Source organism: Lysobacter sp. TAB13, from assembly GCF_052113885.1.
GTDB lineage: Bacteria > Pseudomonadota > Gammaproteobacteria > Xanthomonadales > Xanthomonadaceae > Lysobacter > Lysobacter gummosus.
In genome coordinates, this window is the sequence record NZ_JBFRDR010000005.1 from 55,955 (window position 1) to 113,625 (window position 57,671).

Genomic DNA, 57,671 nt, shown 5'->3' on the forward strand with positions numbered 1-57,671 from the left:
CGACTACGAAGCCATCGCCAAGGCGATGCGTTCGATCGCGCGGGAATTCCACGGCCGCCGCATCGGCTATCCGCTGATCGGCGCTGGGTTGGCGCGCGGCGATTGGAACACGATCGCGGCGATCATCGACGAAGCGCTGGCCGGCGAAGACCACACTCTGGTCGAATTCGACGGCTGATCGCATCGCTTCCAGACGAACGCACTCCCGCCGTTGTCCGGCGGGAGTGTGGAGTAACGGTTTTTCACCTTACTGGCGACGCGCTGGCCGCGATCTCAAGCCCTGGCGACCAGCTCAGCCACGCGCCGCTGAAAATACTGACGCGCCGCCTGCGCATTGCTGCGCGCGCGTTCCCAGGCCGAACGCGCCGCGTCCTGGGCATGTTCCCAGTCCAGCGCCGAACCCAGGCGGATGCGCTGGTAGCGTTCGCTCAGATCCAGCAGCGGATCGTCGAAGTCGCGATCGGGATGTTCCAGGTGCGCGGAAATACCGACGTAGAACGCCGGCGCATAGTCGCTGAAGTGCAGTCCGTCGCGGTAGAACTCGGCATCGCGGTAGTGAATGGCCCAGTAACTCAGCCCAGGTGTGGTCGGAGTGGGGCGGCCTTGCAAGGTGGTCGTCATCGCTCTGGCTCCGCATGGGAACCCCTGTGCCTGAATGGTGCCGGAGGCAGACGTTAGCTGTACGTAAACGCGATATCGGGTTTTCGGCAGTGCAAACTGCGTCGCATCTTGCTTGCGAAATCGCTCCGTCTCGCTTGACCGCTGCGCTTGCATTCGCCGAATTCGGCAAAAAAAGCCCCGGCATCGCGCCGGGGCCATGAGCGTGCGCAGCTTCGTTCAGGGAACTTGCGCCGCGGCCACCGCCGCGTTGGCGTCGATCAATCCCGGGCCGCAACCGCCGGGGCATTTGGCGGCGATGATCGGCCGCGCGGTGCTGGTCAGGATGGTCTGCACCTGCGCGGTGGTCAGCGCCGGCTTCACCGATTTCATCAAGGCGACCACGCCGGCCACGTGCGGCGCGGCCATCGAAGTGCCCTGATAGAAGTCGTAGCCGTTGCCGTCGATGGTGGACAGCACACCGTTCTGCAGATGGTTCTGCGTGCACTTGCCGCTGGTCGATTCGCCCAGCGCCAGGAACTCGGTGGCCGGCGAACAGGTTTCGCCGCCGGGCGCGGTGATGTCGATGCCGGTGCCGTAGTTCGAGTACCACGCGCGGTTGCCGTTGATGTCGCTGGCGGCCACGGTGATGGTGTTGGGACAACTGGCCGGAGTGAAGCCGGCGACGTCGGTGTTGCTGTTGCCGGCGGCGACCACCACCACCGCGCCGTTGTTGGTCGCGGCGTTGATCGCGTCGCGATAGGTCAGCGTCTGGCTGCAGGCCTGCGCGCCGCCGAGCGAGAGATTGATCACGTCGGCCGGATTGGCGTTGGCCGGAATGCCGCTGATGCTGCCGCCCGATGCCCAGACGATGCCGTCGGCGATGTCCGAGGTCTGGCCCACGCCGCCGTTGCCGAGCACGCGCACCGGCAGGATCTTGGCCTCGCGCGCCACGCCGGCCACGCCGAGGTTGTTGTTGGTGACCGCGGCGATGGTGCCCGACACATGCGTGCCGTGTTTGATGTTGGACGAATCGGTGGCGTTGTTGTCGCGGCCGTTGCCGTCGTTGCCGCCGCCGCAGTTGTAGGGCAGGCCGGCGAACAGGCACGCCAGCCCCAGGCCGTTCACCGAGGCCACGAAGTCGTAGCCGGCCAGGAGGTTGGCGTTGAGATCGGTATGGCTCAGATAGCCGCTGTCGACCACCGCCACCACCACGCCGGCGCCGCTGGAGCGGTCCCAGGCGCCGGGGCCGTTGATGCCGACCGCGCTGGTGGCGTAATGCCATTGCTCGTTGTAGCGCGTGTCGTTGGGGATCAACTGCGTGCGCATCATCAGATCGGGTTCGACGTATTCCACCGCCGGATCGGCGGCGATGCGCTTCATCAGCGCCAAGGCATCGACGCGATCGAGGCGGCGATCGGCGCGGATCACGTCGGCGCCCAGCGACATGCGGCGCACATGCGCCAGACCCAGCCGCGGTTGGCCGGCGGCGGCCGAGGCAGCGGCGGCGCGGGAGAGCGCTGCGTTCAGACTCGCGGCCTCGACGCGCGCACGGCTGCCGCTGCGGTATTTGACGATGAATTGATCGTACTGGCCGGCCGGTTCCAGGCCGTTGGCGTTGACCACGCCGGCGCCGGCGGGCGCGGCGCATAAGGCGGCGAGCGCGGCGGCGGTGGCGATGGCGAGCGGGCGACAGGCCCGGGCGGCGCGGCCGCTGACGAGCGGCCGGGAAGCGGAGCGCATGGATGAGTGCGACATCGGCGAAGCCCTCACGTTGATAGGCCGCTGGCAGCGGCGGAAGGGGCGGGCCCTCGCGGTGCGGCGCGATCGTGTCGCCGGGTGGAGCGCCCGGGTCCAATGTAGGCGTCGCCCGTGCCCGGATGCAGGCAGTGGCCGCTACAAAAAGCATGTGAATTGGTGATGCCCCGCACCGTTCCGGCGCGCAGGCACATTGCGCTTGCGCTGTGCTTTTCGGCGCGAGAAAGACCGGGTCGATGCGGTCCGGTGCAGTGCGCGTGCCCTTACGATTCCATCGCCGCCGGCCTTGCCCGGGCCGCCGCCAAGCGCGGCGCTTGCGCATCGGCCTGGGCTCGCGCAGGGTATGCACGACCCGCCGCAGATCCTTGCGGCGCCTGCCTCGACAGTCCGCGGGGAGTGTGCGTGACGGCAACCACCGACCGCCCGTTGGACCCGGCCAGCGCCAGCGAACACCTGCGCTTCGTGCGCCGTATCTATCGGATGCGGACCCTGGGCCTGGGGGTCGGATTCTTCGCCGTCGCCGGTGTGCTGTACGAAGACGGCGCGCCGTGGTGGCTGTGGGCGGTCCTGTTCGCCAACGGTTATCTGTGGCCGCCTCTCGCCTATCTGCTGGCCTCGCGCAGCGGCGATCCGGAATACGCCGAGTACCGCAACCTGGTCATCGATTCGGCGATGGGCGGCGTGTGGATCGCGGTCATGCAGTTCGACGTGGTGCCCAGCGCCTTGCTCGCGGTGATGCTGTCGGCGGACAAGATCGGCGTCGGCGGCTGGCGCTTCTTCGCCCGCACCGGGCTGACCCTGGTCGCGACCTGCCTGAGCACGTGGGCGATCCTGGGCTTTCCGTTCTCGCCCGACAGTTCGATGCCGGTGATCCTGTCCAGCCTGCCTTTCATGCTGGTCTATCCGCTGGCGATCAGCAGCGCGGCCTACGGGCTGGCGCGCAAGGTGGTGCGGCAGAACAAGCAACTGGCCCACATCAGCCGCACCGATCCGCTGACCGGCCTGCAGAACCGGCTGCACTGGGACGATTCGGCGACCGCGACCATGACCCACTGCGCGCGCGCCGGCAAGGACGCGGCGCTGGTCCTGATCGACGTGGACCGGTTCAAGGAAATCAACGATTACCACGGCCATCTGATCGGCGACGCGGTGCTGCGCCGGGTCGCCGACAGCCTGCACGCCATCACCCGCCTGACCGACACCGCCAGCCGCATCGGCGGCGACGAGTTCGCGCTGATCCTCATGGACACTGGACGCGACGATGCGGCGGCGATCGCCGAGCGCGTGCGCAAGAGCATCGAGGACGCGCGCTTCGATGAGGCGCCGGCGCTGCGTTGCACGGTCAGCATCGGCGTGGCGTCGACCGGGCCGAAAACCATCAGCGCGGCGATGTGGATGCGCCATGCCGACGCCGCCTTGTACCGGGCCAAGCAGTTGGGCCGCAACGCGGTCGCGGTGGCGGCCGAATGAGCGGGCGCGCGCCCGATGCCGGCGGCGAGGCCGCGCCGCCGTGGACCTCGTGGGCACCCGAGGGCGGCTGGGAGCGCTTCGCCGCGCGGCAGGCGGTGTCGGACGCGATCTGGGACAGCGTGTCGGAAGAGGGCGGCCAGTGGCATTACCTCAATCCGGCCGGCGGCCTGTCGATCTGGGAATGCAGCGCCGACGGCAGCGCGATCCTGATCGACTACCGCGACGATCGCATCGTCGCCCTGCAGACCAACGGCGGCGCGGCGCAGCGGCATTTCCTCGCGGTCGCCGCGCCGTTCGGCCTGTTGGAGCAAGCGCCGGCCGATGCCATGCCCGGGCCCGGCTTGAAATAGCGTCCGCCGGGCTCGCGCCCGGGGTGCCGATACGCGAACTGCGCCGCCGGTATTTGCCAGCGCGCGACGCCGCTCTCTAGAATCCCCGCACCGGTGGTCCGGGCCGCCCCGGCGCCCGCTCCCGACATCAGGGCAGGGCATGGCGCAGTACGAAAGCAGTTTCGCGCAAGCGCGCATCGGCGTGATCGGGCTGGGCTATGTCGGCCTGCCGCTGGCGCTGGAGTTCGGCAAGCGCTACGACACCGTCGGTTACGACATCAATGCCGTGCGCGTGGCGCAGCTCAGCGTCGGCGAGGATCATCATCGCGAGAACAGCGCCGAGGAGATCGCCGCCGCGGTCCGGCTGCGTTTCAGCGCAAGCCTGGAAGATCTGGCCGATCGCGAGGTGTACGTGATCACCGTGCCCACGCCGATCGACGAACACAAGCGCCCGGACTTCAATCCGCTGATCCAGGCCAGCCGGGCCCTGGCCGGATTGCTGAAGCGCGGCGACACGGTGATTTACGAATCCACCGTCTACCCCGGCGCGACCGAGGAAATCTGCATTCCCGAACTCGAGCGCAGCTCGGGTTTGCGCTGCAACGAGGATTTCTTCGTCGGCTACAGCCCGGAGCGGATCAACCCGGGCGATCGCCAGCGCCGCCTGGTGGACATTCCCAAGGTCACCTCCGGCTCGACCCCGGAAACCGCCGACCGGGTCGATGCCTTGTACCGCAGCATCATTCCGGCCGGCACCCACAAGGCCTCCAGCCTGCGCGTGGCCGAGGCGGCCAAGGTCATCGAGAACACGCAGCGCGACGCCAACATCGCCTTGATCAACGAATTCGCGCTGATCTTCCAGAAGCTCGGCATCGACACCACCGAGGTGTTGGAAGCGGCCGGCAGCAAGTGGAATTTCCTGCCGTTCCGGCCTGGGCTGGTCGGCGGCCACTGCATCGGCGTGGACCCGTACTACCTGATCCAGAAAGCGCAGAGCGCCGGTTACTACCCGGACATCCTGCTGGCGTGCCGGCGCATCAACGACTCGATGGGCAGCCATGTCGCCGCCGAAGTGGTCAAGCGCATGATCCAGCGCGGCATCGCCCTGGCCGGTTCGCGGATTCTGATCCTGGGCATCACCTTCAAGGAAAATTGCGCTGACCTGCGCAATACCCGAGTGATCGATCTGGCGCGCGAGTTCGGCGAATACCGCGCCCAGGTCGAGATCCACGACCCCTGGGCGCACGCCGAGGAAGCGCGGCGCGAGTACGGGGTGGACATGGTCGAGCGGCCCGAAGCCGGCGTCTACGACGCGATCGTGCTGGCGGTGGCGCACGAAGAATTCCGCGCCCTCGGCGCCGCCGGCGCGCGCGCCTACGGTAAGCCCGGTGCCTTGCTGTACGACATCAAGAGCCTGTATCCGCGAGATGAGGTGGATGCGCGGTTGTAGGGATGGGGCTGAGGACGGTCCTTCGGGCCGTCATTGCCGAGGATGCAGGCTGGGTTTGCCGTAGAAGCCGTGGGCTGCGAGCCTTCAGCGCGCACCTCCAAGACCGTCATTCCCGCGAAGGCGGGAATCCAGAGCCTTCAGCACAATTCTTCCAGGCCGTCATTCCCGTGAACGCGGGCTCCGCTTTACTTCGGCGGAGCCGAACATCCAGGGCCTTTAGCGCCATCCTTCCAGGCCGTCGTTGCGCGAAGGCGGGAATCCACTGCCTTTAGCGCCATCTCCCCAGAACGTCATTCCCGCGAACGCGGGAATCCAAAGACTTCAGCGCCATCCTCCCAGAACGTCATTCCCGCGAACGCGGGAATCCAGTGACTTCAAACGTTCTCGCACGAAAGGCCCTGGATGTTCGGCTCCGCCGGAGTAAAGCGGAGCCCGCGTTCGCGGGAATGACGGTAGGTGGTGCCGGCATGGTCGTGCACCTGCGTAGCAGGTCCCCGCAGCCCGCCACCCCCGCCACACCCACCTCCCGCCCGCCGCCGTACAGCCAATCCACGCGCCCGAGGGTATGCTCGGCCTCAGCTCGTGAACCCATCCGATCGCCATGCGCTATGCCGCTTACGTTGCAAGTCTGATCCTGACCCTGATTTCGGCGGTGCTGGTGTTCGCGCATCACAGCGACTGGCTATGGGGCGTGGCCGGTTTCGGCGCAGTGGCGATCCTGGGCACGCTGGACTTGCTGCAGACCCGCAGCACGTTGCGGCGCAACTACCCGGTGCTCGCGCATTTCCGCTACGGGCTGGAGTCGATCGGCCCGGAGATGCGCCAGTACTTCATCGAGGCCGATACCGCCGAGGTGCCGTTCTCGCGCCAGCAGCGCGCGCTGGTCTATCAACGCTCCAAGTCGGTCAACGACGTGCGCCCGTTCGGCAGCCAACAGGACGTTTACAGCCTGGACTACGAATGGATCAACCATTCGCTGGCGCCGACCTCGCACGTCGCGCACGATTTCCGCATCACCATCGGCGAGAACACCGCGCACCCGTATTCGGCCAGCGTGTTCAATATTTCCGCGATGAGTTTCGGCTCGCTGTCGGCCAATGCGATCCGCGCGCTCAACAAGGGCGCCAAGCTCGGCAACTTCTATCACGACACCGGCGAGGGCTCGATTTCGCCGTATCACCGCGAGAACGGCGGCGATCTGGTCTGGGAAATCGGCTCGGGTTACTTCGGTTGCCGCGATGAGCGCGGCATGTTCAGCGAGGAGCGCTTCGTCGCCAACGCGCGCGACGAGCAAGTCAAGATGATCGAGATCAAGCTCTCGCAAGGCGCCAAGCCCGGCCACGGCGGCGTGCTGCCGGCGGCCAAGGTCAGCGCGGAAATCTCCGCCACGCGCGGCGTGCCGATGGGCCAGGACTGCGTGTCGCCGGCCGCGCACACCGCCTTCGATTCGCCGCAGGGGCTGCTGCATTTCGTCGCCAGATTGCGCGAACTGTCGGGCGGCAAGCCGACCGGATTCAAGCTGGCCATCGGCCATCCCTGGGAATGGTTCGGCATCGCCAAGGCGATGCAGGAAACCGGGGTGTTGCCGGATTTCATCGTCGTCGATGGCGCCGAGGGCGGCACCGGCGCGGCGCCGGCGGAATTCATCGACCACGTCGGCGTGCCGATGCACGAGGCGCTGATGCTGGTGCACAACACCCTGGTCGGTCTGGATCTGCGCGACAAGATCCGCATCGGCGCGGCCGGGCGCATCACCAGCGCCTTCGACATCTGCCGCACGCTGGCGATGGGCGCGGACTGGTGCAACGCCGCGCGCGGCTACATGTTCGCGCTGGGCTGCATCCAGGCGCAGAGCTGCCATACGGACCGCTGCCCGACCGGCGTGGCGACGCAGGACCCGAGCCGCTGGGGCAAGCTCGACGTGCCGGACAAGTCCACGCGCGTGTTCCACTTCCACGACAACACGCTCAAGGCGCTGCGCGATCTGTTGTGCGCGGCCGGGCTGACCCATCCGAGCGAGATCGGCCCCGAGCACATCCTGCGCCGGGTCTCGCCGACCGAGGTGCGTTCGCTCGGCGCGCTGTACAACTTCCTCACGCCCGGCGAACTGGTCGGCAAGATTCCGGCGCACGCGGTGTTCCAGTCGTTCTGGGCCGGCGCGCGCAGCGATTCGTTCCGGGCGCCGGAGCGGGTGCTGGCGATGCGCAGCAGCAAGTCGTTCTGATCGCGCGCCGATGGCGAAGTCTTTTGTGGGAGGGGCTTCAGCCCCGATGCTTTTCGATCAGCCCGCCCGGATTCGTGGTGATCGGATCGAAAAGCATCGGGGCTGAAGCCCCTCCCACAAAAGCAGCCACAAAAGCACCCGCAAAAGTTCAGCGATGCTTGATGGCACGCCGGCTAGAGCAGTTCGAGCACCCGCTCCGGCGGCCGCCCGATCACCGCGCGTCCGCCATGCACGAAGATCGGCCGCTCGATCAGGCGCGGATGCGCGACCATCGCCGCGATCAAGGCCGCTTCGCCGAGCGAAGCCTCATCCAGCCCCAGGGCGGCGTATTCGTCCTCGCCGCTGCGCAGCAGCGCGCGCGCCTGAACGCCCAGCAGCTTGAGCAAGGCGCGCAGTTCGGCCGCGTCCGGCGGCGATTCGAGATAGGCGACGATGGCCGGCTCCAGGCCGCGCTCGCGCAACAGCTCCAGGGCGCCGCGCGACTTGGAGCAGCGCGGGTTGTGATACAGCCGGGTCGGGGCGGTGTGGGCGTCGTTCATCACTGGACTCCGGCGCGCGGCAGGCCGCGGGCGCTTGCCGCGGAAACGAAAAAAGCCGGCTTTCGCCGGCCTTTTCGTGTAACTGGTGGGCGGTGCAGGGTTCGAACCTGCGACCCTCGCCGTGTGAAGGCGATGCTCTACCGCTGAGCTAACCGCCCGATGTTGAATCGGGCCGCAGATTCTAATGGGCCCAAACGCAACAGGCAAGCCTTGTCTGCGGCGGCCTCGAATCGGCCATCAAAACAGGGCCCGGCCCGGCGCTGAAGCCGCGGCCTGCCTGCGTTTGCAGGCTTTTTGCGCGGCCAAACGCGGCTGCGGCGGCGGCCGAGTCTCCCGTGCTTGTCCAGCCAGCGAACCGCCGGGATGCGCGGTTCGCCGGATAGGCGCGCAAACCTGCGGTTACTCTAACTGTTCCTTCGCATAGGCCGCATCCAACGCTTCCATCGCATCGAGCGGCTTGAGCTTGGCGGCCTTTTCGTACGCCGCCGCGGCCGCGTCTTCCTGCTTGTCGCCGTGCAGCAGGATCAGCACGTTGCCGTGTTCGATATGAGCGATCGGCGAGTCGGGCGTGAGCTTGAGCGCGGCCTTGATGTGCTTGTCGGCATCGGCGGCTTTCGCGCCGTAGGTCAGGCCGCCGATCATGCCGCCTATCTTGTTGATGATCTCGGCGTGATACAGCGCCATCGCCGTGTGCGCTTCGGCGTGCTTGGGTTCGAGCTGCAGCGTGGTGTCGAGCGCGGCGCGCACCTTGCTGGCGATGCCGGCCTTGAGCGCCTTGGCGATGCTCAGGCCCTGGCTGTAGCGGCCCAGTGCGAAGGCGTGGCGATAGTGGCTGTTGACCTCGTCGGGCAGCGCCGCGACCGCGGTCTCGGCGATCTTGGCCGCCTGCTCGTAGCGCTTGAGCTGCTCGGCTTCGTCATCGACCAGATAAGTCGCGTGAATCCCTAAGGCTTTTACCGCGACGCTGGCGCCGACCGGGCCGAGCGCCTGGCCGGCATCGAAGGCGGCCTTGAAATCGCCGCGATGGAACGCGCGCCACGCGTCCTGCAGCGCCGCGGCGAGCGCGTCGGCGTCCAGGCCCTTGGGCGCGGCCTTGCCGGCGGCCTTGATCAGCGCGGTGGCGCGCTTGGCGTCGGGAAACGGCTCGGCATCGCCGGCGTGCAGCTTGGGCCAGGCTTTCTTGAGAGCGTCGCCGGCGTAGGCGTAGCCCTTGGCATCGTGAGGAAAAGCGGCCCAGGCGGATTTGGCGGCCATCTGCAGTCCTTGTCGAACGGATCGGATCGGATCGGGAGGGCAGCATCCCGCCGCGGCGGGGGCGCTGGCAAGAGGCAGCGCGCAAGCTGTGCGCAAACTGAAGCGGCTAGTGTGATTGCTCGATGGGGCGCGGCCACAGTGCGCTGGTGGAACCGCCCATTCCGGGCGGTCGGCGGAGCAAACGATGGCAGCTGTGAAACGCAAGAAGCCGGTGGCGGCGAACGAAACCACGCTGCGTCACCTGTGGCTGGCCGGCCTGGGCCTGGCCGTGATCGCGCGCCGCGAAGCGCTCGCCGGCGCCGGCCGCGCGGCCGGTCGGGTCGAGGCGCTGCAGCAGCGCGTGCGCGATCTGGCGTCGGACGCGCGCAGCAACGTGCGCGGCGGGATCGAGAACGTGCGCGATCAGGTCGAACCCAAGGTCATCAAGTTCAGCGCCGATGTCGAGGCGCGTCTGGCTCCGGTGCTGGACAAGCTGGGCCTGAAGAGCGGCAAGCCCCGCAGCCAGCGCAAGTCGCGCAAGCCGGCGGCGAAGAAGCCGGTGTCGCGCCGTACCGCGCGCAAGCCGGCCGCGCGCCGTAGCCGCAAGGCCTGATCGCGGCGCGTTCGCGAAGCGGCGTTTGCGGCGTGAAGCCGTGACGCAGCGGTTCGGGCCGCGAAGAAACAACGAAGGGCGCCGCAACGGCGCCCTTCGTTTTTCGGTTCGATGAATGCGCTGGCCGAGGTTCAGCGGCGTTGCCGCGGCCGATAGCGGTTGACCAGCATTCCGCATGCATAGGCCTGCGAATCCAGCAGTTCCAGCGCCAGTCCGTCTTTGGGAAACACCGATTCCCCCGCGCCGGCCGCGGCGGGATTCACGTAGAACTCGAACTCGTCGATCAGCCCGGCCGCGGTCAGCGCCTGGGCGAAACCCACGCCGCCGTAGCAGATCAGCCCCTTGCCGGGCTGCGCCTTGAGCGCGTTCACTTCCCGCGCCAGGCCGCCGCCGGCGACGCGCGTGCGCGGCCAGCGCGGCTGTTCGATCTTGTCGCTGATCACGGTCTTGTCCAGGGCGACGATCTTGCGCGTGAAGTCGAAATCGCGGTCGTCCGGATGATGCTCGGCGGCGGCCGTCCAATGGTCGATGAAGCCTTCCTCGGCCATCGGCCGGCTCAGCACCAGGCCATCGATGTGATCCAAGGTGGCGTTGAAGCGCTGCTTCAAGGCCGCGTCCCAGGCCCAGGGGCCGTGCCAGTCGAAGCCCCACAGTTGCCAGCCGTCGCGCTCGGCGGCGACGCGGCCATCGACGGACATCTGCATCTGCAAGGTCAGTTTGCGCATGGGCGGCTCCGCGGCAATGGAGCGACGGCGGCGCGCCGTCGCGGCCACGGCAGTCTGCGCCCGGATGCGGGCGCGGGTCAGTGACAACTGTACTGGCCGAAGCGGTCGGGCCGATCAGTCCAGATAAGCCCGGATCAGCGTATTCAGATGCAGCCGTTCGGCATCGCGCAGGAACGGCGAGAGCAGCATCATCACCTGGACGATGCCGTCGCGGATCGCGGCGTGTTCGTCCTTGTCGCCGCGCGCGGCGGCGTAGTTGAGCCAGAAAGTCGCGATGACCAGCACATTGGTCGCGGTCGCGGCCAATTCATCCCCGGAAGCCCGCATGACCCCGGCCTGCGACAAGCCGCGCATGACCAGATGCGCCTGTTCATCGGCGCGCTTGAGGATGCGCGCGAAGCGCAGGCGCAGGCGGCGGTTGCGGCTGAGGATCTCGACCAGATCGCGGTACAGGAAGCGGTAGTCCCAGATGCACTCGAACACCAGATGCAATTGCAGCCAGATGTCCTCGAGCCCGGGCAGGCGCCCCTGGGGCGCGGCGAGCGCGGCGTCCATGCGCTCCTCGAAGCGCGCGAACAACTGCTCGATGATGTCGTCCTTGTTGCGGAAGTGGTAGTACAGATTGCCCGGGCTGATTTCCAGCTCGTCGGCGATATGGTTGGTGGTGACGTTGGGCTCGCCCTGCGCGTTGAACATGGTCAACGCAGCATCGAGGATGCGCTGGCGGGTCTGTTTCGCCATCGGGCTGCCTAGGTGAGAGGACGGGGCGGGCGCGGCGTCAGCCGCGCAGTTTCTTGACCAGATCGACGTATTTCTTCTTCGCCTCGTCCTGCGCGGTGCCCTTGAGCTTTTCCCAGGCCTCGTACTTTGCGGTGCCGACGAAATCGAAGAACCCCGGCTTGGGGCCGTTGACGTCGCCTTCGGCGCCTTGCTTGTACAGCGCGTACAGGCGCAGCAGGGTGTCGTTATCCGGACGGTCGGGCAGGGCTTGGACGTCTTTTGCGGCTTGTTCGAACGCAGACTGGATGTCGGACACGGGCGGCCTCTCCTGGGCACCAGGGTGAAGCGGCATAACAGCACGCGCTCCCCAGGCGGTCAATACGGAGCGGCGCGGTCAATACGGAAAAGAATTGTTACTGCGCTCAGGCTCTGGCACCGTAGCGTCATGCCGCCGCAACGGCGGCCGATCGGGGCCATCCAGGAGAGGGGTATGAGCTATTTCGTCACCGGCGCGACGGGTTTCATCGGTCGCTTTCTCGTCAGCAACTTGCTCAAACGCAAGGGCACGATCCACGTGCTGGTGCGCAAGGATTCGCAAAAGAAATTCGACGCCACCGCCAAGAAGATGGGTTGGGATCTCAAGCGTGTGATCCCGGTCGCGGGCGATATGACCCAGCCCAAGTGCGGTCTCACCGCCGCGCAACTGCGCGCGTTGAACGGCAAGATCAAGCATTTCTTCCATCTGGCCGCGATCTACGACCTCACCGCCAGCGCGCAGGCCCAGCGCGCGGCCAATATCGACGGCACCCAGCACGCGCTGGACTTGGCCGCGGCCATCGCCGCCGGCTGCTTCCACCACACCAGTTCGATCGCCGCCGCCGGCCTGTATTCGGGCGTGTTCCGCGAGGACATGTTCGACGAGGCCGAAGGCCTGGACGATCCGTACCTGCGCACCAAACACGATTCCGAAGGCCTGGTCCGCAACGAAAAGCGGGTCAAGTGGCGCATCTATCGCCCGGGCATGGTGGTCGGCCATTCGCAGACCGGCGAGATGGACAAGATCGACGGCCCGTACTACTTCTTCACCTTCCTCAAGAAGCTGCGCGAAATGCTGCCGCCGTGGATGCCGATGCTGGGCCTGGAAGGCGGCCGCATCAACATCATCCCGGTGGACTACGTGGTCGATGCGATGGACCACATCGCGCACAAGCCCAAGCTCGACGGCCACTGCTTCCATTTGACCGATCCGGAGCCGCAGCGCGTGGGCGAGGTGCTCAATACCTTCGCCCGCGCCGGCCACACGCCGGAGATGACCATGCGCATTGACGCGCGCATGTTCGCCTTCGTGCCCGCCGGCATCCGCGGCGCGGTGACCAATCTGCCGCCGGTCAAGCGCTTCATCGGCATGCTGTTGCGCGACTTTAAGATCCCGAAGGAAGTGATGAAGTTCATCACCTATCCGACCCGGTTCGACAACCGCGAGACCGAGCGCGCGCTGCGCGGCAGCGGGATCAAGGTTCCGAACCTGGACACCTACGCCTGGCGGCTGTGGGACTACTGGGAACGGCATCTTGACCCGGACCTGTTCGTCGATCGCACCCTCAAGGGCAAGGTCCGCAACAAGGTCGTGGTGATCACCGGTGGTTCCTCGGGCATCGGCCTTGCAACCGCGGAGAAAGTCGCCGCGGCCGGCGCGGTGACGGTGATCGTCGCGCGCGGCGAAGCCGAATTGTTCAAGGCGCGCGACGAGATGAAGGCGCTGGGCGGCAAGGTATTCGCCTACACCGCGGACCTGGCCGACATGGCCGACTGCGACCGCCTGGTCAAGCAGGTGCTGGCCGATCACGGCCACGTCGATATCCTGGTCAACAACGCCGGCCGTTCGATCCGGCGTTCGATCGAGCTCAGCTACGATCGCTTCCACGATTTCGAGCGCACCATGCAGCTCAACTACTTCGGCAGTCTGCGCCTGATCATGGGCTTCATGCCGAAGATGACCGAGCGCCGCAAGGGCCACATCATCAACATCTCCTCGATCGGTGTGTTGGCCAATTCGCCGCGGTTCTCGGCCTACGTCGCTTCGAAGGCGGCGCTGGACGCCTGGAGCCGCTGCGCCCAGGGCGAGTTGTCGGGCAAGGGCATCAGCTTCACCACCATCAACATGCCGTTGGTGAAGACCCCGATGATCGCGCCGACCAAGATGTACGACAGCGTGCCGACCCTGACCCCCGACGAAGCCGCCGACCTGGTGGTCAAGGGCATCATCGAACGCCCGAGCCGCATCGCCACCCGTCTGGGCATCTTCGCCTCGGTGGTCAACGCGTTGGCGCCGAAGGCCTACGAAGTGGTCATGAGCACCGCCTTCGAACTGTTCCCCGATTCGGCCGCCGCCAAGGGCGACAGAAAGGGCCTGAAGGACGAACACGCCAGCAACGAACAAATCGCCTTCGCCTCCTTGATGCGCGGCGTGCACTGGTAAACCGCAATCGGCGAACAAACAAAAAGAGCCGGTAACCCCGGCTCTTTTTTTAGCTGTAGCAAAGCTTTGGCCCGGCGCAGCTACTAACTCGCGAGACCGAAGGACACCCGGAGGGCGGCGCACAGGACGTGCGCCGGGTGCCACCTTGGGCAGGATGCCCAATGTGGCACCTGCCTGCGCAAGCTGCGCACTCGTGGCTTTTGACTCGAAACAGTCAATGCGTTTTCTTTGGTTACTTTCTTTGTCGCTTTGGACAAAGAAAGTGACCCGCCGCTTCATGGCGGAAGCGTTTAGCGTTTGATCTGCTTATAGCGTTAGATCTTGCGTGAAGCGCCTAGCGCGTCCCCGAGATCAATAAGCGCGACACTGAAAGAACCGCACCCGAGTAGTACTACCAGGCGGCGGCTGCAACTGCACCCGAGAAGACCGCAACTCCGGATACCGATCCAACACCTCGCAGATGCTGTCGATATCCTGCTTGCCCGCTTCGGTAAGACGATAGATCAGCAAATTGGAAGGCGTAGACCACAACGCCCGCTCGACCCCGCTCAACCCCGCGATAGCGCGAATCACATGAGCGCGATCGGCCGCAGGATTAGCCGAAGCACCCGAAGCCGCCGGCGCGGCCGCCGCAGGGCGAGCCGGCACCGCCGGTTGAACATCGGCCGCCTGATCGTCGGCGGGAGCGGCGACATCATCCGCAGGCGCAGGCGTCGCAGCCGGAGGCGGCGTCGCAGCCGCGGGCGCAGCATCCGCCGGCACCGGCGCGACATCCCCGCCATCGCGCACCGCAGGCGCCGCGGCAGCGGCCGTCTCAGTCGCCGGCGCAGCCACAGGCGGAGCGCTGGGAAGCAAATGCGGCACCACGAAGCCCACGATCAGCCCCAGCACGATCGCCCCCGCCCAGGCCGCGACGATCGTCTGGATACTGCGCTTCTGCGCCGCAGCGATGACCTCATGGCGAGTAGAGGCCGGCAGCAACGGCTCGACCAGTTCCCACAGCGTCTCGCCGCTGTACAGATCCAGCCCGTCGGCGACGCGCTCGGAATGACCGTCGAAGCGCCCCGTGGTGACCAGCAGACCGCCGGAGGCACCGTTGAAGCGCACCGCATCCGCCAACTCGGCCACGGTCGCGGCCGAGACCTTGTAATCGGCATCGCCGAGCTTGCACGACAGCAGCCACGGCTTGCCGGCGCGCAGCAGGCGCAGCTCGGCCTGAGTGCCGCGGGCGAGGGATTCCTCCACCGACTCGGCCTCGAACCCGCGCTCGCGCAGGGCCTCTACGATCAGGCGCGCGAATTCGCGCCAGCGCATCTTGGCCAGACCGGCGATACCGGTGGAGACCTCAGTGCGATGGCGGCGGTAGGACCACAGGTAGGCGGTGGACGCCAGACCGATCGTCAGGGTGACGGCGGCGGCAGCCCACAGGGAGAAACTCGACATGCAGCGCTAGGCCCATAAAAGACGCTGAGGATATACGGCTTCAGACATATGAAATTCACGAAAAATGAGACCAATTTCTCGGAATCGTTGTGTCTTTCATCAGCCGTTGCTCTTTGAACGTCCCATTGGCGGGGCTGTGAACGGCAACTGCATGCTGGCACGAACAGTGCCGGAGTCACGTAATCGGAGTGCCTGGAAGCCACAAAACGCGCGAGATGCGCGGTGGTCTACGCGTGCGCGAATGGCGCAAGAACCGTGAGGCAGCCTGGTGCCTGGGCAATAAGAAAGCCCGCCAGTCCGAAACCGTAAGGGGAGGGGAGCATACGGAAGCGCGGACTGGCGGGCTTAAACAGTGCGCGGCGGATGGATGGCCGCGCGATCGAACCGAGTGTGTACGACAGGTACTACGAATCTTGTATCGGCGAGCGGCCGCTTACGGTGCGACCGGCGGCTTGGGACGGGCGATCGACTTGCGCGGCGCCTTGGCGGCCTTGGCCGGCTTCTTCGCCGCGGCCTTGGCGGCCTTCGGCTTGCGCGCCGCGGCGGCGGGCTTGGCGGCCTTGGCGGGAGCCTTGCGCGCGGCCGGCGCGCCACCTTGGCGGCGCAGCTCGGCGGTCAGGGCATCGACGCGCTCGCTCAGGCCGGCCAGATCGTCGCGGCCCGGCACGCCGAGCTTGACCAGGGCGCGCTGCACGCGTTCTTCGAACACCTTCTCGAGGCGATCCCAGGTATCGGTCGCGCGCTCGCGCGCCTGGCCGACCTTGGACTCGACCGCATCGCGCAACACGCTGGCCTGACCGCCGGTGAACTTGCGCGCGGTCTGCTCCAGGTTCAGACCTTCCTTGACCAGACCTTCGAACAACTTGGTGCCCTCGGCCTGAGCGCGACCGAACGCGCCGACGCCGGCCAGCCAGATCTGCTGCGCGGATTCGCTCAACGTCTTGGACAGGCGCTCGGCCTGCTCCTGCGCGCTGCCCTTGCCGGCGTTTTGGGTTTTGCCGGCGGACTTCTTCGCGGTCTTCTTGAACTTGGCGGCCATGGACATCCTGTGATTGGGGTTAGTGCTGTGCCCCCAAGATGGGCTTGCTGTCTAGAGTATTCACACCAACACTTGGAGTACGCCCAGACATCCAAGCGAGCAAACCGTTTGTCCGGCGTTGAATCGGCAGATCGCGGCGCAAGGGTCCCAATCCAGCCGCGACGAAGGTCACTAGAAGCGACGCCGGCGTATCCGCAGATCGCGTCGTCACCACTCAAGCCAGAAGCGACGAAAGTCACCCTTGCCCGTCATTCCCGCGAACGCGGGAATCCAGTGACTTCAAACGTTCTCGCACGAAAGGCCCTGGATTCCCGCGTTCGCGGGAATGACGGCCTGGGGAGATGGCGCTGAAGCCTCTGGGCGTTCGGCTTCGCCGAAGTAGAGCCGCGCCCGTGAAATCGGGAGTCGGGCGACTTCAGGAGTTCTCGCACGAAAGGCCCTGGATTCCCGCGTTCGCGGGAATAACGGCCTGGGGAGATGGCGCTGAAGCCTCTGGGCGTTCGGCTTCGCCGAAGTAGAGCCGCGTCTGTGAAAGCGGGAGCCAGGCGACTTCAGGCGTTTTCGCACGAAAGGCCCTGGATTCCCGCGTACGCGGGAATGACGGGCTGGGGGAGGGCGCCGAAGTCTTCTGATGTTCGGCTTCGCTGAAATAAAGCGAAGCCCAGGTTCGAGGTATGACGATCTGGAGAAAAGACGCCGAAACCTCCGGACGTCGGCTCAGCCAACGCCAACCACCCTCACCCCACCTGCTGTCGCTTGCGAACCGCCCGCTTCCCGGCCCGCGACGGCGACGCCTTCGGCGCCTTGGCCACCAGATGATCCACATCGTCCAGCGCACGCCGCAGCCGCGCCGTGGTTTCGGTGTCGCGCTGCGGCTTGCCGATGCCGTCGAGGATCGAGCGCTCGGTGTCGGCCAGCACGTCCTCGCGCAGGCGCAGGCCGTGCGCGGCCAGCATCGGCGCCAGCGTGTCGCGGCGCAGGCGCAGGTCGGCCAGGGTGTTGCGGTAGGCGATCTCGCAGATGCGCTTGCGCGCCGAGAAACTGAAGGCGTTGGTGAAGAACAGCTCGCGGTCTTCGGCGTTGGGCTCGAACACCAGTTGGTCGATATCGGGGTATTGCTGGGCGTAGCGCGCCAGCCCGACCTGCATGCGCGATTGCAGCAAGGTGCGGAAGGTCTGCGACAGCACCGCCGGCAGGCCGCCGGCGGCCAGGCTGTTGTCTTCGGCCACCGGCACGCCGTGGTTGTGGTTGAACGGCACCAGCGGATTGATCCCGATCAGCAGGTCCACGCCGCGTTCGAGCACGACCGAGGCGTGCATGGTCCGGCGCAGCGCGCCATCGACGAAATGGCGGCCGTGGATCTGCACCGGTGGGTACAGGCCCGGCAGCGCGGCGCTGGCCTGGACCGCCTGCGAGATCGGCACGTCCTTCCAGTTATCGCCGCCGAAGCGCACCGCGTCGCCGCTGTCGATATCCACCGCGACCACGTACAGCTCGGCGTCGAGTTCGCGGAAATCGTTGCTGCGGCCGCGCCGGGTGAACACTTCGCGCAGGAACAGCTCGACCTGGGCGTTGTCGAACAGGCCGTTGGGAATCAGGCCGCCGAAACGCGTGATCAGGTCCGACCAGCGCGCTTCCAGCGGCGAGAACAGCAACTCGCGCCACCATTCGGCGGCCAGGCGCGGAAAGCTCGCCGCGCGCTTGACGTATTCCAGGAACGCCGGGCGCATGAAGGTCTCGGGGCGGAACTCGACGTCGGCGCTGTCGCCGGTGACGAAGATCCGGCACATCTCGGCGGTGTCCATGCGATTGGCCAGGCCGGCGGCGAGGAAGGCGCCGCTGCTGACGCCGACATAGCAGTCCAGCCGGGTCAAATCGAGGCCTTCGATCGCCTCGTCGAGCGCGCGCAGGGCGCCCAGCTCGTACATGCCGCCGATCGGGCCGCCGCCGGCGATGGCCAGGCCGATCTTCGGCTTGGCGCCGTCGGACGCGGATTTCGTCGCAGGCTTGGATGCGGAGGGGCGGGTGCCGTTGGCCGACTGTTTGCGGCTCGCCCGATTCTGGGCGGAGTGAAGTGACAGCATGTGATCGGCGGCACGGCCTTGGCGGAATTCGGTCGAGTGTAGCCCAGCCGGGCGGGCCGTCCAGCAGACCTGTACCAAGGTCGCAGGCGGCAGCGACAGGTAAGCGAAAGCCAGCGGGCTCAAGGCCCTCGCGCTCGACACGGCGCCCGGCTTTCGTGGGAGGGCCTTCAGGCCCGACGCTCTCCGCCCCGAGACGACGATGCCCGCAGACCCGAACGCCTTGCAGCCGGCCGCCGCCACCGCGATCATCCCTTCCGATGTCCAGGACGACCGACCTCAGCCGACGACTGGGCTGCCTGCTGGCCCGCCACCAGGCCCTGCACGATCCGCGGCGCGATCCGCGCAATCAGTTGCGCTGGCTGCCCGAGCTGCGCCAATGGCAGGCGCGGCGGCTGGAGGCCAGCTTCGACCGCTTCCTGCGCGATCCGCGCCGGCGTCCGGCGGCGCAGTTCTTTCTCAGCGACGTCTACAACGACCGCGACTTCAGCCGCCGCGACGCCGACATCGCCAAGGTCTTGCCGATGATGCAGAAGCTGCTGCCGGGCGCCTTGCTGTCCACGGTCGCCGACGCGATCGAGCTGGGCGTGCTGACCCAGGCCTTCGATCTGCGCATGAGCCAATGGCTGCACGAGATCGCCCCGCGCCGGCGCAAGCTCGACGGAGCGCTGTACGCCCAGGCCTACCGCGCCTGCGGGCTGCCGCGCCTGCGCGAGCACCAGATCCAGCTGATCTCGCGGGTCGGCCTGGGCCTGGGCAAGGCGTTGCGGATGCCGGGGGTGATGACCCTGCTCAAACTCTCGCGCGGCCCGGCCAAGGCGGCGGGGCTGTCGGAGCTGCAGGGATTTTTGGAACGCGGTTTCGCCGCGTTCGCGCAACTGGGCGATGTGCGCGAGTTCATCGCCGAGATCGAGCAGGACGAGCGCGAGATCGCGCAGCGCTTGTTCGACGAGGACGGCGACCCGTTTCCGGGACTGGCCTGAGCGCGGCGCTTACTTGAAGCGTTCTTCCAGGACCCGGCGGATTTCCGACTCGATCGGCCCCTTCAGCGCGCCCAGCAGGAACCCGAGCTGCGCGGTCACGTGCAGCTGATTGGGCTTGAGCGCGATCTTGCCGTCCACGCCGCTGCGGGAGAAATTCAGGATGTCGTCTTCCCAGCCGTACTCGACGTCGAAACGCTCGGCGAGCTTCTGCGCGACTTCCTCGACGGCCTTGCGGGCCTTGGCCGGAGCCAGCGTGTGCGGGTGGCGGATATCGATACTGGACATGGTCTGGGTTCTCCCTGGAGCCGGCTATTGTGCCAAGGCCTGCGGCCGGGAGCGAGGAGCGGGGAGTGGGGAGCGGGGAGCCAGGAGCGAGTTCACAGGAGTGAGGAGTGAGTCAAAGCACTGCGCCTTACTCACTCCTCACTCCTGCGAACTCATTCCTCTCGCCCCCCCGTTCGCCGTGTGCCGTTGCGCTTATTCATCTGACGCCGCCAGCATCCTGGGTGTGCCCGTTTACACAACCTGCTAGATTCCTGCCGAGTGAGCGCCCTCAAACTTCGATACCCCAACCGCGAACATGGCGACCTGGCACTGAAGCCGGGCGTGCATGCCATCGGCCGCGACGCGGCCGGCCGCACCGTCCTGGTCGAGGACGCGGGCGCGGCGATCGCGCAACTCACCGTGGACCGCCGCGGCGTCTGGCTGCAGGTGCGCGAAGGCCTGCGCGGTCTGCACGTCAACGGCCGGCCGGTCAAACGCATGGCGATGCTGCGCGCGGGCGACGCGATTTTCCTCGACGGCGTGGAATTGCTGCTGGTAGCCGACAAGCCCGAAGCCGCGCCTCCGTTCGGCGTGGAGATTCCGGCCGATTCGCGCATGGTCGTGCGCGGCGTCGGCGGCATCCACCACGGCCGCTGTTACACCCTGGAGCAACCCAAGGTGATCGGCCGCGCCGGCGATTGCGACATCCGCATCAACGAGCCGGCTTTCGCCGACCGTCACGCACGCCTGGAGGCGCACGCCGACGGCGTGGTCCTGCGCGACGTGGGATCGGTGGACGGCAGCGTGGTCAACGGCCAGCCGGTGCGGCATGCCTTGCTCAAGCCCGGCGATCAGCTATTGCTCGACGGCCAGCACCGTTTCGTGATCGAAGCGCCGAGCCGCCAGTTCAGCGCGGCCGAGGCCTTGCAGGCGCAACTGGCGCAGGAAGCGGCCGCGAACGAAACCCGGCCGACGCCGCCTTCGGCCTTGCCGTCGTCGGTGCGGCGCATGCCGTGGCTGTTGCTGGCGGCTGTGGTGATGGCCGGCTTGCTGGGGCTGTTGCTGCTGTACGGCGTGCGCTGAGCGGCTTAGTCGCGTCGCGGCGGGTTGTCGGGGCTGAAGCCCCTCCCACAAAAAACTTCGGAACTGCGCGGCGCGGCTTGAAACACCGCGAAGCCGCGAGGTCTGTGTGGGAGGGGCTTCAGCCCCGACACTATCCGGAGCTGGCGACCCGACGTGGTCGGGCACGATTCAAGGCGCCAACGGCGCTCAGCGCGCCGCCGCCAGCCTGGCCCGCGTCCTGGCCTCGGCGAACCTGCGCCACGCCCGCCAGCCCAGCAGCACCGCCAGGATCGCCGCGTACAACGCCGGTTCGCGGATATCGGACTTCACCAGCCACCAGAAATGCAGCACCGCCAGCACGGCGATGACATAGACCAACTGGTGCAGCCGGCCCCACAAACGCCCCAGCCTGCGCATCATCCCCTGGGTCGAAGTCGCCGCCAGCGGAATCAGCAGCAGCCAGGCCAGGAAACCCACGGTGATGTACGGCCGCTTGGCGATTTCCTCGAAAATCTGCGTCCAGTACCCCTTCAGATCCAGGATCAGATACGCCGCCAGATGCAGGCTGGCGTAGAAGAACGCGTACAGCCCCAGCAGGCGCCGGAAACGCAGCAGCACCGCTTGCCCGGTCAGCTGGCGCAGCGGCGTCACCGCCAGCGCGATCAGCAGCAAGCGCAGCGCCCACAGGCCCAGCCGGTGCTCGATCGCGGCGATCGGGTCGGCGCCCAGGCCGCCGCTGCCGGTCAGGAATTCCTCGCGGATCTGCCAGGCCAGGATCGCCGCCGGGGTCAGCGCGAGCGCATGCACGACGACCTTGGCCGCGATCACGCCCCGGGGCGTCCTGCGTTTGTGCGCCGGCCGCGGCGTGGACGCGGCGGCCGGCGGATGAGCCGCGGAATCGGCCGTCATCTCAGAACCAGGTCCGCAGGTTCATGCCGGCGTACAGGCTGGACACCTGTTCGCCATAGCCGTTGAACAACCGGGTCGGGATGCGGTCGGCGAACAGCTTGCTGCCGGTGCCGGCGATGCGGCGTTCGGTCTTCTGGCTCCAGCGCGGGTGATCGACCGCCGGATTGACGTTGGAGAAGAACCCGTACTCGTTGGATTGCAAGTCGTTCCAGCTGGTCAGCGGCCGGTGTTCGACGAAGCTGATGGCGATGATCGACTTGATGCTTTTAAAGCCGTACTTCCACGGCACCACCAGCCGCAGCGGCGCGCCGTTCTGCTGCGGCAGCGGCTTGCCGTACAAGCCGGTCGCCAGCAGGGTCAGCGGATGCATGGCCTCGTCGATGCGCAGACCTTCGCGGTAAGGCCAGTTGATCGAGGGGTAGGCGATCCCCGGCATCTGCTTGCGATCGGCCAGGGTGGTGAAGGCGACGTATTTGGCCTTGGCGGTCGGCTCGAAGCGCTTGAGCACATCGGCCAGCGGCACCCCCAGCCACGGGATCACCATCGACCAGCCTTCCACGCAGCGCAGCCGGTACACGCGTTCCTGCGGGGTCAGGCCCTTGATCAGGTCTTCCAGCGAAAGCTTGCCGGGTTTGGCGCAAGCGCCGCCCACCGCCACCGTCCACGGACTGGTGCGCAGGGTCTTGTCGGCCGCCGACGGGTCGCCCTTGTTGGTGCCGAATTCGTAGAAGTTGTTGTACGAGGTGACGTCGGCGTAGCTGGTCTGGACTTCCTCGGTGCGAAAGCCGGCCTTGATCTGTTCCGGACTGGGCGGCGCGGCCTTGGGCGGCGGCGGGGCTTCGGCCTCGGCGCAGCCCGACAGGCCCAGCGCCGGGCTCAGGGCGAAGGCGGCCAGCAGGCGCCGCCGGTCGCGGTAGACCGCCTCGTCGGTGATCTGCGAGGAGGGGATATTCAGTGCTTCGCGCAACGACATGGGGACGGCTCCGGAACGGACGGGCGATGGCTTCGCGGCGGGTGGGGCGGCTCATCATCCATACGAGACCGGGTACCCCTATAGAGGCGGCTTGCGGGGTAAAAGTTGCGCGAGTAACGACAAGTACACACGGTGCTGCACTGCGGCATACTGCGGGGCCCACCCCAACCACGGAGCCACCGATGTCCCGCGCTTTCAACTTTAGTGCCGGTCCCGCGACCCTGCCCGAATCGGTCTTGCTGCAGGCGCAGTCGGAACTGCTGGAGTGGAACAACGCCGGGGCCTCGATCGTGGAACTCAGCCATCGCGGACCGGAGTTCATCCAGGTCGCCGCCGAGGCCGAGCGCGACCTGCGCACGCTGATGTCGATCCCGGACGATTACGCGGTGATGTTCCTGCAGGGCGGCGCGACCGCGCAGCAGGCGTTGATCGCGCTGAACTTCGCTAACCCCGGCCAGACCGTGGACTACGTGGTCACCGGCCACTGGGGCAAGACCGCATTGAAGCAGGTCAAGCCTTACGTCAACGCGAATGTCGCCGCCAACGGCGAGGCCAGCGGCTTCCGCGAAATTCCGGCGCGCGACACCTGGACGCTGTCCAAGGACGCGGCCTATGTTCACTACACTGCGAACGAAACCATCCATGGCGTGGAGTTTCGCGATATTCCCGAGGTCGGCGAGGTTCCTTTGGTCGCCGATTTCAGCTCCTCGATCGTGTCCGAGCCGCTGGACGTGTCCAAGTTCGGCGTGATCTACGCTGGCGCGCAGAAGAACCTCGGCCCGGTCGGCGTCAGCGTGGTCATCGTCAAGCGCGAACTGCTCGAACGCGCCGGCCAGCCGCGCGCGGAAATCTTCGACTACCGCGCTCACGTCAAGGGCGAGTCGATGCTCAACACCCCGCCGACCTATAACTGGTATCTGGCCGGACTGGTGTTCAAGTGGATGCTGGCCGAAGGCGGCGTGACCGAGTTCGCCCAGCGCAACGCGCGCAAGTCGGCGCTGCTGTACGGCGTGATCGACAACTCCGGCGGCTTCTATCGCAACGAAGTGCTGCCGGCGGTGCGCTCGCGCATGAACGTGCCGTTCTTCCTCAAGGACGAAGCGCTGGACAAGCCCTTCCTCAAGGAAGCCGAAGCGGCCGGGCTGATCTCGCTCAAGGGCCATCGCGCCCTCGGCGGCATGCGCGCTTCTATCTACAACGCGATGCCCGAGAAGGGCGTGCAGGCGTTGGCTTCCTTCATGCAAGACTTCCAGCAACGGCACGGTTGAGATGGCCAGCAAAGACAGCAAGAAGCCGGCCAAGCCCGGCAAGCCGAAATCCGCCGCCGCCAAGGGCGTCGCGGAAAAGAAACCCGCGGGCAAAGCCAAGCCGGCTGCGGTCGAAGAGGCCGCGCCCGCCGCGGCCATTCCCGATCTGGCCACGCTACGCGAGCGCATCGACGGCATCGACCTGCACATCCAGCAATTGATCGGCGAGCGCGCGCAGTTCGCCAATCAAGTCGGCAAGGCCAAGGGCAAGCTCGCCGCGGCGGTGGATTACTACCGCCCCGAACGCGAAGCCCAGGTGCTGCGCCGGGTGGTCGACCGCAACGACGGCCCGCTCAACGACGAAGTGCTGGTGCGGCTGTTTCGCGAAATCATGTCGGCCTGCCTGGCCCAGCAGGAGCCGCTGAAGATCGGCTTCCTCGGCCCGGAAGGCACGCATTCGCAGCAGGCGGTGTACAAGCACTTCGGCCATTCGATCCACGGACTGCCGCTGGCTAGCATCGAGGAAGTGTTCCAGGAAGTCGAAGCCGGCAGCGCCGATTTCGGCGTGGTGCCGGTGGAGAACTCCACCCAGGGCACCATCCAGTCCACGCTCGACATGTTCCTGACGTCCAAGCTCAAGATCAGCGGCGAAGTCGAATTGCGCGTGCACCAGCATCTGCTTTCGCGCAGCGGCCGCATCGAGGATATCGAGCGCGTCTACTCGCATCCGCAGTCCTTCGCCCAGTGCAAGGCCTGGCTGCGTCAGTACCTGCCCAAGGCGGAGAAGATCGCGGTGTCGAGCAACGCCGAGGCCGCGCGCCGCGCGCGCAACGCCGACGACGCGGCGGCGATCGCCGGCGCCAGCGCCGGCAACGTCTACGGCTTGCGCAACGTCGCCGGTCCCATCGAAGACCGCCCCGACAACACCACGCGCTTCCTCGTCATCGGCCGCGAGCTGTTCACGCCGTCCGGCAACGACCGCACCTCGCTGTTGATCTTCATCAAGGACGAGCCGGGCGCGCTGTACAACGTGCTCTCGCCGTTCGCCAAGCGCGGGCTGAGCATGAACCGCATCGAGTCGCGTCCGGGCCATACCGGTCGCTGGCAGTACGCGTTCTTCGTCGATATCGGCGGCCATGTGCAGGAGCCGGCGATGCGCGAAGCGCTGGAGGAACTGGACGAACTCGCGCACGAAGTGAAGGTGCTCGGTTCCTACCCGGTGGCGATCGCATGAGTCAGGCGGCATCGCAATCCGCGCAGGCGCCGGCCTTCGACGAGGCCTGGTTCGCCGCGCACGCGCAGCCGGGCGTGCAACGCCTGAAGGCCTACGACCCGGGCCACGACCTGGTCGCGCTGCGGCGCAAGTTCGGCGAAGCCAACCTCGCCGAACTGGGCTCCAACGAAAATCCGTACGGCCCGTCGCCGGCCGCGCGCCAGGCGATTCTGGACAGCCTGCACGCGCTGCATCGCTATCCCGATCCTCTCGGCGCCGATCTCAAGCGCGCACTCGCCGCCCGGCACGGCGTGGACGTCAAGCAGATCCAGCTCGGCAACGGTTCGCACGAATTGCTGATGCAACTCGGGCAAGTGTTCGCAGGTCCGGGCGATGAGGTCGTGTTCTCGCGTTACGGCTTCGCCGTGTTCGCGCTGTCGACTCAAGCCGCCGGCGCGCAGATGCGCATCGTCGAGGCTTTGCCGCGCGATGCGGCGATGCCCAACGGCCACGATCTGGACGCGATCGCCGCGGCGGTCGGTCCGGCCACGCGTCTGGTCTACATCGCCAATCCGAACAACCCGACCGGCACCTGGTTCGGCCGCGACGCGCTGATCGCCTTCCTCGACCGCGTGCCGAGCGAGGTCATCGTGGTGATGGACGAGGCTTACGCCGAAATGGCCGACGCGCCCGATTACGCCAGCGCTTTGTCCTTGCTCGATCGTTATCCCAACCTCGCCATCACCCGCACCTTCAGCAAGGCCTACGGTCTGGCCGGCCTGCGCGTGGGCTATCTGCTGGCGCAGCCGGGGCTGATCGCGGTGATGGACCGCCTGCGCGAAAGCTTCAACGTCAACGGCCCGGCGCTGGCCGCGTGCGAAGCGGCGCTGGGCGATGTCGATCATCTGCAGTGGGCCTGCGCGCGCAACGCCGAGCAGCGTTCGGCCCTGAGTGAGGCGCTGGGCAAGCGCGGCCTGCGCGTGTTTCCGTCGCAAACCAATTTCGTGCTGGTCGAATTCGGCGCGCGCACGCCGCAGATCGAAGCGGCCCTGGTCGAACGCGGGGTGATCCTGCGGCCGATGGGCGGCTACGGCCTGGCCGATTGCATCCGCATCAGCGTCGGCTCGCCCGACGAAAATCGTCGCCTGCTCGCCGCGCTCGACGAGGTGCTGGCATGAGCGCGGCCAGCGCCGATCACGGCGCCGCGCAGGCCTGGATCGCCAGCGCGGGCATGCCGTTGCGCGGCTCTCTGCGCGTGCCCGGCGACAAGTCGGTGTCGCATCGCGCGGTCATGCTCGGCGCATTGGCGCAAGGCGTCACCCGCGTCACCGGATTTCTGGAAGGCGAGGACACCCGCGCCACCGCGCGCGTGTTCGAGCGCCTGGGCGTGCGCATCGAAACGCCGAGCGCGAGCGAACGCATCGTCCACGGCGTGGGCCTGCACGGCCTGCGCGGCATCGACGCGCCGCTGGACTGCGGCAACGCCGGCACCGGCATGCGCCTGCTCGCCGGCGCGCTGGCCGGACAAGCCTTCGACAGCGTGCTGATCGGCGATGCCTCGTTGTCGAAGCGGCCGATGCGCCGCGTGACCGAGCCGCTGGCGGCGATGGGCGCGCGCATCGACACCGACGAAGGCGGCCTGCCGCCGCTGCGCATCCACGGCGGCCGCGCGCTGACCGGGATCGAATACACCTTGCCGGTCGCCAGCGCGCAGGTGAAGTCGGCGCTGCTGCTGGCCGGCCTGTACGCGCGCGGCGAGACCGTCGTGCACGAACCGCATCCGACCCGCGACTACACCGAGCGCATGCTGGCCGCGTTCGGCTGGCCGATCGACTTCTCGCCCGGCTACGCCAGACTGAGCGGCGGCCACACGCTGCGCGCGACCGATGTCGCGGTGCCGGCGGATTTCTCCTCGGCGGCGTTCTTCCTGGTCGCGGCGAGCGTGGTGCCCGGCTCGGAACTGCTGCTCGAAGCGGTCGGCATGAACCCGCGCCGCACCGGCCTGCTGGCGGCGCTACGGCTGATGGGCGCGAACATCGTCGAAGAAAACCCGCGCGCAGAGGGCGGCGAACCGGTCGCGGACCTGCGCGTGCGCCATGCGCCGCTGCACGGCATCGAAGTGCCCGAAGCGCTGGTGCCGGACATGATCGACGAATTCCCGGCCTTGTTCGTCGCCGCCTCGCTCGCGCAAGGCCGCAGCGTGATCCGCGGCGCGGCCGAGTTGCGGGTGAAGGAATCCGACCGCATCGCGACCATGGCCACCGGCCTGCGCGCGCTGGGCGCGCGCATCGAAGAAACGCCCGACGGCGCGATCATCGACGGCGGCGCGTTGCACGGCGGCGAAGTGGACAGCCATGGCGACCATCGCATCGCCATGAGTTTCTCCATCGCCGCGCAACGGGCGTCGGGCGAGGTGCGGATCGGCGATGTGGCCAATGTGGCGACTTCGTTTCCGGGGTTCGAGGCGTTGGCGGCGCAGGCGGGGATGCGGGTCAGGGCGGCTGAGTAAGGCGGCTGCTAGGGAGGCCAGCGGGTCTCCCCCCCACCGTCATTCCCGCGAACGCGGGAATCCAGCGACTTCAAGCGCTCTCGCACGAAAGGCCCTGGATTCCCGCGTTCGCGGGAATGACGGCCTCGTAGAGACGCAGGTAAAACACCACGAAAAAATACGGCAGCCCGAAGGCTGCCGTTTTTTTGTGGGAGGGGCTTCAGCCCCGACGCTCTTCTCTCAGATCGCAATGCCGCATATCCCGGCCCACTGCTCGACCCTTCACTGCGCCGGACGAAACTCCACCGGCTGCTCCACCACCGAAGCAACCTCGCGCCCATTGCGAGTCGCCGGCTTGAAGCGCCAATCGCGCATGGCCAGCATCGCCGCGCGATCGAGATCGCGCGAACCGCTGCGGCGGGCGACCGCGATGTCGTCCGGAACGCCGTCGGCGCCGACATTGACCCGCAGCACCACGGTGCCGCCTTCGCCGCGACGCAGCGCGGTCACCGGGTAACGCGGTTCCGGGCTGCGGCTGGCGATCGGTCGCGCATCGGTGGCGCGCGGTTTCGCCGCGAGCGCCTTGCGCTGCGCGGCCGCCTTGGCCTTGGCCACGGCGGCCTGCTTGGATGCGGTAGCGGTGGCGGCGTCGACGGCGCCATCGGCCGGAGTGCGTTCCACCGGCGGCAGAGTCACCACCGGATGGATCGGCGCCGGCGGCGCGACGGCCGGGCGCTTGCCGTAGAAATACCAGCCCATGAAGGTGGCCGCGAGCAGCAACATCAGCAGCCACAGGCCGTTGCGGCTGGGCGCGGCTTCGACCGCGACGGCTTCCGGAGCCGGCACTTCGTGCTCAGGCCGGTTGGGATCGATGGTTTGTGACGGGGTGCTCATGCCGACCTCCTTGCGAACGATCCCCGGGGGATGGGATCGCGGAGGCCGAGCTTCTAAGCGGCGGCGTTACTCGCGGGTGAACGAGGTGTGGATTTGGTTCAGGGGCGATTCAAGCGCGGATTGGGGCGTGAGCGGCATTTAGAAGCTGGAAGTCGGGGGTTCTCGGCTTCGGTAATAGCGCGTTGAACGCTTACTGGGTTGGATTAAACGTAATCGGCACCATCACCACATCGGCCGCCGGCCGCCCCCCGCGCATGGCAGGACGGAAACGCCAGCTGCGCACCGCATTGACCGCGGCGCGGTCGAGCATCCGCGAGCCGCTGGTTTCGGCGACATCGACCGCTCCGGTATCGCCTTGCTCGGTCACCTCGACCCGCACCCGCACCGTGCCGCCTTCGCCGCGGCGCAGCGACGCGGCCGGGTACTGCGGCGCGCGGTTGCCCGGCAGCGGCGCGGCCGGCACATGCGCGCCGCCGGCGGCCGGCGCCGGCGAGGGCTGCGCGCTCGGCGCGGACTGCGGCGGCGCGGGAGGATTCGGGTTCTCGACCAAGCGCGGCTGCTCGTCCGGAGCCTCTTGCGGCGTCGCGTCCGGCGCCGGTTGCGACGCGGCCGGGGCGCTGCCGTCGGCCGCGGCGGGCGCCGGCAGCGGCGCATAGAAGGGTTGTTCGCTGGTCGGCGGCGCTTCCTCGCCGGCACGGTAGAAGCCGTCGCTGCGGTTGCGGTTGCTCGACCAGACCCAGGCGAACAGCGCCAGCCCGATCGCGAACGCCCCCAGCACCCACCACCAGGCCTTGCCCGAGGGCAGCCAGGAAGCGAAGTTGAAGGAACGGCGCGGCGCGGGGGAGGGCGTGGACATAGGGCAGGAGGACTCGCGGTTCGGAGGGATCACGGCGATTTCGAGGCGCCGTGCATTCTGCAACGAAATGCCGCGCGCTGTCGGCCGCAACCGCCGCGGACCACGCGCGGTTCGCGAAAAAGCCGCTTTGACGCGATAATCTGCGGTTCTCCCCGCCACATCCGGCTAAGTCATGCTCGATCCGAACCTGTTGCGCCAACAGCCCGGCGAACTCGCCGCCCGCCTGCACGCCACCCGCGGTTACGCCCTGGATCCGGCGACGCTGGTGTCGCTGGAAAGCGAGCGCAAGATGGTGCAGGTGCGCACCCAGGAGCTGCAGGCTTCGCGCAACAAGCTCTCCGGCGAGATCGGCAAGCGCAAGAGCAAGGGCGAAGACATCGCCGACCTGATGGCGCAGGTGTCGAGCATGGGCGACGAGCAGAAGCTCGGCGAGACGCGCCTGGATGCGATCAAGGCCGAGATCGAAGCCATCGCCCTGGGCATTCCCAACCTGCCGCACGATTCGGTGCCGCTGGGCGCGGACGAAACCGCCAACGTCGAACAACACCGCTGGGGCACGCCGCGCGAATTCGATTTCCAGGTCAAGGACCATGTCGAACTCGGCGCCCGCCACGGCTGGCTCGACGCCGAAACCGCGGCCAAGCTGTCGGGCGCGCGCTTCACCGTGCTGCGCGGCCAGCTGGCGCGCCTGCATCGCGCGCTGGCCCAGTTCATGCTGGACCTGCACGTCGAACAGCACGAGTACGAAGAAACCAACGTCCCGCTGCTGGTCAATCCCGATTCCATGCGCGGCACCGGCCAGTTGCCCAAGTTCGAGGACGATCTGTTCGCGACCCTGGTCGGCGAGGGCGAATCGGCCAGCAAGCGCTATCTGATCCCGACCTCGGAAGTGCCGCTGACCAATATCGTGCGCGACGAGATCGTCGAAGACGCCGTGTTGCCGCTGCGCATGACCGCGCATTCGATGTGTTTCCGCGCCGAGGCCGGCAGCGCCGGCCGCGATACCCGCGGCATGATCCGCCAGCATCAGTTCGAGAAGGTCGAGCTGGTGACCATCGCGCGTCCGGAAGACAGCTACGCCGAGCACGAGCGCATGACCCGCTGCGCCGAAGTGGTGCTGGAATCCCTCGGCCTGCCGTACCGGCGCATGCTGCTGTGCACCGGCGACATGGGCTTCGCCGCGACCAAGACCTACGACCTGGAAGTGTGGCTGCCCAGCCAGAACAGCTATCGCGAGATTTCCTCGTGCTCCAACTGCGAGGCCTTCCAGGCCCGCCGCATGCAGGCGCGCTGGCGCAACCCGGCCACCGGCAAGCCCGAGCCGGTGCATACGCTCAACGGCTCCGGCGTGGCGATCGGCCGGGCGATGATCGCGGTGATGGAGAACTACCAGAACGCCGACGGTTCGATCACCGTGCCCGAGGCGCTGCGGCGTTATATGGGCGGGGTCGAGACGCTGGCGTAAGCGACGAGTACTCGCGACATGCCGGGGTTTCGGCCCCGGCATGTCGCTCATTACTGCGTCCCGCGCGCGGGTCAGACCATGCGCTCGATCGCGTCGAGCGCGGCCCGGGCGGGGTAGTCCCGCAAATACTTGTAGACCCAACGGTAGTAGCAGTCCCAGTAGCTCAGAGTGCGCTGGCGGGTGAGTTCCATGAACTGCGGATTCGCGCGCGCGAACGCCGCGTAGCGGGACTGATCGACGCGCGCCAACGCTTCTTTGATCACTTGCGCGATCTCGACGACGTACTCGCCCAATAGCTGCACCACGAACGGCACCACCCAATCGCGATCCAGATCGACGATCCGCCGTAGATAGGCCTCGCGAACGTGGCCGTCCCAATGCCGGGTGCCCAGGCACATCGCGAGGATTCGCGCATCGCCGGTCTCGCGATCCACGACCCTTTGCAGCAGATCGATGGGGCAATACAGGCGGCCGGGCAAGGAAAGGAGTTCGCCGTTCACGGAAAGCGTGGCGCAGCAGGTAACGCGCATCGGGCCGCAGTGGACCAGTTCGCCGAACAGGCGCGATGCGATGGGTTGCAAGGCAACCGGAAAAAGAAAGGTGGAGGTCATGGGCGCGCTTTGGAGTCGAATGTCGCCGCTCACCGGCGATCGCGCCCGCGGGCCGAAAGCCGCGCAGGGGCCTACATTACTCGAATCGCGTGCCTTGGGCAGCCTTCTTCAAGTGCAGCAGCGATCGCCATGAAAATAAAAAAGCCGGGCCTGCTAAGACCCGGCGAATGCCGGCGTGGGGGAGGGAACGCCGGACTTGGGAGCTACACGGTGTACGGGTGTTGCGGGACAGACACGGATGAAGCCTCATGCCGCCTTGCGTTGCGGCAGCGGGATGGAAGCGTGCGCCGCAGCGAGCGCGTCGGCACGATGCTGAGGCGAGTAAGACACACCCTCGGCACGCACGAACTCGACATCGGTCACGCCGATGAAACCAAGGACGTGACGCAGGTAGGTCTCCTGAAAATCGCTGGGCTGGCCGGTGTGCAAACCGCCGCGGCCGCTGACGATGATCGCTTTCTTGCCCTTGGCCAGACCCTCGGGGCCGTCGGCGGTGTAGCGGAAGGTCTTGCCAGCCACCGCGACCCGGTCGATCCAGGCCTTGAGCGTGGAAGGAATGCCGAAGTTGTACATCGGCGCGCCCAATACAATCACGTCGGCGTCCAGGAATTGTTGCAGGATGCGCTCTGATTCCTCGGTTTCGGCCGGATCGACCTTTGCCAGGGAACGACCGGTAAGATGCGGAACCGGGTCGGCGTCCAGATCGCGGTAGTCGATGCGCAGCCCCGCCACCTCGTCCTGCCAGCGCGCCGCTACGGCTGCGGACAGCTCACGGGTCACGGAATTTGCGCCCAAGGCGCTGGAATCGATGTGCAGCAGCTTCATGGTGGGCCTCGGTAGGCTGGAAGGCGGGCGGTGCCGCGTTGGAGCAAAGTCTGGATCGTTGCGGTAATAGGATAAAGCTGGTTCAATACCACCAACTGTTCTACTTTTGGAACTATCGTCATGCACGATCTCAATGACCTCTACTACTTCGCGATGGTCGTGGACCACGCCGGTTTCGCCGCCGCCGAGCGCGCGCTGGGCATTCCCAAGTCGCGCCTGAGCCGCCGCATCAGCCAGTTGGAAACCGATCTGGGCGTGCGCCTGCTGCAGCGTTCCACCCGCCGCTTCGCCGTGACCGAAGTCGGCAACAGCGTGTATCGCCACGCCCAATCGATGCTGGCCGAGGCGCAGGCCGCGCGCGAAGTGGTCGATCGGCTCAGCGCCGAGCCGCGCGGCGTGATCCGGGTCAGCGTCCCGGTCGGTCTGGCGCAGCAGCAGATTCCCAAGCTGCTGCCCGAATTCCTGGCCAAATACCCGCAGGTTCGCGTGCAGTTGCACGTCAGCAACCGGCGCGTGGACATCATCAACGAAGGCATCGACGTCGCCCTGCGCGTGCGCTCCAAGCTCGACGACGACGGCAGCCTGGTCATGCGCAGCTTCGGCCAGATCCAGGAATTGCTGGTCGCCAGCCCCAAATACCTGACCCGCATGGGCCGCCCGACCAATCCGGACGAACTGGCCGATCACGTCACCCTGAGCATCAGCGAAGACGACGCCCGCCAGCGCTGGGAATTGCACGGTCCCGACGGCGAAGTGCGCAAGGTCGAACTCAAGCCGCGCGTGATGGGCTTCGACTTCCCGATGCTGATGGCGCTGGCCGAGCAGGGCGTGGGCATCACCCTGCTGCCGGAAACCGTCTGCGCCGAAGCCGTGCGCCGGGGCGAGCTGGAAGTGGTGCTGCCGAACTGGCGTCTGCCGCAGGGCATCTTCCACGCTGTGTTCGCCTCGCGCCGCGGCCTGCTGCCGGCGGTGCGGGTGTTCATCGACTTCCTGGCCGAAAAGGCGCCGTCCCTGGTCGAATCCGCGCGTCTGCAGTGCAGCGACATCAAGGGCCAGCCGTGCCCGGACAGCGTCGCCCACCGCGAAGGCAAGAAGCACGACAAGCCGGTGAAGATTTCCGCCCCGGCGTGAGAGAATGTCCCGCGCCCGGTGCAAGGCCGGGCGCAGGGCGCCGCCGCGATGGCGCGCCCGCAAGCGGCAAAGCGTTCTACGGAGAGATGGCCGAGTGGTTTAAGGCAGCGGTCTTGAAAACCGCCGAAGGGTCAAACCTTCCGTGGGTTCGAATCCCACTCTCTCCGCCAATTGCTTTACGAGTTACTGATTCGCTGTTTCGCCGACTTGTCGCGAGCCCATGGGTTCACTGGGTTTCGCCGTGTTCGGAAATATCGACGTGCGTACCCCGGTCTTGAGTTTTCAGCCCATACGCCCGTCCGAGCAGGCGGATAAAGGCGTCAGGATTGGTCGCATCGAAGCTGCCGCTGATCCGGATTTCGCCGGTACCGGAGCCGTTGGCGGACAGGCGTTTTCGGTTATAGCGGTTGAACTCGGCGGCTGCTTCCGCCAGCGTGGCGTTCTCGAATGTCAGCCGGCCACTACGCCAAGCCAGTGCATTGAGCACCTGGGTGGAAGACGAGACCACGGTCGGAGGGCCATCGATGGGTGCGACGACTACCTCGTCCCTGGTGGCGACCGCGGTCACCTGTCCGCCAGGAGTCGGCGCTTCTACTCGAACGCGCCCCTCGGTCACGGCGACCCTGAGTCGATCTGGCTCGCGATGCACGGAAAATCGAGTCCCTAGCACTACGACGCGTTGCTCACCGGCATGTACTGCGAACGGGCGCGTCTTATCGTGGAATATCTCAAAGTACGCTTCGCCGCGATCCAGCCAGACCTCGCGTGTCCGCGCGCCGATCTTCACCCGCAACTCAGTAGCCGTATTGAGCTCCAGCCGCGAGCCGTCGCTCAGCGTCACGACCTGGTGTCCACCCACCTCGGTGGCATATCGCTGAGTACTTTCGACGGTATAAAGCAACGTCAATAATCCGGTGACAAGCACGGCTAAAATCGCGGCCATTCCCGGCCAACTGCGCAGTCTGCGAAGCACCGTGCCCGATGCGTCCCTTGGACGCGGCGAACGCAGCGCCGAGAGTCGATCGATCCGTTGCCATCCATACTCCATGCGCAGCCAGGCGACACGATGCGCAACGGACGCGTCCAGCCATGCGTCCAGCGTCTCCTGGTCCTGCTCGCTCCAATCCGGATCGTCGCGGCGAACACGCCATGCCGCCGCCCGTTCTTCGATAGCGCGCGTGTCGTTCATAGCGCCACCTCATCGGAGTCGTCTATGGTCGAGTCGCGGCGGATCTTGCCCGAACCGCCGAGCATGAAATCCGTGAGCGCTCTCAGTCCATATGCCATCTGTTTTTCCACGGTGCTGACCTTGACGCCGAGGCGTTCGGCCGTCTCTCGTTGCGACAAACCTTCCACGCGCCGGAGCACCACGACTTCACGGCACCGCGGCGGCAAGCGTTCAAGTCCAGCGCGCAGCCGCTGCAATTCTTCGCGTGCGGTCGCCTCGCGTTCCGGCGTGAAGCTGTGCGCGGAAACGTTCAAGGCATCGATATCGGCGATCGATTCAATAGAGACGACTTGCGCGCGCCGTACTTGATTGATCAGCAAATTGCGTAGCGATCGAAAAACGAAAGCCTTGGTGTGCGTCGGAAGGCCATCGCGCGCCGCTTCGTACAGATGCATGTACAAATCTTGCCGCATATCGATTTGCTCGCTTTCGTTGAAGCCGCTGCGCCGCAGCAGCTTCATCAAAGCCGGCTCCAGCGGCAGCACCTCGCGCATAAACCATTCGTCCACCTTGCGCAAACCCGATCTCCTTCGCCTGCTCTTCTTCCTTTAGACAGCCAAAGCACCAGAATCCGGAACGGCTCAGGCTGGAGCAAAGAAATCTCTCGGCTGCGTGAGATTTATTGGCCTTTGATTGACGCACGTTCTCGGTTATGCCGAAGATAATTCCATACTCGCGGAATGCTCGCGAACCAAGATGGATGCCGTGGTGCGGAGTATGGGGAATCTGAGGTTTTGTGCCGTCGTGCTGGGGGTTTGTTCTATCGCGGGTGGAGTGCATGCCCAAGCTGCGGAAGCCCCCTTGCCCAGCGCTTTCCACGTGCCGGCGGGTGAATTGACGGAAGGGCTGGAGGCTTACATCCGGCAGTCCGGGGTGCAACTCATATACCGGGTGAGCGATGTCCGAGGCCGGCGGACCTTGGGCGTGGCCGGGGTGCGCACTCCCGAGCAAGCGCTGACGATACTTCTGTCTGGAACCAATCTGAAGCCGGAGACGGATACGTCGGGCGCCATCGCTCTGGTACCGATGAGGTTTGCCGAGAATGGCCTCGACGCCACCAAAACCGATGCAGGCAAGCGCGAACAGCGGATTCGGACGACAGAACTGGAAGGCATACTGGTGACCGCCCAGAAGCGTATCGAACGAGCTCGGGACGTACCCATGGCAATTTCAGTGCTCAGCGGCGACGACCTGGGTGCGCTCAAGATAGAGGGCGGAGGGGAATTGCTGCGTGGGGTACCGAACGCAACATTCTCCAAGACTAACTTCACCACGCATAACTTCCAGATCCGCGGTGTCGGCACGCAAGCATTGCCTGCGACCACGGACTCCGGGGTTGCAATCAACTTCAATGGCATGCCGCTGGCACACAACCGCTTCTACGAGCAAGAGTATTTTGATGTAGATCGAATTGAGGTGCTGCGAGGGCCGCAAGGGACACTGCATAGCCGTAATGCGACTGCCGGCGTGGTCGATATGATCCCGAACCTGCCAAGCGAGATTTTCGAGGCCAATTTCCGCGGCGAAACTGGCAGTTACGATTTGCAACGAGTGAGCGGCATGATTAATCAGCCGATCGCTGACCAACTGTGGTTGCGGCTCGCAGGCGTACACACCAAGCGAAAGGGCACCGACTACAACACGGTCACGCGACAGTATGTCAACGACCGCGACCTATGGGGAGCGCGCTTGTCTCTGGCCTGGAAGCCGACCGACAGGTTTCGCTCGGATTTGATCTGGGAACGGTTCGATGAGAATGATCGCAGGGCCCGGACTGGCAAACAGCTCTGCCACGCCGATCCGGTGCCGACACGGATCGGTAGTTGGAATGACGAATACAGCCGGTTTTCCACATCCACTGTCGCCCGCTTCAGTCAGAATTGCCGCCCCGGCTCTTTGTATGGAACAGATGCGTTCGGCGTACCCAACGGTATTAGCTTGCCGCAGATAAATGCCACCGACTTGAGTCGGCATTTGTTGGGCATCAAGCGCTTGAATGACGACTTCTACAATACGAACGTGATTGGCGTCGTTAACGGTCTTGTTAATCCATACGAGGGAGTTGAGCAGTCGCAAGACCTCAGAACGATCGCTACTCAATACGATCCGCGCTTCAAGGCTGTTAACGATATGGCGCAACTCAACGTCTACGCCGAACTTGGCGAAGGGCGATCCTTGCACGCCCAGGCCGGTTGGTCTCGCGACAGTTATTGGTCTACGCAGGATTACAGCCGATTTCCGTCGAATCAGATATTCAACTCCTCCGATGGTCTATTCATGGCCATGCCATGGATGTTCTTCGGTAAAGCCGTTCCGGCTTACTCGCTGATACCAGGTGGAGTATTCACCGATCCACAGCTTGGCCCTTCCGAAGGGATGCTGTCAGCTGATCTGTCGCGATCCCGTAGCCGACAATGGTGGCAAGAAATCAGACTCCAGTCGTCGTCGGCTGACGGCTTCAACTACAGCGTCGGCGCGAATTACCTCGACGTCAGGACGGACGAGGATTACTTCGTTTTTAATAATTTGTATACCCTGTATTCGCTGTTCGGCTACAACGCTCTCGAGTTGCCACCTGAAGGATTTCGCTGCAATCCGGGTGGTTCCGGAAATCCAGGCGGAGACTACAGCAATGTCGATAATTCCACTTGCATCTATGTGGATTCCAGCCCTATTGAGCATCTTCGCGGAGACGGACACAACTATTTCAGAAGCCGCAATGTGGCATGGACCCGGTCGGCGTCAGCCTTTGGCGAAGGATATTGGCGTATCTCCGAAACACTTAAGCTCAGTGCGGGCCTGCGCTATACGCACGACGTCAAAGTCAGCACCCCGACGCCGAGCCAATTGTTACTTGCCCCCCTGTTGCAGGCCGGCGGCAACGTTCAACAAGGTTACCCCGAGAAACCGGAAGTCAGACAACGCTGGGGGGAGCTCACCGGCCGGCTTGTGTTCGATTGGAAGCCGGATATCGCTTTCACGGACAGTACTCTGGCTTACGCATCCGTTACGCGCGGTTACAAAGCAGGCGGAACCAACCCTGCGGGACCCGATTTCAATCCAGCCTTCCTGCAGCTTCCGGAGCGCGCCACGGAGTACAAACCGGAATACATCGTATCGTTCGAGATAGGAACGAAAAACACGTTGCTCGACGGAGCGCTTCAATTGAATGCGACAGCGTTTCACTATGAATACCGGGACTATCAGGTTTCTAAGTACGTTGACCGCTCTGCCTTCACTGAGAACTTCGATGCTCGCGTTCTGGGCGCTGAAATCGAAGCCATCTGGCAGCCGACCTCGCGACTGCGCATCGACGGCCTCTTAGGTTTCCTTCGGACGCGTTTAGCTGATGGCGAAAGATCGATTGACGTCATGAACCGTACCCAAGGAAACCCGGACTGGATCGTCGTACAGCCATTGGTTCAAATGCCCTCGAACTGCATTGTGCCGACAGCAGTAGTGGAAAAGCTCATGTCGTGGTGGGAAACCCATCTGTTTGAGATGGGCGGGCAGTTGTTTAACAGCATGTGCGCAAAAAGCCATCTTTCTGATTACTACACTCCACCTATCCCGCCGGGGAGCGGCGTGTCCTACGACGCGTTGACCTACCCCGATACTGGCCAAAATCATGGGCAGGGTTTCTTCGCCGACCTCAGCGGAAACGAGCTGCCGGGGGCGCCGCGCTTTACGTTCAGTTTAGGGGCGCAGTATTCCCTGCCGATCGCCAGAGGATGGGACTTGACCGTGCGCGGCGATTATTACCATCAGGGCGCTAGCTGGGCGAGGGTTTACAACGCGGTCAATGATCGGCTTCGAAGCTGGGACAATGCGAATCTCTCCCTGACTTTTTCGAGCCTGCGATCAGGTTTCAGGATGCAGTTTTACGTCAAAAACCTTTTCGACAAGGCGCCCATTACTGGAACGTTTATCAACGGAGATGATTCCGGTCTGACCACCAACGTTTTCACCCTGGACCCACGCATCTTCGGCTTGGTTCTGAGCAAAGATTTTCCCTGATATCCCAAAAGCTTGTGCGTCGAGCGCGGTTTAGGGCGGTCTGTTCAGGCGAGTGGTCGGCCGGTGTCACTTAAGGCGGCGTCTAGTGCTGACAGACAAGGCGCGTGTTTCATAGGACCGCTCTGAATCTCGCGACGGGCGATCGATCGCCGGACTGTACCCCGGTCCCGCGGGAATGCATCAGACGCTGTCCTCACCGGATGAGATGGCATTCCGGTTTTCCCCTGTTCGTACGTCTTATGTCTAAGTGGGCGAGCCTTGGCAGCGTTCAGTTCACCTCTTTAAGGGATCTCTCCAAACAGCCTGGCACGCTGAGCTTTTTGAGACTGGCATCGATCCGGGTGCTTGGAGCCTGTAAGGCGTGTCCTGAGGCGCGCCATCGGGCGGCTCATAGGGATGGACGGTGCAGGAGAAATTAGTGCCAGGAGTGGCAGCGGACGCGAGACCCGCCATCGAACATGGCAACGCGACGGTTTGCGTCGTGGCGTTTTCGGCTATCCGGGGAGAGATGTTCCGGATTTTCGTCGCTGGTACGTCTCATCTTCTGTGCCAATAGACCTTCGGACCACCATGGTGCCGGGGCAACGGTGCCATCGTAATACGTGGGCACTCCTGCCAAGGCGCCGCGGGCATCGCCGACGGGCGTGGCGTGGGTTCGATTCGCCGTTCTTGCCGGGGATTTGACACGCGCGGGTTCACGCGGGAGTTATGGGCACGAGGGGCGCGCGTGTACTCGTAGAGTCGCCGCGTATAGACAAGGACAGATCACATCGACGGTTCCAAAGAACCATGTCGATAACCAGAGGGAGCACTGCAAATGGCGTCACACGTCGAAATCGCCCGCAAAGGGCGAGGGGGACGCTTTGTCTCGAGCGTCGGATACAGCGCAAAAAAACTGGCTGGCGCGCTTGGCGTCGCCAGTGTCTTCGTCGGTGCGGTAGGCGCCAAAGCCATCACTCCGACCATTCCGAGTCCTCCAGGCGGAGGGTGGACGTCCTATTCGCCGCCGTCCAACTGGGGCTCGGTCCCGGTACAGGGCTTCTGTTCTGAAGTGGGGATGATATCGGGCTACATCGGCGGAGTATTCGCCGGCTGCTTCGACTCGGGGGCCATAGGCGGAGGATGGGGCGGTCGCGGCCCGATCACCGAACCCGTCGGCGGCGGCAACGACGGCGGCGGCGGGCCTTCGTCAGGCGGCACCAATGTCGCCGGAAGGAATGCCGACCAGAAACTTCCGTGCAAGAACAATCCGATCATCATTTCCACGGGCAACAAGATAGAGCCCGAAGGCGACTTCTCGAGCTCGGGCGAGATGCCATTGGCGCTGGCCCGAACCTACAACCACTATTGGTCGGGTGTCGGGCTGTTCGGCAAGAACTGGGTCAGCAATTTCGACTACAAGCTGACCTTCGGCACCACCGATATGAACAACTGCTACCCGCGACCGGGCGGCGGAAACTGCGCGATCGGCGCCAATACTGCGATCTTTGCCTGGCGGCCCGATGGCCGGGTGCTCAAGTTCATCAAGCGAAGCGACGGCGCTTTCTATGAGGACAAGCCCGAGGCCGTTGCCAGGATTGCGGTGCAAGCCGACGGCTCGTTTCTCCTGACGACCGAGGAAAACAAGACGGAGACGTACAACTCCGCGGGTTACATCACGAAGATCCAGGACTTCAAGAACATCAGCTGGACGTTCGCTTATGCGAACGCGACCTATCCCAGCCGCGTAACCCATACCTCGGGGCGCTTCGTGGAGTTCATCTGGACCAATGGCCAGCTGACCGCGGTTCGTGATCCCGCGGGAAATTCATATGGTTTCGCCTACACCGCCAACCAATTCGGCACGGGGATTCATCGGCTGGCGAGCAGTACCAAGCCAGCCAGCCCATCGACCGTCATTACCTATCACTACGAAGTGGCCGGTGATCCGACCGCGCTGACGGGCAAGTCCTATAACGGAATCCGCTACTCGAAGTTCTCTTATGACACCGGCGGCTATGCCACTAGCAGCGAGCACATAGGCGCCGGAAAGGCCGTCTTTGCCTACACGCCCGGTACCGATGGGGCGCTTACCGTCGTGGAAACCAATTTGCTCGGCAAGAAGACCACGTACACCTACAAAGACGGGAACTTGCTTACGACCAAGGGCGACCCCAGCCCGAATTGTCCCGGCCTGATGTATGCCGAGATCGCCTACGACGCCAATGGCAATCCCCAACTGAGTTCCGACTTCAACGGAAACGACACGGCGTACACCTATAACGCCAAGGGGCAGTTGCTCAAGCAGGTCGAGGCATATGGAACGCCCATCGCGCGCACGACTGAATATGCATGGGACAACATGAATCGGATGATCAGCGCCAAATTGCTCGGCGTCTCGGAGACGACGTACGCCTATGCCGGCAGCACCGAGCGGGTATCGCTGGTGCAGGTCAAGAATCTGTCCGCCAACGGCGTGGCCAATCAATCGCGTTCCACGTCCTACAACTACAGCTATCACGGCAGCTGTACCGGAACCATGTGCACATACGGAATGCTGTCGAAGATGACTGTCGACGGACCGATACAGGGGGTGGGATCGGCGGACTACTCGACCCAGGAATACGACACCTTCGGCAATCTGATTTCAGTCACCAACGGGCTCGGGCAGAAGATCCAGTACAGCAACTACAACAGTCTGGGTCTGCCGGGGCGCGCGACCGGCGCCAACGGCGAAATGACCGACTACGCCTACGACGCTCGAGGACGTCTGGTCGAAACCAAGAACTACCGCGACAGCGCCACTGCAGTCACCCGCTATGAGTACGACGGTTTCGGCCGATTGGCCGCGGTGACCGGAGCGGACGGCCGCAAACACACCTATCAGTACGACATCGCCGGACGGCTGATGAGCGAGGCCGAAAGCGAATCCGACGGAAGCTTCAATCAAGTCGCGTACACCTACAACGCCATGTCGCAGCAGACCTCAGTCACCAGCCAGCGGGCCTTCAGCCAGCCGATCCAGGGGACGCAACCATGAAGGCCACGGAGCGGCTTATGAGCACCGAACAAGGAACGGTCGAGATGGGGGAGAGCGACATGCATAGTGCAAGCAGCGGCGTCCGTGCCCGAGAAACGAGGTTCGGCCAGGGCGCGTGCGCGAAGCGCCATCTGGCATTTCTGGTGCTGGGCGCAGTCTTGTCGGCGGCGTTCGCCTTGCCGGTCTATGCGTCCTGCCCGGTGGCGGAGGAGTGTGAGCCACCGCAACCCGCGCGTGCGGCGAGCTTTGTCGGCCAGACGGTTCCAACCACGATGGAGGCAGGGCAGTCTTACTCGGTGACCGTGCGGATGCAAAACACCGGGACCGCCGTCTGGACCGCGGCCGACGGCTACAAACTGGGCTCGCAGAATCCGGGCGACAACACGACGTGGGGTTCGAACCGGGTGGCCTTGCCCGCTGCGGTGGACGAGGGCCAGAACGCGGTCTTCACTTTCAATGTCCGCGCGCCCAGCACGGCGGGCACCTACAACTTTCAATGGCGCATGGTCGATGAAGGGCAGGCGTGGTTCGGCGCCACGAGTCCTAACGTCGCGGTGCAAGTGACGCCGCAGCCGCAGATCAAGGGAAATATCGACGGCGTTCCCGGTGGAACTGTCATCACCGGTTGGGCTTGCGCGACTACGCGCAACGCGCCGGTCGACGTGCATTTGTATGTCGGCGGCCCGGGCGGGATCGGTATAAAGGTGGCGGGCTATACGGCCAACAAGCCCAGCGAACCGGCCATCGCCACAGCGTGCAGTGCAAGCGGTACAACTTACCGCTTCTCCATCCCGATCACCGAGCAGATGAAGCAGCTTTACGGCGGACGTGGAATCTATATCCACGGCATCTCCCCTGTGGGCGCAAGCAACCTGCTGATCGCCGCGTCCGGAACCTACCGCATTCCGGTCATTCCGCCGGAAGTGGTCGCCCGCGCCACCATCGAGTACGACGAACTGGGCCGCGTCATCGCGCGCAAAGGCAACCACGGCCAGAACGTACGCTACGCCTACGACGCCAACAGCAACCTCAAGTCGATCACCGATTCGTTGGGACGGGTCACGGCCATGACCTACGATGCGCTGGATCGGGTCGTTGAAGCAAAGGACCCGGCGGGCGGCATCACCAAGTATCAGTACGACGCGGGCAACAACGTAGTGAAAGTCACCGACCCGCGAGGGAAGGCGACCACTTACACATACGACGGCTTCGCTCAACTGTGGAAGCGGATGAGTCCGGATACGGGCACGACATCGCTTAGCTACAACGAGTACGGTCAGCGGACCCAGGTCGCCCGATCCGACGGCCGCACGACGAGCTACGACTACGACGGCATGGGACGAACCAGCAAGATCACCGCCGGCGCCCTGTCGCAGACCATCACCTACGACACCTGCGTCAACGGCAAGGGACGGCTGTGCGCAGTCTCGACGGCGAACGCCAGCACGCTCTACACGTACACCATGCAGGGCGACATCGCTTCGCGGCGCGACGTCACGGTGGGCAACGGCGTCCAGAGCGACTATAAGACCGCCTATACCTACGACGGCCTGGGACGCATGACCGCGATCGCCTATCCCAACGGCGTGGCCGCAGGCTACGGCTACGCGGACGGGAAGTTGAGCGCCATGACCGTCAGCATCGGCGGCACGGTCAGCAATGTGATCCAAAATGCGAAGTACCGGGCGTTCGGCGCGATCGAGAGCTGGAAGTACGGCAACGGCATCGACCGGCACTACAACTACGACGAAGACGGCCGGGTCATGGGGATCAGCGCCGGCACCGCCAGCACCGTCCTGCAGAGCCTGACCTATGCGCGCGACGCCAGCGACGCCATCACCAAGATCACCAACGGCATCGACGCCGGGGTTACCCAGGCGTATCTCTACGACGATCTGTTCCGCCTCAAGCAGGTATCCACGGGCGACAACGATATCTGGGCGTATGCCTACGACAGTAACGGAAACCGGACCCAGGCTACTCTTAGCGGACGCTCCAGTCGCACCGACAGCTACAGCGTCGACGCCGGCAGCAACCGCCTCGTTGGTATCAGTGGTGGCCAATCGCTGAGCTTCGGCTACAGCGCCACTGGTGACATAACCTCGGGAGGCGGAAATACTTACACCTACGACGAGTTCGGCCGCCTGGTTTCGGTCGCCCGCTCGGGAACCAGCAACGCCTATGGCTTGAACCCGAACGGCGAGCGGGTATGGAAGGCTGCACCGAGCCACGGCTACTACCGATACACCTACGGCGCGCAGAACCAACTGCTGTCCGAACACAAGGACAACGGCGATGTCTGGACCGACTATCTCTACTTCGGAGGCGAGTTGGTCGCCTTGGTGCGCGCCAATCAGGTCTACTACTTGCACAACGACCACCTCGGACGCCCAGAAGTTGCCACCAACAGCGCGCAAGCGACGGTGTGGCGCGCCGAGAACCATGCGTTCGGCCGAAGCGTCGTGCAGGATTCCATCGGCGGCTTGAATCTCGGATTCCCGGGACAGTACTACGATCAGGAGAGCGGTCTTTGGTATAACGGATTCCGCTATTACGACTCGAATACCGGGCGCTACATCCAATCCGATCCGATCGGGCTGATGGGGGGGCTGAATACCTATGCTTATGTCGGAAGCAGTCCGATCAGCAGCATCGATCCGCTCGGGCTGCGTCCGCTGACCGAATGCGAGAAAGGACTGTTGAGCCCATTCATCCCTAAAGTCGATCTCGACAAGGCGGACCTGCATGACGGTCAGGTCCCGTCGTATCTGATGGAGGGATTCGACGCAATCACGCGCGGAAACGACATCTACATGCGGCCTGGGGTGTACAGCACTACGACGGCCGCAGGCTTGGCTTTGCTCGCCCATGAGCTTGTCCACGTTGGACAATACCGTGATGGGATGACCTGGCTCAGCTATCTTTGGTCTACCCGCCGCGGGTACGAAAACAGCAAATACGAAAAGCCTGCGGATGCAGTCCAACGGCAGGTGCAGGAAGATCTGACTAAAAACGGCTACGAAAATCCCAGTGGCGATTGCGGATGCGAGCAATGAAACGGGCTGCGCGGCGAGCATCGATATTCATGTTGCTGGCGCTCGCTGCGTGCGGCAGTGTTGCGGAAGCGGCGCTCAAGGACGAGTGCCGCCCCTTTTACAGGACATATTTCAGGCTTTCGCTCAACGAACGGATATCTGAGTTCGGCAAGCGCGATGCGCAGGCTCAGTACCTCCTGTTCGTCTGCGGAACGCGCACTGTCCATCCGCCTGCGATCTACCTGGCCGAACCCTTCGCCCGCGGTGGCGCGGCCGTCGTTCCGGTATTGAAGAGCAAGCTTTCTCAGGCCGGAGACGACCTGACCATCCAGAACATCGTGCTCGTTCTGTCGGAGATGAAGCGATTGTCCAGCTACGACGTCGCCAGCGACCGCGAGCTTGTAGTGCTGGCGAAGAACAAGGTCAGGCAGATCCGTGATCCGCAACGACGGGGCGTGGCTCAGCGACAGATCGATCTGATCGTGTCGCCGGTGGGCGGCGAATGACACGATCGCCTGACCGAGTTTCGCAGGTAGCGGCACAGACCTATCGAAATGAGACGGAGTAGTGAGCGCACGATCCGAACGATGTTCCGGATACTGCCCTCTCATACGTCATTTCAATGGAGGCCTGTTTCGTCTCAAGCGACGGCGAACGCCGCTGCCAGTGGGTCGAGTCACTGTTGGGCACCCATAGGAGAGCAACGCCATGATGGCACCGCGTCACAGCTCGCTTTCACCCACGGCTGCGCCGGCCTTGCCCGGCGCCGGTGCGCCATTCCATGCCGCTGCCCCGATCGATCCGGGCCCCGGTCTGGATACGCTCATGGCCGAAGTGCCTCATGGAGCCACGCGTCGATAACGAATCATGTCGTCGACTAATTTCTACACATGCAGGAAGGAGTGATGCCGTGTCATCTCTGAAATTATTTTCTCATGTCTGTCGTGGTACGCAGCCGTCCGCGGCGCTGCTGATGCGGGGGGCTATGCTGACGCTGTTCGTTGCAATCGGCACGCCCGCTGTCGCTTCCCCGGTCGAGTCTGGTCAAAGATTGACCGCAGTGAGCGAGGCGAAGATCTTGCCCGAAGTGCGGAATGAAATTCAGAGCGCCGTCAATGCGCAAAAACGCATCGAAGGTCAGGAGAATAACATTCGGATCACTGCGAGCTTCAGTGCTCTCGACGGAGGGAGGTGGCTGCTAGTTGATTTGAGTGATGGGTACATCCCGAAGCGGGCGCGATATTTCGACTCCGAGATGGAAGCTGCTATCAGCCAGCTTCGAACCGTTATTGACGAGATCCTCAGGGACAAGAATGGCGACCTTCCGGTAGATGGCGTCAGATTCTTGTTTGGGGGCAAGACAATTGAAGAGGCTTTCCCCGAGGAAAAACGTCAGATGCTGCAGCAGAAGACGACCGTCGCGCCCGCGGCCGCTGATTCTTTGGTCGTGGTCGCGGCCGGGCATGGCGTCTACTATCACTACGGCTATAAGGACTGGCGTCCGCAGCGCGACCCCTACAATGGTATAACCGAGGACTATATAACGCAGGGATATGCGACTGCGTTGGCAGACTTGATCCGAGGGCGTAGCCTCGTCCCGGTTGAGTATGTCCGCTCTAGAGGGACGGAAATTCATGCGCCGAGCGGATTTCAATGGCAACAAATGGCGTCGCGATACTTCCTTCAGCAAATACTGCCCAGTCAAACCGGGATATGGCATTCGCTTCCCAGTGACACTTCTAATTTGCGCGAGCAGAACGAGGATATTCGTAGCCGCCCGCTGTATGCCAATTACCTTTCGGCAAGCAAGCTGATTCATATTCACACTAATGGGCCGAGCGCGACTGCAACAGGGCCGCGCGTGCTCTATTACCCCGGCCGGACTGTGGATCAACAACTTGCCACCAGCATTCTTTGCGGCATGAAGGAAACCATTCATGCACTTCCGGCATATGCGAATTTCACGGTTCCGGCAGCGCCGACGCCAAGCGATGGCGAGGGTGAAACACGCTTGGCGGCGATGCCGTCGGTCATTGTCGAAGTGGCTTTTCACTCAAACCCAACCGATGCGGCGGCGCTCAAGGATCCCGCATTTCGTACCGCTGCAATGAAGGGGGTCGAGAAGGGCTATCGGATTCATACGCAGGGCAAGGCGTGCACTCCATTTGCTATTACCAGCATCCCTAGCATAACCATCAAGCGCGGCGATCCCTCCGTTGCGGTGAAGGCGAATTTTGCCGGCTTCCCACAGTTCCCCGTGGTGAGAAAGACCACGAATGTCAGCTGCCCTAGCGGACATTCCTGCTCGAACGGCAGCCAAACATATCGGGACGAGGTGCCTTCGCCTTTGACGTGGACGGCCTCTTGCTCTGGGACATCTTCGACAACGGATGTATCCCGATGGAGTACTACGCTAACGGACGCGGACGGCGTCAAAACCGCGCCGGTTGAATACACAATCACTTGCTTGCCGAACGCGCTGACGAAAACCGCTGGTAATACAGCCCTCAGCAATCCGGCGGTTGGCGACGAACACGCCAACTAACGATTCGGAAATCGCCATGGCCTTCAATTGGATCGGTGTCGCAGGATTCATGGTGCCGACTCTGATCCGGCGGCGAAACGCCTTCCTTCATCATTGCCGGTCGGCATGGAGTGCTTGCCTCGTATCGATACGAGCGTCATTTCACGACTTATACCTCGCCGGGGGCGCCCCGGCGAGGATGATCATGCTGCGACAATAGCGCATGGATCAGCCCAGTTGGCGGACATGCTCCTGCTTGGGCGATGCATCGGTGCCGCAAACGGTGGCCAGAACGAAAGGGCGCAGGGCGTCGATTACCGCCGGTGCATTCGGATTGCTGCCCGGGTTGTGTCGGCTATCCATATCTTTCAAGGCGGAGATCGCCGATCGACGCAAGAAATTCCAGCGCATCGAACGCCTCTCCCGGAGCGACAACTCCGCTCTCCTTGCATCGCCCGTCAACTATGCGCTGGAGCGCTTCAACCACCAGCGGCGCGCTGATCGCGTAGATGTCGCGCCCATGCGCACTGGCGCGACGTGTCTGGCCGTTTCGGCGCACCACGACATCGACGGCGAAGACCTGCGCCGAACGTCCGCGTGCATCGGTCGCTGTCGGCGGCGGCGTATCGGGACCGCGCAGGTCGTTGAGCGGCGCGAGGTTCATATAGGACTGCACCTCATCGCTGCGCAGGTGCCGCGAGATCGTGACGATCTCCGAGAAGGGCAGGGCCACCATCTGCTGCGTTCCGAATGGTGCGCAGAACGTCCATTCGCGCGACGGCGGCGGATCGGCGAGCGGTTGCAGTTTCCCGTTCGTAAATACCAAGCGCGGACCGTGGCCAGGGCGCCTCGGCGCGCGCGTGCCTGTCGTCGGGTGCCAGCTGTCCAAGGCTACGCCGATCTCGACTGCGTCTGCATCCGGCCAATCCTGCTTCGCCGCTGTCGCCAGCAAATCCGCCAGGCCGCCGTAGAACGCCATCGCGGGAATGACTGTGATCCCGGTCGTCCTCGCTGTTTCAGCAAAGCGCTCGAAGATGCCAAGCACGACCGCTTGCTCGGCGCATACATCCAGGTAGTGGATGCGCGCACGCAGCGCTGCTTCGAGCATCGGGACCGCGGTATCGAGAAATGGTCCGGCGCAGTTGATGACGGCCACGGCGCCGTCCAAGGCACGGTCGAGCGACGGTGGATCCATAACCGACGCCAGGCGCCGTTCGAGTTCGGGAAACGCGTTACCTATCTCATCCAGCTTGCTTGCATCGCGCCCGGCCAGGATCGGTATCCATCCACGTTCGTATAGTTCGGCGACGACAAAGCGCCCGGTATGTCCATAGGCACCGTAAACGGTGACCTTGTGATTCGACATCGTCATGCAGAGCTCCGAGGCGGCTGGTGTCCCGGCAAATGGAACCATTCGTTATCCGCATCGGCTATCGGAATCTTTAGCCAAACCGGTAAATCGGAAGGCTCGAATGCAGAACTTGAATCGCCCGGGCTTTCGTAGACAGTCGTAGCAATCGCGCCCGTCGTAATCGCTGAATGGGTCTAGCCGCAGGCCGGGAAAGGTTCTGAAATAACCAGGATTTAACGGATAACTAATCGGCGTGCTTGGGCTGCCCAGGCAAATTAAGACACCGGACAGCCCCGTTTGCCTTTCGTTCCATACCCCATCGCACGCTGTCGCGGCTGCGGTGCGGACGTCACATTTTTGGCGTTTTCGCGGCACGCGCAGGCGGCTCAACGGGCTCGGCGTCGGAGTAAACTGCCAGCTGAAAGATATCGTACGGGGGAGGGAGGCTGTATGCCGACCGAGCTACTCAGCCTGACACCGGCACTGATCGTCGAGGACGATCCAGCGACGCAGCGGCGGCTGGCGTCCATCGTCAGGGAAGTCGATCCCGACGCAGAAGTCACCATCGTGGGCAGTTTGGCGGAAGCCTATGACGCGCTCAGCCGCACGGACTTCGCCATCGCCCTGGTCGATGTCGGTCTGCCCGACGGCAACGGTCGGGATTTGGTCGCGCGATTACACGCGCGCCCGGAGCAGACACCGGCTCTGGTCATCTCGTCCTTTGGTCATGAAGAGACGGTGCTGTCGGCGCTGCAGGCGGGCGCGGTGGGCTACCTGCTCAAGGAGCGCGAGGACATCGAACTGGTGTTGTCGCTCAAGAGCATCCAGCGCGGGGGAGCGCCCATCGATCCGCTGATCGCGCGTCGTATCCTCGAACTGTTGCCGGGCCCCAGCCTCGCGCAGGTCGCGCCGGAGGACGATGTGCGTTTGTCCGCGCGCGAACTCGAAGTGCTGCAGCTGTTGGCCCGCGGTTGCAGCAATCGCGAGATCGCCGACCTGATCACGCTCTCGCGATTGACCGTGGAGGGCTATATCAAGGCCGTTTACCGCAAGCTGGCGGTGGGCTCGCGCACCGCGGCGGTATTCGAGGCTCAGAAGCTGGGTTTGTTGAGTTGATGCGAAGCTGGTGCCGATCGCTCGCAGTCCTCGCCCTGATGGGATGGATGACCTGCGCATCGGCGATCGCAGCACAACAGCCGCCAGCGTCCGCACCCATGGAGATCGTCGAGGGCGAGGCCGCGCCGGCCGGATGGGACTCGTGGACATTGCCGGTCAGCGGCTGGGCGCCGGTACGTTTGCCGGACGACTGGACCGCGCGCTGGCCGCAGCATGACGGCGTTGTGTGGTATCGGCTGCACTGGCATCAGGCCGATGCGCGCGCTCCGATCGCGCTCATGCTCGACTACACCCATTTGGCCAGCGCGGTCTATATCAACGATGTGATGGTCGCGCGCGACCCTTCGCTGGTCGAGCCGCTATCGCGCGGATGGGTCGCGGCGCAGTATTTCCTGGTCAGCCCTCCGCTGCTGCGGGCCGGCGACAACGTGTTGCTGGTGCGCGTTTCCGGACTGAAGAACGTCGAGCCGGGGATGGGAGTGGTGACCCGCGGCGCTCCGGAGGATGTGCGCGACCTCTACGAGCGCAGCCTTTTCAATCGCCTGTACATCAAGGTGGCGACGCTGGCGCTGAGCCTGGCGCTGTCGCTGATCTTCGCGTTCATGTGGATACTGCGGCGCGAAGAAACGACCTTCGGTTGGTTCGCGCTGTCGCAGTTCGTCAGCGCGGTGCAGCGCTATAACCTGATTGCCGAAGACCCCTGGCCATTTGCCAGCATTGCCGCCGCATTGGCGTTCAACGAGGCGCTCAAGGTCATCGCAGCGGCGGCTTTCGTGATGTTCCTGTTTCGCTATGGCGAGCGCCGCTTTCCGGTGTTGGAAAAGGCCATGTGGTTGGTATGCCTGATCGTCCTGATCATGGCGCTGATGGTCCCGCACTGGACCTCGCTGTATGGAGAGCAGTGGGAACTGGTCGGGGCATTCGTCTTCGCCGCGGGCACCGGCTGGTTCATGTGGCGCGCGTTGCAGATACGCAGAAGCGATTTCAGCGTATTGGCCGTGTGTCTGATACTTCCGCTGGTCGCCGCGGTCTATGAGGTGCTGGCCAGGTTCGAGTGGGTGCCTCATACGCATTTGCTGCGCTTCGCGGCGATCTTGTCCGCGCTTGGGCTGTTTTTCGCCGCGGCCTTCCGGTTCGTGGCCGCGACGCGTCGCGTGGAGGCGTTCAATCTTGAGCTCAAGCGCGAAGTCGATGCGGCTACGCGCAAGCTCGGCGAAACGCTTGCGCGCGAACATGCCCTGGCGCTGGGCAAGAGCCGCGCCGAGGAGCGGCTGCAGCTGACGCGCGATCTGCACGACGGTTTCGGCGGCACGCTGATCGGCGCGATCGCCCGTCTCGAACAAGCGCCGGACGATACGCCCAAGACGCAGGTCGTGGAAACACTGAAGGACATGCGCGACGACTTGCGTCTGGTGCTCGACAGCACCACCGACGGACAGGTCGGCATCGCCGATCTGTTGGCGCCGCTGCGTTACCGCTCCAGCCAGCTTCTGGAGGCGGCGGGCATCGACAGCTATTGGCATCTGCACGGCGTGGACGAGCTTGAACTCGACGGACCGCGCGGCCTGGACTTGCTGCGGCTGCTGCAGGAAGCGCTGACCAACGTGTTCAAGCACAGCCGCGCCACCCGCGTCGATGTATCGCTGAGCCACGAAGACGGACGGCTTCGGCTCGATGTGCGCGACGATGGCGGAGGCCTTTCCACGTTCGTGCACCGCCCCGGCGGCGCCGGGCTGACCAGCATGCGCCTGCGCGCCAATCGCCTGGGCGGCGAGCTGCAGATCGATTCGACGGAGCAGGGCACACGCCTGCAAGTGGGTTTCCCTTTGACGCGCGCAGCCCGGCTCGGGCGCTCGGGCTGACCTGAACAGCCAATACGCGGCATAACGGCTCCCCGACGTATCTCCCTACCCCTATTTCTGGGGGTGGTTCGGGCCGCTTATGGCTGCAAGCCTGTGATCGAGGGAGCGCGACCGAACCGGTTCGCGCGGACGACCTCGCTACTCGCAACGGACGCGGAGGTCCATCACGTCAAAAAGCAAGGGGGATCACCTGATGTCTGCATCCAATCCGCGCATGCGCAAGCATGCACTGGCCGTCGCCATCGCTGCCTTCGCCATGCCGGCCTTTGCCGGGCAGGTCGGGCTGACCAGCCTGAAGTCGGGCGAGAAGTACGACGAATTCATCGTCAAGTACCGCGACGGCAGCAACGAGCGAGCCCATGCCAACACCGTCGCCGGCGCGCTGCAGCGAGCGACGAAGATCAAGATCGCAGGCAAGCATCTCGCCCTGGGCCACAGTCGCCGCCTGGCGATCGGCGCCGATCTGGTCAAGGCCGACAAGAAGCTCGATCGCGCCGACGCCGAAACCTTGATGCGCCAGATCGCCGCCGATCCGAATGTCGATTGGATCGAACCCAATGCGCGCATGTATCCGACGCTGCAGCCCAACGACACCAGCTACAACCGGCAATGGGGCTTCAACGATGCCGACGCCGGCATCAAGGCCGAACAGGCCTGGGACCGGGCGACCGGCGAAGGCGTGGTGGTGGCGGTCATCGACACCGGCATCACCGCCCATACCGATCTGGATGCCAACATCCTGCCCGGCTACGACTTCATCACCGATTCGTGGGCCTCGCGCGACGGCGACGGCCGCGACAACAACCCGCGCGACGAAGGCGATTGGAGTCCGGTCGCCAACGAGTGCGGGGAGGGCTCGAAGGTCACGAACTCCAGCTTCCACGGCACGCACGTGGCCGGCACCATCGCCGCGGTGACCAACAACGCGCGCGGCGTGGCCGGTACCGCCCATAACGCGCGAATCGTGCCGGTGCGCGTGCTGGGACGCTGCGGCGGAACCCTGGCGGATATCGCCGATGCGATCACCTGGGCTTCCGGCGGCGCCGTGCAGAACATTCCGGCGAATCCCAACCCGGCCGAAGTGATCAACATGAGCCTGGGCGGAAGCGGGGCCTGCAGCCCGGCTTACCAGGAAGCGATCAACGGCGCCGTCGATCGCGGCACGACCGTGGTCGTGGCCGCGGGCAACCAGAGCGACGATGTCGCCAATCATCGGCCGGCCAATTGCGCCAACGTGATCGCCGTGGCGTCGATCGACAACACCGGGCAGCGTTCCTGGTTCTCCAACTATGGCGCGGGCATCGATGTCGCTGCGCCGGGTTCGGACATTTATTCGACGATCAACACCAGCCTCACCGTTCCCGGCGCGCAAGGCTACGCGATGATGAGCGGGACCTCGATGGCGGCGCCACACGTGGCCGGCGTCGTCGCCCTGCTGCAGTCGGCGGTGGGCCAGCCCAAGACGCCGGCGCAAGTGGAAGCGCTGATCCGCGATCACGCCAGCGATTTCCCGGTGGTTCCCGACCAGGACATCGGCGAGGGCATCGTCAATGCGCAGGCGGTGGTCGAGGCCGTCATCGATGCCGAACCGGCGCCGGCCGTCGTCACCTTGGTCAATGGCGTGGCCGTCGCCAATCTTTCCGCCGCGAAAGACGCCTATCTGAAGTACAAGATCGATGTACCGGCCGGTGCGTCGGACTTGAGCCTCACCACGTCCGGCGGCGCCGGCAACGCCAACATGTACGTGCGCTTCGGGGCCGAGCCGACCGATGCGACTTACGACTGCCGTCCGAACAAGGCCGACAACGCCGAGACCTGCACGTTCGCCGCGCCGAAGGCGGGCACCTACTACCTCAATCTGAAGGCCGCATCGGCGTTCAACGGCGTCGGTGTGGTCGGTAGGTATTCGAAGAACTACAGCAACACTACCGACTACGCGATCAACGATACGGCCACGGTGGACTCGCCGATCGTGGTGTCCGGTCGCAACGGCAACGCGCCGGGCAACGCCTCGGTGACCGTGAACATCGCTCACACCTATATCGGCGACCTGAAGGTAGACCTGGTGGCGCCGGATAACTCGGTCTACAACATCCACAACCGCACCGGCGCGGGCACCGACAATATCAACAAGACGGTGACATTGAACCTGTCGAGCGAGGCGTTGAACGGAAGCTGGAAGTTGCGCGTGAACGACAACGCCGCTCAGGACACCGGAAAGATCGACAGTTGGAGCATCAAGTTCTAGGAGAGGCGCGCGTTTGCGTGCGGCCCGGCCTTGGGTTGATCCCTGGCCGGGTTTTTTTTGCATGACGATTCGCGACGCGCGTCATGGTTAGTGCATGGGGACAACACCCTACCCCTGGTTTCGGGGGATGCGTAGAGGCAGCGCGGATTGCGAAGGTAGGCACGCAAGGCAGTGATCAGCATCGCGAAGGGGACTTGGCGATCGAGCCAACGGGGTATCTCGAACACAGCGCAATACACCCGGTCCAAGTCAGCAGGTCGGATGGGAAGCCGGCCCAGGAGCGCAGCGCCGAAGGGATTACGCACCTGGATTCCACGCAAATACGGCCAGCGCGAGCAACGACATGTCGGTACGTCCGAGTCATCGTTCGTTCTTCGGCGATAACCGATCGCTCGTGGCAAAGCGATTACTGATTGCGGTTTCAGCTCTTGCTCGCCGCGGTTGCCGTCGGCAACCGTCCGTCGGCGGATCAACTCGCTGACTTACCCATCTGCGTCGGACATCGCTGTATCGCCGACATCCGCTTACTGTTTATGGAGAGATTGTTGTGAATACTCGCAATGTCATTCTGGCCATTACTCCGCTCGCGCTGGCCTGCGCTCCTGTCTTCGCCGCACAGCGCGTGGACCTGATGAACCAGGACCTGGGCAAGCTCAATCGACAGTTCGACGCCACCGTCGCGCAGACGGGTGTCGCGGCCAAACCCTTCGCCCGTCACGCGCAACTGATCGGTCTGGATTCGGAATCGCGCCTGGTGGCGAAGAACCGCCACACCAGCCTGGGCGTGCGCAACAGCCGTTATCAGCAGACCTTCCGCGGCATCCCGGTGTTCGGCGAGCATGTCGTGGTCAGCGAAGACGACAGCGGCCAGGTCCGCGCCTTGTTTGGACGGAAAATCGAAGGGTTGGCGAGCGAAATCGCTTCCGTCGCGCCCAAGCTGAGCAAGGCGCAGGCCCTCAGCGTCGGCAAGCGTTCGGCTTTGGGCGCCCGCAGCTCCGCCCAGAACGAACAGGCCGAGTTGAATATCTATGTCGATGAAAGCGGCCGCGCGCACCTGGCCTATGTAGTGTCGTTCTTCGCGGTGAAAAACGGCGAGCCGACGCTGCCGAAGGTGATCGTGGATGCCAACGACGGCCGCGTGCTGAAGCAATGGGAGAACCTGCAGACCGCCAACGGCACCGGCCCCGGCGGCAACGAGAAGACCGGCCAGTACGAGTTCGGCACCGACTTCGGCTATCTCAACGTGGCGCAGTCCGGCACGACGTGCAAGATGGAGAACGACAACGTCAAGACGGTCAATCTGAACCATTCCAGCGACGATAACGTGGATCTGTCCACGAAGGCGGCGTACAGCTACACCTGCCCGCGCAATACGGTCAAGGCCATCAACGGCGCGTACTCGCCGCTGAACGACGCGCATTACTTCGGCGGCGTCGTGTTCGACATGTACAAGGACTACATGCAGGCCTCGCCGCTGCCGGAGAAGTTGCTCCTCGGCGTCCACTTCAGCACCAGCTACGAAAACGCCTCGTGGATCGGCAACGGCATGCTGTTCGGCGACGGCAAGACCACCTTCTACCCGCTGGTCAGCCTGGACGTTCTGTCGCACGAAGTGTCGCATGGCTATACCCAGTTCAACTCGGGCTTGAACTACGACAACTATGCCCCGGGCGCCTTGAACGAGGCCTTCTCCGACATAGCCGGCGAAGCCGCCGAGTACTTCATGCTCGGCAGCAACGACTTCAAGGTCGGCGCCCAGATCTTCAAGGGCGACGGCGCGTTGCGTTACATGGCCACTCCGCGCGACGACGGCCGTTCGATCGACCACGTCAACCAGATGCCGGCCGGCGGCATCAACAACCACCTAGGTTCGGGCATCTACAACAAGGCGTTCTACACCTTGGCCACCAAGGCCGGCTGGAACACCAAGACCGCGTTCCAGGCTTTCGCCCGCGCCAATCGCGATTACTGGACCGCCAGCACGACGTTCAATGAAGGCGGTGCCGGCGTGCTGCGCGCGGCTTGCGACATGGGCATGAAGGGTCAGGACGTAGTCGACGCCTTCAAGGTCGTCGGCATCAACGCAGGCGCGTTGCCGGCCGGTTGCGGCGGCACTCCGGCCAACACGCCGCCGGTGGCGAATTTCACCAGCGCGGTGAGCGGGCTGAAGGTGACCTTCACGGACAAATCCACCGACAGCGACGGCACCATCGCCTCGCGCAGCTGGAACTTCGGCGACGGTACGACCTCCACCGCCACCAGCCCGAGCAAGACCTACACTGCGGCCGGCACCTACACCGTCACCCTGACGGTCAAGGACGACGACGGCGCCAGCCACACCAAGACCGCCTCGGTCACCGTCACCGCGCCGCCCTCGGTACAGACCTACAGCAACACCACCGACTACGCGATCAACGACCGGTCCACCGTGGACAGCCCGATCACGGTGTCCGGCCGCACCGGCAACGCACCGAGCAACGCCTCGGTGACCGTGAACATCGTGCACACCTATATCGCCGACCTGAAGGTCGATCTGGTGGCGCCGGACGGCTCGCTCTACAACATCCACAACCACACCGGCGGCAGCGCCGACAACATCAACAAGACGGTGACCTTCAACCTGTCGAGCGAGACGCTCAACGGCACGTGGAAGTTGCGCGTGTACGACTACGCCGGCCAAGACACCGGCAAGATCGACAGCTGGAGCGTGAAGTTCTGATCCAACGTTGCGGTCGCTTTCGATACGCATGACCGAACGCAACAGCGTCACGGCAACCCCGGTTTCGACCGGGGTTGCCGCATGCGGCACGACACGCCGAGCCATCGCGTACCCATGTCCCCTGCGTATCGATCCCGGCCAGTCGGCCATCGACGCCTGCGCAGTACAGGAGATCATTCCAAGTGAAATCGCACAGTATTCTCGCCGTGGCATGTCTGGCCGCCGGTCTGTTGAGCAACGATCGCGTCGCGGCCGGTGAAAACCCCCAGGCGCACGCAGATGCCGCAACGGCTTCGCTGCGCAGCGAGCACGATCCGCTCGCGCCGGTTTACATCGTCACGTCCGAGGCGACCGGCGAATTGATCGATGGCCTGGCGCGCAACTCGGTGTCTCGCCGCGACAGCCTCGGCAAGGCGCTGCAGATCTCGCAGATCAAGGCCCATCAGCTCAGCCAGATCAGCGAAACCATTCACGGGCGCGAAAACCGCTGCGGCGGCTACTTCGCGTTCGATACCCGCGAGCAGGCCGAGGCCTTCATCCGCAACGATAAGTCGGCGGCCGCCGCATCCCGTTCGTTGGCGGCCGACTACTCGATCGATAACCAGGCCACGGTGAACCCCTGGCTGGATTCGGTATCGGAAAGCCGCATCTACGACACCATCGACCATCTGCAGAGCTACAAGAACCGCTACTACACCAGCAGCTACGGCAAATCCGCCGCCGAGTGGATCAAGAGCGCCTGGGCCGGACTGGCCGCCACGCGCACCGACGTTACCGCCGAGTTGTTCGATGGCTGCAGCAATTGCTCCACCCAGCCTTCGGTGATCCTCACGGTCAAAGGCGCCAGCCTGCCCGATGAAGTGGTCGTGCTCGGCGCTCACCTGGATTCGATCAACGGCTCGGCCGGCGGCAGCGCCGAGCAGAGCGCGCC

The 57,671-nt window shown here is 64.6% G+C and carries 44 protein-coding genes, 2 tRNA genes and 2 pseudogenes (2 of these 48 running past the window's edge); 27 read left to right on the forward strand and 21 right to left on the reverse strand.

Going from position 1 to position 57,671, the window contains the following annotated elements; genetic code table 11:
• Positions 1–178, forward strand: partial view of a macro domain-containing protein gene (locus AB4Y92_RS07815; protein ID WP_441819107.1) — the 3' portion only. The gene continues 278 nt to the left of window position 1, outside the view; only the last 178 of its 456 coding nucleotides appear in the window; its start codon lies beyond the left edge, outside the window; the stop codon is at positions 176–178.
• 95 nt (positions 179–273) lie between these two features.
• Here AB4Y92_RS07815 and AB4Y92_RS07820 read toward each other — a convergent pair whose 3' ends face one another.
• Both AB4Y92_RS07820 and AB4Y92_RS07825 read right to left on the reverse strand, forming a co-directional pair.
• Complete coding sequence (locus AB4Y92_RS07820; RefSeq protein ID WP_057943321.1) at positions 274–621, reverse strand: hypothetical protein; 348 nt, start codon at positions 619–621, stop codon at positions 274–276.
• A 216-nt stretch (positions 622–837) separates the two neighbouring features.
• Complete coding sequence (locus AB4Y92_RS07825; protein WP_441819108.1) at positions 838–2,340, reverse strand: S8 family serine peptidase; 1,503 nt, start codon at positions 2,338–2,340, stop codon at positions 838–840.
• A gap of 417 nt (positions 2,341–2,757) precedes the next feature.
• Between AB4Y92_RS07825 and AB4Y92_RS07830 the strand changes: the two genes are divergently transcribed.
• The 4 genes from AB4Y92_RS07830 to AB4Y92_RS07845 all read left to right on the forward strand — a co-directional run bounded on the left by AB4Y92_RS07830 (position 2,758) and on the right by AB4Y92_RS07845 (position 7,828).
• Entirely contained in the window at positions 2,758–3,825 is a 1,068-nt protein-coding gene (locus tag AB4Y92_RS07830) for a diguanylate cyclase (protein ID WP_441819109.1), read from the forward strand.
• Complete coding sequence (locus tag AB4Y92_RS07835) at positions 3,822–4,175, forward strand: hypothetical protein (protein WP_441819110.1); 354 nt, start codon at positions 3,822–3,824, stop codon at positions 4,173–4,175. The genes AB4Y92_RS07830 and AB4Y92_RS07835 overlap by 4 nt, the downstream gene beginning before the upstream one ends.
• Positions 4,176–4,314: 139 nt before the next feature.
• Entirely contained in the window at positions 4,315–5,604 is a 1,290-nt protein-coding gene (locus tag AB4Y92_RS07840) for a nucleotide sugar dehydrogenase (RefSeq protein ID WP_441819111.1), read from the forward strand.
• Between the two features lie 601 nt (positions 5,605–6,205).
• A complete protein-coding gene (locus tag AB4Y92_RS07845) occupies positions 6,206–7,828 on the forward strand; it encodes an FMN-binding glutamate synthase family protein (protein ID WP_441819112.1) in 1,623 nt (540 codons plus the stop codon).
• A gap of 173 nt (positions 7,829–8,001) precedes the next feature.
• Here the strand turns inward: AB4Y92_RS07845 and arsC are convergent, their stop codons facing one another.
• The 3 genes from arsC to AB4Y92_RS07860 form a co-directional block, all read right to left on the reverse strand.
• A complete protein-coding gene (arsC, locus tag AB4Y92_RS07850) occupies positions 8,002–8,367 on the reverse strand; it encodes an arsenate reductase (glutaredoxin) (RefSeq protein WP_441819113.1) in 366 nt (121 codons plus the stop codon).
• Positions 8,368–8,450: 83 nt separating this feature from the next.
• Positions 8,451–8,525: transfer RNA gene (locus AB4Y92_RS07855), tRNA-Val, on the reverse strand.
• A 241-nt stretch (positions 8,526–8,766) separates the two neighbouring features.
• Positions 8,767–9,621, reverse strand: coding sequence for a hypothetical protein (locus AB4Y92_RS07860; RefSeq protein WP_441819114.1), 855 nt, complete (start codon positions 9,619–9,621; stop codon positions 8,767–8,769).
• A 184-nt stretch (positions 9,622–9,805) separates the two neighbouring features.
• Between AB4Y92_RS07860 and AB4Y92_RS07865 the strand changes: the two genes are divergently transcribed.
• Positions 9,806–10,213, forward strand: a complete 408-nt coding sequence (locus AB4Y92_RS07865; protein WP_441819115.1) for a hypothetical protein — start codon at positions 9,806–9,808, stop codon at positions 10,211–10,213.
• Positions 10,214–10,344: 131 nt separating this feature from the next.
• On the opposite strand, the gene AB4Y92_RS07870 is transcribed toward AB4Y92_RS07865, so the two are convergent.
• The 3 genes from AB4Y92_RS07870 to AB4Y92_RS07880 all read right to left on the reverse strand — a co-directional run bounded on the left by AB4Y92_RS07870 (position 10,345) and on the right by AB4Y92_RS07880 (position 12,010).
• Positions 10,345–10,938 carry a dihydrofolate reductase family protein gene (locus AB4Y92_RS07870; RefSeq protein ID WP_441819116.1) on the reverse strand — a complete coding sequence of 198 codons (594 nt, stop codon included), beginning with the start codon at positions 10,936–10,938 and terminating at the stop codon, positions 10,345–10,347.
• A 114-nt stretch (positions 10,939–11,052) separates the two neighbouring features.
• Positions 11,053–11,679, reverse strand: a complete 627-nt coding sequence (locus tag AB4Y92_RS07875) for a TetR/AcrR family transcriptional regulator (protein WP_057943311.1) — start codon at positions 11,677–11,679, stop codon at positions 11,053–11,055.
• 37 nt (positions 11,680–11,716) lie between these two features.
• Positions 11,717–12,010: an acyl-CoA-binding protein gene (locus AB4Y92_RS07880; protein ID WP_386793172.1), complete on the reverse strand. Its 294-nt coding sequence runs from the start codon at positions 12,008–12,010 to the stop codon at positions 11,717–11,719.
• A 138-nt stretch (positions 12,011–12,148) separates the two neighbouring features.
• Between AB4Y92_RS07880 and AB4Y92_RS07885 the strand changes: the two genes are divergently transcribed.
• Positions 12,149–14,137: an SDR family oxidoreductase gene (locus AB4Y92_RS07885; RefSeq protein ID WP_441819117.1), complete on the forward strand. Its 1,989-nt coding sequence runs from the start codon at positions 12,149–12,151 to the stop codon at positions 14,135–14,137.
• A 351-nt stretch (positions 14,138–14,488) separates the two neighbouring features.
• On the opposite strand, the gene AB4Y92_RS07890 is transcribed toward AB4Y92_RS07885, so the two are convergent.
• From AB4Y92_RS07890 to AB4Y92_RS07900, 3 genes are all read right to left on the reverse strand, one after another.
• Positions 14,489–15,580, reverse strand: coding sequence for a restriction endonuclease (locus AB4Y92_RS07890; RefSeq protein WP_441819118.1), 1,092 nt, complete (start codon positions 15,578–15,580; stop codon positions 14,489–14,491).
• 433 nt (positions 15,581–16,013) lie between these two features.
• Positions 16,014–16,619: a phasin family protein gene (locus tag AB4Y92_RS07895; protein WP_441819119.1), complete on the reverse strand. Its 606-nt coding sequence runs from the start codon at positions 16,617–16,619 to the stop codon at positions 16,014–16,016.
• Between the two features lie 737 nt (positions 16,620–17,356).
• Positions 17,357–18,703, reverse strand: coding sequence for a patatin-like phospholipase family protein (locus tag AB4Y92_RS07900; protein ID WP_441819120.1), 1,347 nt, complete (start codon positions 18,701–18,703; stop codon positions 17,357–17,359).
• 257 nt (positions 18,704–18,960) lie between these two features.
• Here AB4Y92_RS07900 and AB4Y92_RS07905 point away from each other — a divergent pair, with 257 nt between their 5' ends.
• Positions 18,961–19,683: an FFLEELY motif protein gene (locus tag AB4Y92_RS07905; protein ID WP_441819121.1), complete on the forward strand. Its 723-nt coding sequence runs from the start codon at positions 18,961–18,963 to the stop codon at positions 19,681–19,683.
• A 9-nt stretch (positions 19,684–19,692) separates the two neighbouring features.
• Here AB4Y92_RS07905 and AB4Y92_RS07910 read toward each other — a convergent pair whose 3' ends face one another.
• Positions 19,693–19,968, reverse strand: a complete 276-nt coding sequence (locus AB4Y92_RS07910) for a polyhydroxyalkanoic acid system family protein (protein WP_057943306.1) — start codon at positions 19,966–19,968, stop codon at positions 19,693–19,695.
• A 258-nt stretch (positions 19,969–20,226) separates the two neighbouring features.
• Between AB4Y92_RS07910 and AB4Y92_RS07915 the strand changes: the two genes are divergently transcribed.
• Positions 20,227–21,030 carry an FHA domain-containing protein gene (locus AB4Y92_RS07915; protein WP_441819122.1) on the forward strand — a complete coding sequence of 268 codons (804 nt, stop codon included), beginning with the start codon at positions 20,227–20,229 and terminating at the stop codon, positions 21,028–21,030.
• A gap of 186 nt (positions 21,031–21,216) precedes the next feature.
• On the opposite strand, the gene msrQ is transcribed toward AB4Y92_RS07915, so the two are convergent.
• Both msrQ and msrP read right to left on the reverse strand, forming a co-directional pair.
• The gene (msrQ, locus tag AB4Y92_RS07920; protein ID WP_441819123.1) at positions 21,217–21,837 is read right to left on the reverse strand and encodes a protein-methionine-sulfoxide reductase heme-binding subunit MsrQ; all 621 of its coding nucleotides are present in this window, start codon (positions 21,835–21,837) and stop codon (positions 21,217–21,219) included.
• 82 nt (positions 21,838–21,919) lie between these two features.
• Complete coding sequence (gene msrP, locus AB4Y92_RS07925; RefSeq protein ID WP_441819124.1) at positions 21,920–22,891, reverse strand: protein-methionine-sulfoxide reductase catalytic subunit MsrP; 972 nt, start codon at positions 22,889–22,891, stop codon at positions 21,920–21,922.
• Between the two features lie 182 nt (positions 22,892–23,073).
• On the opposite strand from msrP, the gene serC reads away from it, so the two are divergent.
• The 4 genes from serC to aroA are packed head-to-tail and all read left to right on the forward strand — an operon-like array spanning position 23,074 to position 27,860.
• A complete protein-coding gene (gene serC / locus AB4Y92_RS07930; RefSeq protein ID WP_441819125.1) occupies positions 23,074–24,159 on the forward strand; it encodes a 3-phosphoserine/phosphohydroxythreonine transaminase in 1,086 nt (361 codons plus the stop codon).
• Between the two features lies 1 nt (position 24,160).
• Positions 24,161–25,372 (forward strand): prephenate dehydratase, encoded by a 1,212-nt coding sequence (gene pheA, locus AB4Y92_RS07935; RefSeq protein ID WP_441819126.1) that lies wholly within the window; start codon positions 24,161–24,163, stop codon positions 25,370–25,372.
• Positions 25,369–26,529 carry a histidinol-phosphate transaminase gene (gene hisC / locus AB4Y92_RS07940; RefSeq protein WP_441819127.1) on the forward strand — a complete coding sequence of 387 codons (1,161 nt, stop codon included), beginning with the start codon at positions 25,369–25,371 and terminating at the stop codon, positions 26,527–26,529. The genes pheA and hisC overlap by 4 nt, the downstream gene beginning before the upstream one ends.
• Positions 26,526–27,860, forward strand: coding sequence for a 3-phosphoshikimate 1-carboxyvinyltransferase (gene aroA / locus AB4Y92_RS07945; protein WP_441819128.1), 1,335 nt, complete (start codon positions 26,526–26,528; stop codon positions 27,858–27,860). Before hisC ends, aroA begins: the two co-directional genes overlap by 4 nt.
• Positions 27,861–28,121: 261 nt before the next feature.
• Here aroA and AB4Y92_RS07950 read toward each other — a convergent pair whose 3' ends face one another.
• Together AB4Y92_RS07950 and AB4Y92_RS07955 are read right to left on the reverse strand one after the other, a co-directional pair.
• Positions 28,122–28,733: an energy transducer TonB gene (locus AB4Y92_RS07950; protein ID WP_441819129.1), complete on the reverse strand. Its 612-nt coding sequence runs from the start codon at positions 28,731–28,733 to the stop codon at positions 28,122–28,124.
• Between the two features lie 190 nt (positions 28,734–28,923).
• Complete coding sequence (locus tag AB4Y92_RS07955) at positions 28,924–29,589, reverse strand: energy transducer TonB (protein WP_441819130.1); 666 nt, start codon at positions 29,587–29,589, stop codon at positions 28,924–28,926.
• A 172-nt stretch (positions 29,590–29,761) separates the two neighbouring features.
• On the opposite strand from AB4Y92_RS07955, the gene serS reads away from it, so the two are divergent.
• The gene (gene serS / locus AB4Y92_RS07960; protein WP_441819131.1) at positions 29,762–31,054 is read left to right on the forward strand and encodes a serine--tRNA ligase; all 1,293 of its coding nucleotides are present in this window, start codon (positions 29,762–29,764) and stop codon (positions 31,052–31,054) included.
• Positions 31,055–31,125: 71 nt separating this feature from the next.
• Here serS and AB4Y92_RS07965 read toward each other — a convergent pair whose 3' ends face one another.
• A complete protein-coding gene (locus tag AB4Y92_RS07965) occupies positions 31,126–31,665 on the reverse strand; it encodes a hypothetical protein (RefSeq protein WP_441819132.1) in 540 nt (179 codons plus the stop codon).
• Positions 31,666–31,911: 246 nt separating this feature from the next.
• Positions 31,912–32,490 (reverse strand): FMN-dependent NADH-azoreductase, encoded by a 579-nt coding sequence (locus AB4Y92_RS07970; protein ID WP_386816762.1) that lies wholly within the window; start codon positions 32,488–32,490, stop codon positions 31,912–31,914.
• 120 nt (positions 32,491–32,610) lie between these two features.
• Here AB4Y92_RS07970 and AB4Y92_RS07975 point away from each other — a divergent pair, with 120 nt between their 5' ends.
• Both AB4Y92_RS07975 and AB4Y92_RS07980 read left to right on the forward strand, forming a co-directional pair.
• Positions 32,611–33,621 (forward strand): LysR family transcriptional regulator, encoded by a 1,011-nt coding sequence (locus tag AB4Y92_RS07975; RefSeq protein ID WP_441819133.1) that lies wholly within the window; start codon positions 32,611–32,613, stop codon positions 33,619–33,621.
• 80 nt (positions 33,622–33,701) lie between these two features.
• A tRNA-Ser gene (locus AB4Y92_RS07980) sits at positions 33,702–33,791 on the forward strand.
• A gap of 56 nt (positions 33,792–33,847) precedes the next feature.
• Here the strand turns inward: AB4Y92_RS07980 and AB4Y92_RS07985 are convergent.
• On the reverse strand, positions 33,848–34,810 hold the full coding sequence (locus AB4Y92_RS07985) for a FecR family protein (protein WP_441819134.1): 963 nt from the start codon (positions 34,808–34,810) through the stop codon (positions 33,848–33,850).
• Positions 34,807–35,358: an RNA polymerase sigma factor gene (locus AB4Y92_RS07990; protein ID WP_441819317.1), complete on the reverse strand. Its 552-nt coding sequence runs from the start codon at positions 35,356–35,358 to the stop codon at positions 34,807–34,809. Before AB4Y92_RS07990 ends, AB4Y92_RS07985 begins: the two co-directional genes overlap by 4 nt.
• A gap of 187 nt (positions 35,359–35,545) precedes the next feature.
• On the opposite strand from AB4Y92_RS07990, the gene AB4Y92_RS07995 reads away from it, so the two are divergent.
• From AB4Y92_RS07995 to AB4Y92_RS08015, 5 genes are all read left to right on the forward strand, one after another.
• The gene (locus AB4Y92_RS07995; protein ID WP_441819135.1) at positions 35,546–38,866 is read left to right on the forward strand and encodes a TonB-dependent receptor domain-containing protein; all 3,321 of its coding nucleotides are present in this window, start codon (positions 35,546–35,548) and stop codon (positions 38,864–38,866) included.
• An 817-nt stretch (positions 38,867–39,683) separates the two neighbouring features.
• Positions 39,684–41,885 carry a DUF6531 domain-containing protein gene (locus AB4Y92_RS08000; RefSeq protein WP_441819136.1) on the forward strand — a complete coding sequence of 734 codons (2,202 nt, stop codon included), beginning with the start codon at positions 39,684–39,686 and terminating at the stop codon, positions 41,883–41,885.
• A 17-nt stretch (positions 41,886–41,902) separates the two neighbouring features.
• A complete protein-coding gene (locus tag AB4Y92_RS08005) occupies positions 41,903–44,941 on the forward strand; it encodes an RHS repeat-associated core domain-containing protein (RefSeq protein WP_441819137.1) in 3,039 nt (1,012 codons plus the stop codon).
• 29 nt (positions 44,942–44,970) lie between these two features.
• Entirely contained in the window at positions 44,971–45,426 is a 456-nt protein-coding gene (locus tag AB4Y92_RS08010; protein ID WP_441819138.1) for a hypothetical protein, read from the forward strand.
• Between the two features lie 404 nt (positions 45,427–45,830).
• A complete protein-coding gene (locus tag AB4Y92_RS08015; protein WP_441819139.1) occupies positions 45,831–47,465 on the forward strand; it encodes an N-acetylmuramoyl-L-alanine amidase family protein in 1,635 nt (544 codons plus the stop codon).
• 334 nt (positions 47,466–47,799) lie between these two features.
• Here the strand turns inward: AB4Y92_RS08015 and AB4Y92_RS08020 are convergent, their stop codons facing one another.
• Positions 47,800–48,816, reverse strand: coding sequence for a saccharopine dehydrogenase family protein (locus AB4Y92_RS08020; RefSeq protein ID WP_441819140.1), 1,017 nt, complete (start codon positions 48,814–48,816; stop codon positions 47,800–47,802).
• A gap of 429 nt (positions 48,817–49,245) precedes the next feature.
• On the opposite strand from AB4Y92_RS08020, the gene AB4Y92_RS08025 reads away from it, so the two are divergent.
• The 6 genes and pseudogenes from AB4Y92_RS08025 to AB4Y92_RS08050 form a co-directional block, all read left to right on the forward strand.
• Positions 49,246–49,911 carry a response regulator gene (locus AB4Y92_RS08025; RefSeq protein ID WP_441819141.1) on the forward strand — a complete coding sequence of 222 codons (666 nt, stop codon included), beginning with the start codon at positions 49,246–49,248 and terminating at the stop codon, positions 49,909–49,911.
• A gap of 1,391 nt (positions 49,912–51,302) precedes the next feature.
• On the forward strand, positions 51,303–51,773 hold the full coding sequence (locus tag AB4Y92_RS08030) for a sensor histidine kinase (RefSeq protein ID WP_441819318.1): 471 nt from the start codon (positions 51,303–51,305) through the stop codon (positions 51,771–51,773).
• A gap of 193 nt (positions 51,774–51,966) precedes the next feature.
• Positions 51,967–53,679, forward strand: a pseudogene (locus AB4Y92_RS08035) (S8 family peptidase); the annotation flags it as partial.
• 114 nt (positions 53,680–53,793) lie between these two features.
• Positions 53,794–54,021, forward strand: a pseudogene (locus AB4Y92_RS08040) (proprotein convertase P-domain-containing protein); the annotation flags it as partial.
• Positions 54,022–54,568: 547 nt separating this feature from the next.
• Entirely contained in the window at positions 54,569–56,740 is a 2,172-nt protein-coding gene (locus AB4Y92_RS08045) for a M4 family metallopeptidase (protein WP_441819142.1), read from the forward strand.
• Between the two features lie 182 nt (positions 56,741–56,922).
• Positions 56,923–57,671, forward strand: partial view of a M20/M25/M40 family metallo-hydrolase gene (locus tag AB4Y92_RS08050; protein WP_441819143.1) — the 5' end (the start) only. Its footprint extends 1,180 nt past the window's final position; the window shows 749 of its 1,929 coding nt (coding positions 1–749); the start codon lies at positions 56,923–56,925; its stop codon lies off the right edge, out of view.

Excerpts from the sequence above, each read along its gene's own strand:
- serS (WP_441819131.1), top strand. The coding sequence starts at position 29,762 with ATGCTCGATCCGAACCTGTTGCGCCAACAGCCCGGCGAACTCGCCGCC.
- AB4Y92_RS08010 (WP_441819138.1), top strand. The coding sequence starts at position 44,971 with ATGTTGCTGGCGCTCGCTGCGTGCGGCAGTGTTGCGGAAGCGGCGCTC.
- AB4Y92_RS07820 (WP_057943321.1), bottom strand. The coding sequence starts at position 621 with ATGACGACCACCTTGCAAGGCCGCCCCACTCCGACCACACCTGGGCTG.
- AB4Y92_RS07875 (WP_057943311.1), bottom strand. The coding sequence starts at position 11,679 with ATGGCGAAACAGACCCGCCAGCGCATCCTCGATGCTGCGTTGACCATG.
- AB4Y92_RS08030 (WP_441819318.1), top strand. The coding sequence starts at position 51,303 with ATGCGCGACGACTTGCGTCTGGTGCTCGACAGCACCACCGACGGACAG.
- AB4Y92_RS07955 (WP_441819130.1), bottom strand. The coding sequence starts at position 29,589 with ATGTCCACGCCCTCCCCCGCGCCGCGCCGTTCCTTCAACTTCGCTTCC.
- AB4Y92_RS07895 (WP_441819119.1), bottom strand. The coding sequence starts at position 16,619 with ATGGCCGCCAAGTTCAAGAAGACCGCGAAGAAGTCCGCCGGCAAAACC.
- pheA (WP_441819126.1), top strand. The coding sequence starts at position 24,161 with ATGGCCAGCAAAGACAGCAAGAAGCCGGCCAAGCCCGGCAAGCCGAAA.
- serC (WP_441819125.1), top strand. The coding sequence starts at position 23,074 with ATGTCCCGCGCTTTCAACTTTAGTGCCGGTCCCGCGACCCTGCCCGAA.
- AB4Y92_RS07825 (WP_441819108.1), bottom strand. The coding sequence starts at position 2,340 with ATGCGCTCCGCTTCCCGGCCGCTCGTCAGCGGCCGCGCCGCCCGGGCC.
- AB4Y92_RS08005 (WP_441819137.1), top strand. The coding sequence starts at position 41,903 with ATGAGCACCGAACAAGGAACGGTCGAGATGGGGGAGAGCGACATGCAT.
- AB4Y92_RS07840 (WP_441819111.1), top strand. The coding sequence starts at position 4,315 with ATGGCGCAGTACGAAAGCAGTTTCGCGCAAGCGCGCATCGGCGTGATC.
- hisC (WP_441819127.1), top strand. The coding sequence starts at position 25,369 with ATGAGTCAGGCGGCATCGCAATCCGCGCAGGCGCCGGCCTTCGACGAG.
- AB4Y92_RS07910 (WP_057943306.1), bottom strand. The coding sequence starts at position 19,968 with ATGTCCAGTATCGATATCCGCCACCCGCACACGCTGGCTCCGGCCAAG.
- aroA (WP_441819128.1), top strand. The coding sequence starts at position 26,526 with ATGAGCGCGGCCAGCGCCGATCACGGCGCCGCGCAGGCCTGGATCGCC.
- arsC (WP_441819113.1), bottom strand. The coding sequence starts at position 8,367 with ATGAACGACGCCCACACCGCCCCGACCCGGCTGTATCACAACCCGCGC.
- AB4Y92_RS07870 (WP_441819116.1), bottom strand. The coding sequence starts at position 10,938 with ATGCGCAAACTGACCTTGCAGATGCAGATGTCCGTCGATGGCCGCGTC.
- AB4Y92_RS07890 (WP_441819118.1), bottom strand. The coding sequence starts at position 15,580 with ATGTCGAGTTTCTCCCTGTGGGCTGCCGCCGCCGTCACCCTGACGATC.
- AB4Y92_RS07975 (WP_441819133.1), top strand. The coding sequence starts at position 32,611 with ATGCACGATCTCAATGACCTCTACTACTTCGCGATGGTCGTGGACCAC.
- AB4Y92_RS07965 (WP_441819132.1), bottom strand. The coding sequence starts at position 31,665 with ATGACCTCCACCTTTCTTTTTCCGGTTGCCTTGCAACCCATCGCATCG.
- AB4Y92_RS07860 (WP_441819114.1), bottom strand. The coding sequence starts at position 9,621 with ATGGCCGCCAAATCCGCCTGGGCCGCTTTTCCTCACGATGCCAAGGGC.
- AB4Y92_RS08020 (WP_441819140.1), bottom strand. The coding sequence starts at position 48,816 with ATGACGATGTCGAATCACAAGGTCACCGTTTACGGTGCCTATGGACAT.
- AB4Y92_RS07950 (WP_441819129.1), bottom strand. The coding sequence starts at position 28,733 with ATGAGCACCCCGTCACAAACCATCGATCCCAACCGGCCTGAGCACGAA.
- AB4Y92_RS07970 (WP_386816762.1), bottom strand. The coding sequence starts at position 32,490 with ATGAAGCTGCTGCACATCGATTCCAGCGCCTTGGGCGCAAATTCCGTG.
- AB4Y92_RS08000 (WP_441819136.1), top strand. The coding sequence starts at position 39,684 with ATGGCGTCACACGTCGAAATCGCCCGCAAAGGGCGAGGGGGACGCTTT.
- AB4Y92_RS07900 (WP_441819120.1), bottom strand. The coding sequence starts at position 18,703 with ATGCTGTCACTTCACTCCGCCCAGAATCGGGCGAGCCGCAAACAGTCG.
- AB4Y92_RS07845 (WP_441819112.1), top strand. The coding sequence starts at position 6,206 with ATGCGCTATGCCGCTTACGTTGCAAGTCTGATCCTGACCCTGATTTCG.
- AB4Y92_RS07835 (WP_441819110.1), top strand. The coding sequence starts at position 3,822 with ATGAGCGGGCGCGCGCCCGATGCCGGCGGCGAGGCCGCGCCGCCGTGG.
- AB4Y92_RS07905 (WP_441819121.1), top strand. The coding sequence starts at position 18,961 with ATGTCCAGGACGACCGACCTCAGCCGACGACTGGGCTGCCTGCTGGCC.
- AB4Y92_RS07880 (WP_386793172.1), bottom strand. The coding sequence starts at position 12,010 with ATGCCGCTTCACCCTGGTGCCCAGGAGAGGCCGCCCGTGTCCGACATC.
- AB4Y92_RS07865 (WP_441819115.1), top strand. The coding sequence starts at position 9,806 with ATGGCAGCTGTGAAACGCAAGAAGCCGGTGGCGGCGAACGAAACCACG.
- AB4Y92_RS07885 (WP_441819117.1), top strand. The coding sequence starts at position 12,149 with ATGAGCTATTTCGTCACCGGCGCGACGGGTTTCATCGGTCGCTTTCTC.
- AB4Y92_RS07985 (WP_441819134.1), bottom strand. The coding sequence starts at position 34,810 with ATGAACGACACGCGCGCTATCGAAGAACGGGCGGCGGCATGGCGTGTT.
- msrP (WP_441819124.1), bottom strand. The coding sequence starts at position 22,891 with ATGTCGTTGCGCGAAGCACTGAATATCCCCTCCTCGCAGATCACCGAC.
- AB4Y92_RS08025 (WP_441819141.1), top strand. The coding sequence starts at position 49,246 with ATGCCGACCGAGCTACTCAGCCTGACACCGGCACTGATCGTCGAGGAC.
- AB4Y92_RS07995 (WP_441819135.1), top strand. The coding sequence starts at position 35,546 with ATGGATGCCGTGGTGCGGAGTATGGGGAATCTGAGGTTTTGTGCCGTC.